Here is a 56,922-nt window from a genome sequence, read left to right as displayed (position 1 = left end):
AGCCGGGCGGCGCACTCCACCAGCGCCGGGCCGGCGTCGGTGCGGATCCACTCGCTGTGCAGCACGCCGGTGCGGAAGCCGGCGGCGCCGGCAAGCCGGGTGGCCACGTCGAGCAGCTCCCGTCGGGCGTCCTCGGGCAGCGCGGACGGCACGGTGTGCCCGGTCTCCACCGGCCGCCCACCGGCCAGCACCCGCTTGTCGGTGACGTTGCAGAAGCGCACCTCGCCCTCGGAGATGAGCAACTCCACGCTGTGCTCGGTGCCGGTCAGCACCTGCTCGGCGAGGACCGCGGTGGGCAGGCCTTCGGCGATGGCGTCGGGCGGCGTCTCCGGATCGGCGCTGGCGGCCCAGGCGGCGGCGACCAGCGCCGAGTCGGTGACGATCTGCACGCCGAGGCTGCCCGCGCGGCGGGTGGGCTTCAGCACGCAGCGCCCGCCCTGCCGGTGGGCGAACCCGGTCGCCTCGGCGGCCGTGTCGACCACCGCGAACGCCGGGTTGGTCAGGCCGGCCGCCGCGGCGAGCAGCCGCATCCGGTGCTTGTCGGTGAAGATCTCGGCGGCCTGCACACCGGCGCCGGGCAGGCCGAGGGCGTCGGCCAGCCGGGCCGCGGCGAGTACGCCGTACTCCTGACCGGGCACCACCAGCCGCGCGGCGGTCAGCCCCGGTTCCCGGGCCAGCAGCGCCGCCGCGTCAAGGCCGGTCTGGTACTCGGCCGCCACCACCCGGGAGACGAACGGCAGCGCGGCGCAGCGCCGCTCAACGTCACGGCGGCGGATGAGGTCGGGTTCCTCGACCACGACCACGCTGCCGGCGGGCAGCAGGTCGCCGAGCCCGCGCAGCAGATCCAGCGCGAAACCCACCATGACCATCTCGTCCCGGCTCAGGTCCAGCTGCACCCGTCACCCCTTCACCCGGGCCGGACCGGACGGCCGGCGCAGCGCGACCCTAACCGGGCGGGCGGCCGGGGCGGCCGCCGCGTCGCGTAGTCGTCAGCGACCCTGGCGCGGACACGACAGAGCCGGCGGACCCGTAGGGGTCCGCCGGCTGAGCCGTACGAGAAGGTGGGTGCTACCGCGTCAGGCGCGGGTGACCTTGCCGGCCTTGATGCACGAGGTGCAGACCTGCAACTTCTTGGTGTTGCCGCCACCGGCCGGGGTACGCACCGACTGGATGTTCGGGTTCCAGCGGCGGTTGGTCCGCCGGTGCGAGTGGGACACGTTGTGGCCGAAGCCCGGTCCCTTGCCACAGACGTCGCACACGCTAGCCACGGGATACTCCTGGGATTGAAACGTTCATGAGGTCGCCGGCAGGCGCTGCCCGGGCAACCTGGTCAGGTTACCCGATGACCCGCCGACCCGGCCAACCGGCCCGGTCGGGCGATCGCCCGCGGCTCGGCCGGCAGGTGCTGGTGCGCCCGTCCGCCGGGTGGTGGGCCGGTCCGGCGGCAACAATACCCGAGGCCACCGTCCCGGCCGCCCGAGCCGGGATCGGCGCCGGAGCCGGGGCGAACGGACACGCCGGACGAGTCCGACGGCTGTCGGCGTGCGCCAGTAGGCTTCTGGCCGTGCTGGACACCCTCGACGCCGCCGCGGTCCGCCGGTGGTGTGCGACCGGGCTGACCGCGCTGAAGCGCCACCAGGGCGAGATCGACGAGCTCAACGTCTATCCGGTGCCCGACGGCGACACCGGCACCAACCTGGTGCTCACCCTCACCTCGGCCCAGCAGGCCCTTGCCATGGACCTGGACACGCTCCCCGACAGCGGTCCGACCGCGCACGGGCACGCGTTGCGGCTGATGGCCCAGGGCGCGCTGCTCGGCGCGCGCGGCAACTCCGGGGTGATCCTCTCGCAGATCCTGCGCGGCTTCGCCGACGCGGCCGCCGCCGTGCCGTCCGTACGCGGCCGGGAGCTGGCCGCCGCGCTGCGCGCCGCCACCGTGGCCGCGTACACCGCGGTCGCCCGGCCGGTGGAGGGCACTCTGCTCACCGTGGTCGGCGCGGCCGCCGCCGCGGCCGAGCGGGCGGACAGCGACGACCTGCCGGTGGTGGCCCGGGCCGCCGCGCGGGCGGCGGCCGAGGCGCTGGCCCGCACGCCGGAGCAACTGCCGGCGCTGGCCCGCGCCGGTGTGGTCGACGCGGGCGGCCGGGGCCTCTGCGTGCTGCTCGACACCCTGGTCGAGGTGCTCACCGGGGAGATCGCCGTGCGCGCCGCGCCGGCGCCGCGCGCCGCCCGGCCCGCCGCCACGGTCGCCCGGGAGACCGGCTCCGAGGAGTACGCCTACGAGGTGCAGTTCCTGCTCGACGCCCCGGCCGAGGCGGTCGCCGGGATGCGCCGGGCGCTGGCGGCGCTGGGGGATTCGCTTGTCGTCGTCGGCGACGGGCGCGAGCCGGAGGGCACCTGGAACGTCCACGTCCACGTCAACGACGTGGGCGCGGCGGTCGAGGCGGGGGTCGCCGCCGGCCGCCCGTACCGGATCTCGGTGACCCGTTTCGCCGACCAGCCCGAGCCGTCGCCCGGCCCGGCCACGGACGGTCGGGCCGCCGTGGTGGTGGCCACCGGCGTCGGGATCGCCGGGCTGTTCGCCGCGGAGGGAGCCACCGTGGTGCCGGGCAACCCGTCCACGGGGGAACTGCTGGACGCGGTGCGCAGCACCGGCGCGGCGCGGGTCGTGGTGCTGCCCAACGACCCGAACACCGAGGCGGTGGCGAGCGCGGCGGCCCGCGAGGCACACCGCTACGGCATCAAGGTGAGCGTGGTGCCGACGCGCTCGCCGGTGCAGGCGCTGGCCGCCCTCGCGGTCCGTGACGGCGCCCGCCGCTTCGAGGACGACGTGATCGCGATGGCCGAGGCGGCGGGCGCCTGCCGCTACGCCGAGGTCTGCCACGCCAGCCGGGAGGCGCTGACCGTCGCCGGCCCGTGCCGCCCGGGGGACGTGCTGGCGCTGGTGGAGGGGGAGGTGCACCTCATCGGCGCCGACCTGACCGACATCTGCGCGGCGGTGGTCGACCGGATGCTCGGCGGCGGCGGGGAGCTGGTCACCCTGCTGGCCGGGGTGGACGCGCCGGCCGGGCTCACCGATGCCGTCCGCGCGCACGTCGCGCGGCGCTGGCCGTTCGTCGAGGTGCAGGCGTTCCCGGGCGGGCAACCGCACTATCCGCTCCTGGTGGGGGTCGAATGAGCGAACCGGCCACGGTGGACACCCCGCTGAAGAAGCTGGTCGGGGACAAGACGGCCAAGGCGCTGGCCGCTCACCTCGACCTGCACACCGCGGGTGACCTCGTCTACCACTTCCCGCGCCGCTACGACGAGCGTGGCGAGCACACCGACATCCGTTCGCTGGACGTCGGCGAGCAGGTCACCGTGCTGGCCCAGGTGCAGCGCACCGCGGTGCGTCCGATGCGCCAACGCCGGGGCAACCTGCTGGAGGTGACCGTCGGCGACGGCTCCGGCGGGTTGCTGACGCTGACCTTCTTCGGCAACCAGGCGTGGCGCGAGCGGGAGCTGCGTCCGGGCCGGTGGGGGTTGTTCGCCGGCAAGGTCACCGAATTCCGGGGCAAGCGCCAGCTCAACGGCCCGGAGTACGTCCTGCTCGGCGAGGGCGGCGACGGCGAGGCGGCGGTCAGCGACGAGATCGAGGAGTTCGCCGGCGCGCTGATCCCCGTCTACCCGGCCGCGGCGGCGGTGCCGACCTGGGTGATCGCCCGCTGTGTGCGGGTCGTGCTGGACACCTTCACCCCGCCGGAGGATCCGGTGCCGGCCACGGTGCGGGCCAGCCGCAACCTGGTCGGGTTGGGCAGCGCGCTGCGGGAGATCCACCGGCCGAGCAGCAAGGAGGATCTCTACCGGGCGCGGCACCGGCTCAAGTGGGACGAGGCGTTCGCCGTCCAGCTGACGCTGGTGCAGCGCAAGCACCGGGCCGCCGACTGGCCGGCCCGACCCCGCCCGGCGCACCCGGGTGGGCTGCTGGACGCCTTCGACGCCCGGCTGCCGTACGAGCTGACCGCCGGCCAGCGCGACGTCGGCGTGGAGATCGCCGCCGACCTGGCCGCCCCGCACCCGATGCACCGGTTGTTGCAGGGCGAGGTGGGCTCGGGCAAGACGGTGGTGGCGTTGCGGGCGATGCTCCAGGTGGTGGACGCGGGCGGCCAGGCGGCGCTGCTGGCGCCCACCGAGGTGCTGGCCGCACAGCACCACCGCGGCATGCTCGACCTCCTCGGGCCGCTCGGGCGGGCCGGCGAACTGGATTCCGCCGAGCACGCCACCCGGGTGGAGCTGGTCACCGGTTCGCTGGGCGCGGCCGCTCGCCGCCGGGCGCTCGGCGAGGTGGCCACCGGCGCCGCCGGCATCGTGCTCGGCACCCACGCGCTGCTCTACGAGGGTGTGGACTTCGCCGACCTCGGCCTGGTGGTGGTCGACGAGCAGCACCGCTTCGGGGTGGAGCAGCGCGACGCGCTGCGGGCCAAGGCCGAGCAGCCGCCGCACGTGCTGGTGATGACGGCCACCCCGATCCCGCGCACGGTGGCGATGACGGTCTACGGCGACCTGGAGGTCTCCACCCTCTCCCAGCTGCCCCGGGGGCGCTCGCCGATCGCCTCGCACGTGGTGCCGGCCGCCGAGAAACCGGCCTTTTTGGACCGGGCCTGGCGCCGGCTGCGCGAGGAGGTGGCCGCCAGCCATCAGGCGTACGTGGTCTGCCCGCGAATCGGAGAGGGGCCGGTCAGCGACGAGGAGCCGCCGCCGGTGGACGACAACGGCCGCCGGCCACCGCTGGCGGTGACCGAGGTGGCCCCGCTGCTGGCTGAGGGGCCGCTGCACGGGCTGCGGATCGGGGTGCTGCACGGCCGGCTGCCGGCCGACGAGAAGGACGCGGTGATGCGCTCCTTCGCCGCCGGCGACCTGGACGTGCTGGTGGCCACCACCGTGGTCGAGGTGGGTGTGGACGTACCCAACGCGACCGTGATGATCGTGCTGGACGCCGACCGCTTCGGTGTCTCCCAACTGCACCAGCTGCGCGGTCGGGTCGGCCGGGGCGCCGCGGCGGGGCTCTGCCTGCTGGTCAGCGAGGCGGCTGAGGGGTCGCCGGCCCGGGAACGGCTGGACGCCGTCGCCTCCACCAGCGACGGTTTCAAGCTCGCCGAGCTGGATCTGGAGCAGCGTCGTGAGGGCGACGTGCTGGGCGCCACCCAGTCCGGGCGCCGCTCACACCTGCGGCTGCTGTCCCTGCTGCGCGACGCCGACCTGATCCGCGACGCCCGCGCCGAGGCGATCGCCCTGGTCGAGGACGACCCGGACCTGACCCGGCATCCGGCGCTGGCCGCGTCGGTCACCGCCCTGGTCGACGAGGACCGCGCGGAGTACCTGGAGAAGGGCTGACGTCTCGACCCGCCACGAGGCGCTTGGCACGCGGATGAAACGCCCGAGGGCGCGCCGACCGGGTGGTCGACGCGCCCTCGGGGTTCAGCGCGGTTCGGTTCAGACGGTGAACCGGAGCCGGCGACGGCGAGCAACCAGGAACAGGCCCGCACCGGCAGCCAGCAGGACGACGGCGCCGCCCGCGATCAGGGTGGTGTTCGTGCCGGTGAGCGGCAGGCCGCCACCCTCACCCTCGTCGCACTCGGCCGGCTGCTCCCACGCGATCGGCTCGGTGTCGTCAAGGCCGTCGGCGGCCGGCGTGACGGTGAGGCCCTCGGTCGCGTCGAAGGAGACGGAGCCGGTCTTGCCGGGCTCGACGGTCAGCGTCTTGGCATCGCCCTTGTTCGGGGTCAGCGTCAGGACGACGGTCTCACCGTCGGCCGGGTTCTCGATCGTGAAGGTGAGGCTGTCGCAGGTCGACTCGACGGTGCCCACCGGCTCGGCCGGCGCCGGCGTGACGGTCGGCGTCGGGCTCGGGCTCTCGGCCGGCGGCTGGCTCGGCGACGGAGACGCGGTGGTGGGGGACGGGGTCGGGCTGGGGGACTCCGTCGGGGTGGCGGTCGGCGTCGGGGTGGGCTCCGCGGCGCAGGTACCGGCCTCGGTGGCTGCCACCGTCCGGTGCTCGGTCACGATCCGGTCCGGACGCTCCCAGCGCGCCTCGACGGTCAGCTCGATCTTCGGGTTCTTCTCGGTGAAGGTGTGGGTCTGGGTTCCGGTGAGGAGGTCCCCACCCTTCGCCGGGAGGGTGGCGCCGACCTTCAGGTCGCCATCAGTGAACTCGTCGCCGATGGTCGACTTGACCGAGGTGATCTCGGCATCGATGTTCTCGCTGTTGCCGACCTTCCACGTGACCGTGGCCTTGCCGTCGGCGGCCAGGCAGTAGGTGCCGGACGGCTCGGGGTGGTGGGCGCTGGCCGGCGCGGCGAACGTCGTCATGGCGCCGATGCCGATCAGCGCGCCGGCGGCGACGGCCGCGGTACGCCGGAACGGAGACTTCGGACGGATCACTGGTACTCCCGGAGTGCTGAAGCGTTAGGGGCGTGGCACGGGAACGACAGTGGACGGTCACTGCACGTCCGGATCGAGGGATGCGTTCCCGAGCCGTGGGCCGGTGGATTCCCGCCGGCACCCGGCAGACCCTAGCGAGATCGCCGTGCGTGATACAGCGCTCAGGATTAGCTAAGACTGATGTTATGAATATGAGATCATCGATACACGAACCGTGATCATGTGGTTGCTGGGGCGATACGGGCGGTGTCGATCGCGGTCTCCGTCGGCTCGCGTAGCGTCGGGGTCATGAGCAGGAGGAGACGGTGACCCGGATCGTGGCCGGGACGCTCGGCGGCCGGCGGATCGCCGCGCCCCCCGGCGCCGGCACCCGACCCACCTCCGACCGGGTCCGGGAGGCGCTGTTCAGCGCCGTCCAGGCCGAGGCCGATCTCGACGGCGCCCGCTTCGCCGACCTGTACGCCGGCTCCGGCGCGGTCGGGCTGGAGGCGCTCTCCCGTGGCGCCCGGCACGTGCTGCTGGTCGAGTCCGACCCTCGGGCGGCCCGGGTGATCCGCGAGAACGTGGCGGCCCTGCGGGCCGGCCCCGCCGTCCGCCTGGTGACCGGCAGGGTGGCGACCGTGCTGGCCGCCGGCCCGGACGGCGGGCCGTACGACGTGGTCTTCGCCGACCCGCCGTACGCGGTGCCGGACGCCGAGATCACCGCGCTGCTGACCACCCTGGTCGACGGTGGCTGGCTGGCGAGCGACGCGCTGGTGGTGGTGGAGCGGTCCGGCCGCACCGGGCCGGTCGAGTGGGTGGACGGGATCACGGCCGAGCGCAGTCGCCGTTACGGCGAGACCACCCTTTGGTACGGTCGCCGATCATGAGACGCGCGGTTTGCCCCGGCTCGTTCGACCCGGTCACCAACGGACACCTCGACATCATCGGACGGGCCAGCCGGCTCTTCGACGAGGTGATCGTCGGCGTGCTGATAAACCAGTCGAAGAGTGGCCTCTTCACCGTCGATGAGCGGATCGACATGCTCCGCGAGGTGACCGCCTCGTACGGAAACGTGCGGGTCGAGTCTTTCCGTGGGCTGCTGGTCGACTTCTGCCGGGCCCAGCAGGCGAGCGTGCTGATCAAGGGCCTGCGGGCGGTCAGCGACTTCGACTACGAGCTGCAGATGGCCCAGATGAACATCGGGCTGGCCGGCGTCGAGACGCTGTTCATGCCGACCAACCCGCTCTACTCCTTCCTCTCCTCCAGTCTGGTCAAGGACGTGGCCAAGTGGGGCGGCGACATCTCCGCCCACGTCCCCGACCTGGTCCGCGAAGCCCTTCAGTCCCGCCTCGGCCCCCGCTCCTGACCATTCGGCGCGGTTGCGATCCTGAATCGTGGCCTTTGTGACAGTTGTCGGCCGGTGCGTGCAGGATCGCCGGGGCCCTTTCCCGCGCGGTCGCGTCGTGTGACGATGCCGCGACGCGCCGGGTCGGGGTGGATCGGGCAGGTGTGGGGCGGGCACGACATGATTGGTAGAGCGGGGAACCGGCCGTAGCCCGCATCATGGAGGTCGGCCGACGAACGACAGGAGTGAGGTACCGGTGGACCCGCTCGATCGCATCGACGAACTGATCGCCATGGTGGAGCAGGCCCGCTCCGTCCCGATGTCGCGCAACAACTGCATGGTCGACCGGGGCGAGATGATCGCGGCCCTCGACGAGATGCGCGCCGACCTCCCCGCCGACCTGCGTCGCGCGGGCGCGCTGCTCGACGAGCGCGACAAGATCATGGAAGCCGGCAAGCGCGAGGCGGACCGGATCATCAGCGAGGGTGAGGCGGAACACGCCCGCCTCGTCTCGGTGAACGAGATCACCGTCTCCGCCGAGCACGAGGGGGCCCGGATCGTCGCCGAGGCCCGGGCCGAGGCGCAGCGCCTGCGTGAGGAGGTCGACGACTACGTCGACACCGCGCTGGCCAACTTCGAGCAGTTCCTTACCAGGGCGCTCGCCTCGATAGAGCGTGGCCGCGACAAGATGCACGCGCTGCGGGAGATCGGCACCTTCGGTGGGGATGAGGCGGAACGCCCGCTACCCTTCTGAGCGGCACCTCACCAGCCGACATTCTTGGGCGGGCGTCGCCCCCGGTTCGACGGTCCGGCGGTCGTCCAGGTAACCTTTTTTGTCGGCCTCACACCGGCCGGAGTCTGACTATGCCCAAACACTCGCCATCGACACTCGACCCCAGGTCGCCGCTGGTCCTCGACACGAGGGACCTGCCGCGCCGGCCTGGCGCGTTGCGTACGGTCCAGCGGGTCGTGCCGGCACCGGCGGACCTCGGTGTGGAGTTGATCGGCGTTCCGGAGGGCGCGGACCTCGACCTCGACCTGAGGTTGCAGTCGGTGTCCGAGGGCGTGCTCGTCTCCGGGACCATCACCGGTCCCGTCCGGGGCGAGTGCGGGCGCTGCCTGCGCGAGATCAACGACTCGATGGCCGTGACGATCCAGGAGCTGTACGCGTACGAGAACAGCACCACGGACGCCACGACCGAAGAGGACGAGGTGGGCCGGATGCAGGGCGATCTGATCGACCTGGAGCCGGCGCTGCGGGACGCGTTGGTGCTCACGCTGCCGACCAACCCGCTCTGCCGGGAGGACTGCCCAGGACTGTGCCCCGAATGCGGGACGCACTGGGACGATCTGCCGGCCGACCACAGTCACCAGCAGATCGACCCGCGTTGGGTGGGCCTGTCGCAACTGACCCGTACAGAGGAGTAAGAACCGTGGCCGTCCCGAAGCGCAAGATGTCGCGCAGCAACACCCGGTCCCGCCGGGCGAACTGGAAGGCGACCGTGGTCGCGACCGTCGCGTGCCCGCAGTGCAAGTCCCCGAAGCTGCCGCACGCCGCCTGCTCCGTCTGCGGCACCTACAACGGCCGCCAGGTCATCGAGGTCTGACCTGGACGCCGAGTGACGCCCCCGATCCCAGGTCGGGCGGCGCGCGCACCCTGGCATTCGCCCGGTGCCCCGGCTCCCTCCGACGCCGGCCGGCCCACTCCGGTCGGCGTTCCAGTGGAGCCGGGCACCGCGCGGATCGCCGTTGACCTCCTCGGCGGGGACGACTCTCCCGCCGTCGTGGTTGACGGCGCTCTGCGAGCCGTGCGCACCGACCCTGACCTGCATCTCCTTCTCGTCGGCCCGGCTGAGGTCGCCGACGAGCTGATCGCTGCCCTCGATCCGGCCCAACGTGCCCGGATCACGGTGCGGCCGGTCCGCGACGCCGTCGGCATGGCCGACCATCCCAGCGCCGCCCGCGCGGAGAGCACCGTCCGGGCCGCCGTCACCGCCGTCCGCGACGGCACCGCCGACGCCCTGGTCTCCGCAGGCGCCACCGGTGCCACCGTCACCGCTGCCGTGCTCGGCCTCGGTCGCTGGCCCGAGATCCGTCAACCCGCCCTCGTCGCCACCCTGCCCGGGGTCGCCGGGCCGGTCGTGCTGCTCGACGTCGGCGGCTCGCTGGAGCCCCGCCCGGCCACCCTCGCCCGGCACGCCGTGCTCGGCGCCGCGTACGCGACGGTGGCGCATTCGATCGCCGAGCCCCGTGTCGGCCTGCTCTCGGTCGGCACCGAGGCCGGCAAGGGCGACCGGGTCCGTCGGGCCACCGATCCGCTGCTCGCCGTCGAGCCGCTGCCCGCAGCGGCGCGCTACGTCGGGCTGGTCGAGGGGTACGACGTCGCCCTCGGCGCGCGCGCCGATGTGGTGGTCACTGACGGCTTCACCGGTAACGTGCTGCTCAAGGCGATCGAGGGCGCGTACGCCATGGCCGGCGGCCCGCCCGTCGTTGGTGGCGCTCCCCGCGCCGCCGCCCTGCTCGGCGTAGCCGGGACGGTGGTCGTCTGCCACGGCTCCGCTCGCGCCGCCGACGTCGCCTCCGGCATCGCCCTCGCCGCCCACCTGTGGCGGCGGCACGCCACCGCCCTGGTCTCCGCGTTGCTCGACGGCGACGCCGCGACGCACCGCACCGACCGCTCCACCGACACCGAGGTACGCACATCATGAGCAACGACAAGCGGCGGCGGGCGTCCGTCGGTCACCTGGAAGCCGCGTTCGGCGTGAGCCTGGACCCTGACCTGCTGCAACGCGCGCTGACCCACCGCTCGTACGCGTACGAGAACGGCGGCCTGCCCACCAACGAGCGGCTGGAGTTCCTCGGCGACTCGGTGCTCGGCGTGGTGATCACCACGGCGCTCTTCCACAACCACCCGGACCTGCCCGAGGGGCAGCTGGCCAAGCTGCGGGCCAGCGTGGTCAACATGCGCGCGCTCGCCGACGTGGCCCGTGGCCTGGGACCGGACGGCCTCGGCGCGTACCTGCTGCTCGGCAAGGGCGAGGAGACCACCGGAGGTCGGGACAAGGCGAGCATCCTGGCCGACACCCTGGAGGCGCTGCTCGGCGCGATCTACCTCCAGTACGGGCTGGACACCGCCGGGATCGTCATCCACCGGCTCTTCGACCCGCTGATGGCGGAGTCGGCAGGCCGGGGCGCGGCCCTGGACTGGAAGACCAGCCTCCAGGAGCTGACCGCGGCGCTCGGGCTCGGCGTGCCGGAATACCGGATCGAGGGCACCGGCCCGGACCACCTCAAGACGTTCACCGCCTGGGTGGTGGTGGCCGGCAACCGGTACGGCGGCGCCGAGGGGCGCAGCAAGAAGGAGGCCGAGCAGCGCGCCGCCGAGGCGGCCTGGCGCACGCTCGCCGACGAGGACGACCAGGACGATCAGGTCGGCCAGTCTGGTCGGGACGGCCAGGCTGGAGCGAACGGGCGCACCGGCCGGGACGGATCGGCCGACCGCGATGAGCCGGCCGGGCCGATGGAACGCGCCGAGCGGGCGGCCCAGACCGAGCAGGCTGACCACCTCGCGCAGGCCATGCCGGCCGACGTCGCGGACCGCGGGACGGGGCTACGACGTGCCTGAGCTGCCCGAGGTGGAGACCGTCCGGCAGGGGCTGGCCCAGTGGGTCATCGGCCGCCGGATCGCCTCGGTGGAGGTCCGCCACCCCCGTGCGGTCCGCCGGCACGTCCCCGGCGGAGCGCACTTCGCCGACGTGCTCGCCGACCGGACCGTGCTGGACGTCCGCCGCCGCGGCAAGTACCTGTGGTTGCCGCTGGACAGCGGCGACGCCGTGATCGGGCACCTCGGCATGTCCGGTCAGCTGCTGTTCCAGCCGCCCGGCACGCCCGACGAGACCCACCTGCGGGTGCGGTTCCGGTTCGCCGACGGCGGGCCGGAGCTGCGCTTCGTCGACCAGCGCACGTTCGGTGGGCTCTCGGTCAGCGAGGGCGGCGCGGACCTGCCCGCGGAGATCGCGCACATCGCCCGCGACCCGATGGACCCGGAGTTCGCCGACGCGGCGTTCGTCGCCGCGCTGCGCCGCCGACGGACCGAGGTGAAACGGGCTCTGCTCGATCAGACCCTGATCTCGGGGGTGGGCAACATCTACGCCGACGAGGCGCTCTGGCGCGCCGGGCTGCACGGCACCCGGCCCACCGACGCGCTGACCGGTCCGGCCGCGCAGCGCCTGCTCGGCCACGTCCGCGACGTGCTCGCTGAGGCGATCAAGGAGGGTGGCACCAGCTTCGACGCCCTCTACGTCAACGTCAACGGTGAGAGCGGCTACTTCGACCGGGCGTTGAACGTCTACGGCCGCGAGGGTGAGCCGTGCCGGCGGTGCGGCGCCCCGGTCCGCCGGGAGGCGTTCATGAACCGCTCCTCGTACAGCTGCCCACACTGCCAGCCCCGGCCCCGGGGTTCCCTTCGGGGATGACCCGGAGGTCGCTCGGGGTCGGGTCCGGCGGGTCGCGGCCGACCTTTCCGGGCTGGACCCGGGCGGCGGTCCGAATCGCGGGTTGATGCCCGCCGTACCGCCCGAACGGTCCCGCCGACCCGTGTGGACCGGCTCCGGGGACGGCGGGGGACGATCCCCGATGTGACCGCCTCGTCACGCTCCTAACGTCAGCACCGTTGACAGGGGGTTGACGTGACAGGGGGACCCGAGATGGGGACAAGACCGGTGACGGTGCGGATGGCGCGGTGGAGCGCCGAGCACCCGTGGCGGGCGATAGCGCTGTGGGCCGTTTTCGTGGCGGTGTGCTTCCTCGGTGGCAACGCCGCCGGCCTCAACGAGGCCACCAGCGGCGACCAGGCGATCGGCGAGGCGGGGCGCGCCGGCCTGATCGTGGATGCCGGCGCCTTCGACGACGCGGCCGTGGAGAACGTCCTGATCACGTCGCGGGCCGGCGCGCTGGACCCGGCGGCGGCGAAGGTGGCGGCGGACGACGCGGCGGCCCGGCTGCGCACGGTCACCGGCGTCGCCGAGATCGGCCCGCCGGTGACCGCCCGGGACGGCTCGGCGCTGCTGCTGCCGATCACCATGTCCGGCGACCCGGGTACCGCGTCCGACCGGGTGCAGCCGCTCCGTGACGCCACCGCCACCGTCCAGGAGGCGCACCCGCAGCTGCGCGTCGAGCAGGTCGGCGGCCCGTCCATCGGGCAGGCCCTCGACGACACCCTGGGCAAGGACTTCAAGCGCGCCGAGCTGCTCAGTCTGCCGGTCACGCTGGCGATCCTGATCGTCGCGTTCGGCGCACTGATCGCGGCCAGCGTGCCGGTGCTGCTGGCGCTCTCCTCGGTCGCCGCCGCGATGGGTCTGTCCACTCTCGCCTCGCACCTCGTGCCGGCCACCGACACCACGGCCCCGGTGATCCTGCTGATCGGCATGGCGGTCGGGGTCGACTACTCGCTGTTCTACGTCCGGCGGGAGCGGGAGGAACGCGCCAAGGGCCGCTCCGGGCTGGACGCGGTGGAGATCGCTGCGGAGACCTCCGGGCACGCCGTGGTGGTCTCCGGCTTCGCAGTGATCATCTCGATGGCCGGCCTGCTGCTCGCTGGCGACGTGGTCTTCTCGTCGCTGGCCGTCGGCTCGATCCTGGTCGTCGCGGTCGCGGTGGTCGGCTCGCTGACCGTGCTGCCCGCACTGCTCGCCAAGCTCGGTCGTTGGGTCGACCGCCCCCGGGTGCCGCTGCTCTGGCGACTGACCGCCCCACGCGCCGGCCGGCACGGCCAGCCCCGCTCGCCCCGGCTCTGGCCGGCGGTGCTCCGGCCCGCGCTGCGTGCCCCGGTGCCGACCCTGGTCATCTCGGTCGGGTTGCTGCTCGCGCTCGCCGCGCCGGCACTCGGCATGAAGCTGAAGTTCCCCGGCATGGAGGACCTGCCGCGCACCACCCCGGCAATGCAGGCGTACGACCGCCTCACCGCCGCCTTCCCGAGCACCGGCACCAACCACGTTGTGGCCGTCCGGGCGCCGGCCGAGCAGGCCGACCGGGTCCGCGCGGCGCTCACCGACCTGGCCACCCGGGCTGCCAGCGATCCGCTGTTCGCCCCCACCGAGGCCGACGGCCCGAAGATCGAGGTGTCGGCCGACCGGCGGGTCTCGGTGCTCGACGTGGCCACCCCGTATGCCAGCCGTGACGACCGGTCGGTGCGGTCGCTGGAGAAGCTGCGCGAGGACCTGGTCCCGGCCGAGCTGCGGGGCATCCCCGGCATCGAGTACGCGGTCGGCGGCAGCGTGGCCGACAGCGAGGACTACGCGCAGCACGTCCGGGACAAGCTGCCGCTGGTGATGGGCTTCGTCCTGGTGCTCACCTTCCTGGTCATGGTGCTCACCTTCCGGTCGGTGGTGGTGGCGGCCAGCGCGATCGCGTTGAACCTGCTCTCCGCCGGCGCCGCGTACGGGCTGCTGGTGCTGGTCTTCCAGGGCGACTGGGCGGCGGGGCCGCTCGGCTTCACCTCGATGGGCGCGATCGTGTCCTGGCTGCCGCTGTTCCTCTTCGTGGTGCTCTTCGGCCTCTCCATGGACTACCACGTCTTCGTGGTCAGCCGGATCCGCGAGGGCATTCGGGCGGGCATGTCCAACCGGGACGCGGTGGCGTACGGGATCACGTCCTCGGCCGGCGTGGTGACCAGTGCGGCGATCGTGATGGTCGGGGTGTTCTCCATCTTCGCCACGCTGAGCACGATCGACATGAAGCAGCTCGGCATCGGCCTGGCGGCGGCGATCCTGCTGGACGCCACGATCATCCGGGGCGTGGTGCTGCCGGCGCTGATGACCATGCTCGGCGACGCCAACTGGTGGGCCCCACGCTTCCTGCGCCCGCGCTCGGCGCCCACCCCCACCGAACCACCGGCCCCCGCCCCGGAGCTGGTGCCGGTGTCCTGACTCCTGCCGCACCCCACCCCGTCCGCGTCGATCCAGACGATTCTCCCTGGATCGACGCGGACGGGGCTGCGTCAGGGCAGGGGGCAGGCTTCTCGCCAGGCGTTCAGGGTCCGGTCCTTGCGGATGGACGCGAAGCCGTAGCCGACGGTGGTGACGCAGAAGTCGTCGGTCGAGCCGGTGTACTCGACATGGAAGACCGGTTTGTCGGCGTCGGCGAAGGGCAGCAGCTTGGCGCACTGGTCGAGCCGGACGCATTCCTCGTTGACCGCGAAGTCGAAGTCCGGGGCCAGCGCGGCGAGCTGTGGCACGTCGTTGACCAGCCCGGGGGAGAGGTCCAGCGACCGGGCCAGCCGGGCCAGCCGGCGGTTGAACAGCAGTTGGTCGTCGAAGTCGAGCGGGAAGCCGCTGCGCTGGGCGTACCCGTCGGCGTCGGCCAGCGCCACCGCGCCGAAGCCCTTGCCCCGGCAGAGCCGGAACCGGTCGGCCAGCACCGGCTCAAGCGCGTCCCACCGCCGGACGTCCAGCCACCGGCTGCCGGGTTGGCGGCCGGTGGAGCCCTGTACGGCGGCCGGGAGCCGGCTGGCGTCCGGGTCGTCCGAGCGGACCGAGCCGATGTGCACCTGGCAGATCAGCCGGCGGTTCCGGGAGCGCAGCTCGGCGGTCTGGGCGGCGGTGGTGGCCACCGGGTCGAGCAGGAAGACGTCGGCGTCCACCGCCGGGTCGAGCGGGCCGTGGAGCTGCCACTGCCACTGCCAGTGCCGGGCCTGGTCGGTCGGCCAGGGGGTGGGCGCCCCGGGCGGGGTGAACTCGGCCCGGCAGCCGTACGCCGGGACCAGCAGGACGAGGGCGACGCAGGCCGCCGCGATTCGGCGCAGCGGGCATAAGACGGCGCGTCGCCGCGGCCGGATCCGCATCGGCAGCTCCCGGGTCCCGGGCGGCCCGTCGCCGCCCTCACCGGTACGCCGCCCCCACGCTCCGGCCCGGCGTACCTCACCGGGTCAAACGAGCGCGGGGGCGGGGACGACGCGCGGTCAGCGCGGCGCCGCGAAGACCTGCGTCCAGTACGGTCCGTTGCTGTTGGCGATGCCGACGCCGATTTCGGTGAACGCGCAGTTCAGGATGTTCGCCCGGTGGCCGGAGCTGTTCATCCAGGCGTCCATCACGGCGGCCGGGGTCTTCTGGTTCCACGCCACGTTCTCGCCGTAGGTGCGCCAGGCGTAGCCCACCCGGTCGAGCCGGACTCCGGCGTTGCTGCCGTCGCTGCCGGTGTGCGACATGTTCTTGTGATCGGCCTGGTCCTGGCTGTGCCGCTGGGCGGCGGTCATCAGCTTGTCGTCGATGCTCAGCGCCTTGCAGCCGGCCTTGGCCCGTTCGGCGTTGACCAGGTCGACCACCTCGCGGGCCTGGGCGCTGACGGTGCCGCTGCCGCCGGAGCCCGTGCCGGTGGTGCTGCTCGGCGCGCTGGTGCGCGGGGTGCTGCGCCGCGAGGCGGCGGTGGCGCGCGACGACGCCGGGCTGGGCTTGACGACCTTGCTAGGTGTCGGGCTCGGCCGGGCGGAACTGGGCGCGGTGGTCGGGGAGGGCGCGACCAGGTTGTCGCCCACCGGCTCCTCGGTCGGCACCGCCGGGGCGGCGGCGAGGGTGTCGTCGACGGCGGTCGGCTCGCTGGCCGTGCCGCCTCCGCCGGGCAGGGCGAGCGCGCCGACGCCGAGGCTCACCACGAGGGTGGCCGCCGCGGCGGCGCCGCCGATCACCAGGGGGCGGCGCCAGCGCCGCTGGGAGCGGTGCCGGCCCTCGCTGGAACGGCCCGCACCGGTCGTGTCGGTCGGCCAGCCGCCGGTGGTCTCCTCGGCGGGGGTGTTGCCGCGCCAGTCGCCGGTCGCCTCGTCGTCCTGCCGGTAGGCGGGCTCGTACGCGGGCCAGGCGGCGGTCGGGCCGTCGGCGGGCTCGGCGGGGGCCGCCGGTTCCTGCTGCCAACGGGCGGTGGGCTGCGGGCGGTGCCACTCGTCGCCGGGCTGGTCAGGGTCGTCGTCACCGAACAGGTAGGCCGAGCGGGGTTCCGGGCGGTCCCTCAGCCAGTCCGGCTCGTCGGTCGGCCGCTCGGCGCGCCGGGGGGCGCCGTTCGGGTCCATCGGGTCGGTCCAGCCGTACACGCACTGCCTCCACGGGGTCGGTTGCGGGCCGGAGTGACGCTACGACCCGCCCACTACCTGCGGCAACGTGGCTAAGGAAGAGTTAAGGGGAAGTCGGACGCCAAGGTGCGGACTTCCCGGAATTCGGGCGTACAGTAAAGGTGTCCGGACAGAGAGTGTCCGTGCCTTGAGGCAGCCCCCCGACAAGTGGACAGGTCGACGTAGAGATGATCTACGGCCTGCGAGAACTTGACGAAGGGGGGTTTGCGGCTCAATATATAGGTGTCGCCAGTCGCGCCCGGTCATGCCCAGATACAGCTGGAATGACAGTCGCGTATGAATGGGCGCGCGTTGGCCGGCCTTTCCGGCAGCGCATATCAAGGAGTCAGCATGGCGAAGGCCCTCTACGGCCACGTAGGTGCAGCGCCCGACCGGCGTCTGCTCGACGAGGTCACCCGACTGCGTGCCAGGGTTCAGGCACTGGAGTTCGAGATCACGCGTCTGCGCGCCGACAACGATCGGCTCGCGGCGGCTGCGGCGGAGGCGGACGACCTGCTTCGTCTGGCCGAGCCGGCGCTGACCTGATCTCCGGGGTCGGAAAACTGAATCGCACCATCGCAAAAATGCGCGCCGACACCTCTGTGCCGGCGCGCAACGCTGTCCGGCCCCTTTCCCGGTCGGCTATTTATGATCTTGTCTCGGGCGGCGCTGGAACCGCGCCAGTTGTTTCCGGAAACGCGTCGGACGGCGTACCGATCATGAACGGTGTTTGTCTTTCTCGCCGCCTCTCGAACAACAGCGCCGGCGGCTCGCACTCGCGTCCCGCGCTTCCGACCGGCGCGCTTCGGGGCGGGTCGCGTGCCCGACCGCTCCCGCCACCGGGTTAGTCTGCGGGTTCACCAGGTCCGCGCAGCCGGCGACGGTACGGCGGCCACCGGACAAGGATCGAGAAGGTGTATCTCAAGAGCCTGACGGTGAAGGGCTTCAAGTCCTTCGCCTCCGCCACGACGTTGAAGCTGGAGCCCGGGATCACCTGCGTGGTGGGCCCGAACGGCTCCGGCAAGTCCAACGTCGTCGACGCCATCGCCTGGGTGCTCGGCGAGCAGGGCGCCAAGGCGCTACGCGGCGGCAAGATGGAGGACGTCATCTTCGCCGGCACCGCCGGCCGGGCGCCGCTGGGTCGCGCCGAGGTCACCCTCACCATCGACAACACCGACGGCGCGCTGCCGATCGAGTACACCGAGGTCTCCATCACCCGCCGGATGTTCCGCTCCGGCGAGAGCGAGTACGAGATCAACGGCAACTCGTGCCGGTTGCTGGACATCCAGGAGCTGCTCTCCGACTCCGGCATCGGCCGGGAGATGCACATCATCGTCGGCCAGGGCCGGCTCGACGGCATGCTGCACGCCAAGCCGGAGGACCGCCGGGCGTTCATCGAGGAGGCGGCCGGCGTCCTCAAGCACCGCAAGCGCAAGGAAAAGGCGCTGCGCAAGCTCGACGCGATGCAGGTGAATCTCAACCGGCTCACCGACCTCACGGCCGAGCTGCGCCGCCAGCTCAAGCCGCTGGGCCGGCAGGCGGAGGTGGCCCGGCGGGCCGCCGCCATCCAGGCGAACCTGCGCGACGCCCGGCTGCGGCTGCTCGCCGACGACCTGGCCACCCTGCGGACCACCCTCGACCGGGAGATCGCCGACGAGACCGCGCTGCGGGAGCGGCGCGAGCAGGTCGAGGCCGAGCACGCCGAGGTGCAGGGCCGGCTCGGTGAGCTGGAGGCCGCGCTGGCCGAGGACGCGCCGCTGCTCGCCGCCGCCCAGGACACCTGGTACAAGCTGTCCGCCCTCCAAGAACGCTTCCGGTCGATCGAACAGCTCGCCCGCGAACGGCTGCGGCACCTGAGCGCCACCGGCGACGACGAGCGGCCCGGCCGCGACCCGGACCAGCTGGAGGCCGAGGCCGAGCGGGTCCGCGAGCAGGAGGAGGAGCTGCGCGCGGCGCTCACCGACGACCAGATCCGGCTGGCCGAGGCCGTGGAGCACCGCCAGGAGCTGGAGCGTCAGCTCGCCGCCGCCGAACGGGAGCTGGTCGTCGCCGCCAAGGCCATCGCCGACCGGCGCGAAGGGATGGCCCGGCTCACCGGCCAGGTCAACTCGGCCCAGGCCCGGACCACCAGCGCCGGCGAGGAGATCGAACGGCTCGCCGTCGCGCACGCCGACGCGATGAGCCGTGCCGAGGCGGCGCAGGCCGACCTGGACGCGGTCTCCGCGCAGTCCACCGAGGCGGACCGGGACAACGCCGACCTGGACGCCCGGCACGCCGAGGCGGTCGCCGGGCAGGAGCGGGCGCAGGCCACCGTCCGGTCGCTGGCCGACGCCGAGCGGGCGGCGGAGAAGGACGCGGCCACCTGGAAGGCCCGGGAGGAGGCGCTCTCCCTTGGCCTGCGACGCAAGGACGGGGCGGGCGCGCTGCTCGCCCGGGCCGGCGACGTCCCCGGCCTGCTCGGCAGCCTCGCCGGGCTGCTCACCGTCGCCCCGGGACACGAGGCCGCGTTGGCCGCCGCGCTCGGCGGCCTCGCCGACGCGGTCGCGGTCAGCGGGGTGGACGAGGCCGTCGAGGCGATGCGGCTGCTCAAGATCTCCGACGCCGGCCGGGCCGGCCTGCTGGTGGGCAGCCCGGCGGGGCCGGGCATGACCGGTTCCGCCGACGCGCTGCGTCCAAAGGTGCCCGACGGCGCTCGATGGGCTCCCGACCTGGTGGAATGCGCCGCCGAGCTGCGCCCCGCGGTGCACCGGGCACTGCGCGACGTGGTGCTCGTCGATGATCTGGCCGCCGCGGCCGACCTGGTCGCCGGCAATCCCGAGCTGCGCGCGGTCACCCCGGACGGGGACGTCGTCGGGGCGTACGCGGCGGCCGGCGGGTCGGCCAAGGCGCCCAGCTACATCGAGGTGCAGGCGGCCGTCGAGGAGGCTCGCAGCAACCGGCTCGCCGCCGAGCAGACCGGCGCGGAGCTGCGCGACCAGCTTGGCGAGGCACGTGCCGAGGTGGCCGTCGCCAAGGAGGCCGTGCAGCACGCCGCCGCCGAGAAGCGCGAAGCGGAGAGCCACCGGAACGCCGCCGCCCGCAGACTGGCCGAGCTGGGTGCGGCGGCCCGCTCGGCGAAGGCGGAGACCGACCGCCTCGGCGAGTCCCGGGCCCGTGCCGAGGCCGCCCGGCAGCGGGACCTCGCCACGCTCGCCGAGCTGGAGGAGCGGCTTCGGCTGGCCGAGGAGACCCCGGTCGACGCCGAGCCCTCCGCCGAGGAGCGGGACCAGCTCGCCGCGATGGTGCCGCAGGCCCGGCAGAACGAGATGGAGGTCCGGCTCGCGGTGCGTACCGCCGAGGAGCGGGTCTCCTCGATCGCCGGCCGGGCCGACTCGCTGGCCCGGCAGGCCACCGCGGAGCGGGCCGCCCGGGAACGCGCCGCGGCCCGGCGGGCCGCCCGCACCCGGGGCGCGGGCATCGCCCGGGCCGTCGCCGCCGGCGCCCGGGAGGCGCTCACCCGGCTCACCACCTCGATCGCGGCCGCGGAGGAGCACCGCGACGCGGTGGCCCGGGAACGCGCCGCCCGCGAGGCGGAGCTCCAGGAGGTACGCGGAGCCGCCAAGCGGTTCGGCGCGGAACTGGAGCGGCTGACCAGCCAGGTGCACCGGGACGAGGTGGCCCGCGCCGAGCAGCGGCTGCGCATCGAGCAGTTGGAGGCGAAGGCGGCCGAGGACTTCGGGTTGGACGTGGAGACCCTGGTCGCCGAGTACGGGCCCACCCAACCCGTACCGCCCACCCAGGTCGACGTCGCGGCGGCCGAACGCGACGGGCTCCCGGTGCCCGAGCCGGTCCGCTACGAGCGGCCGGTGCAGGAGAAGCGGGCCGCCAAGGCCGAACGCGAACTGGCCCTGCTCGGCAAGGTCAACCCGCTCGCGCTGGAGGAGTTCGCCGCGCTGGAGGAGCGTTTCAAGTTCCTCTCCGAGCAGCTGGAGGACCTCAAGGCCACCCGGCGGGACCTGCTCACCGTGGTCAAGGACGTGGACGAGCGGATCCTGGAGGTCTTCGCCAGCGCGTTCGAGGACACCGCGCGGGAGTTCGAGCAGGTGTTCACCGTGCTCTTCCCCGGCGGTGAGGGTCGGCTGATTCTCACCGACCCCGAGGACCTGCTCACCACCGGCGTCGAGGTGGAGGCCCGCCCGCCGGGCAAGAAGATCAAGCGGCTGTCGCTGCTCTCCGGTGGCGAGCGGTCGCTGACCGCGGTGGCCATGCTGGTGGCGATCTTCCGCGCCCGGCCCAGCCCGTTCTACATCATGGACGAGGTGGAAGCCGCCCTGGACGACGTGAACCTGGGCCGGCTGATCACGCTGCTGGCACAGTTGCGGGAGAAGAGTCAGCTGATCGTCATCACGCACCAGAAGCGGACGATGGAGATCGCCGACGCGCTCTACGGAGTGACCATGCGCAGCGGTGTCACCCAGGTGATCAGCCAACGGCTCAACCGGGCCGACGAGGACGACCAGCGGCACAGCCGCGGCGAGGAGAACGGGTAGTGGCTCGGGAACGCGCGACGGCGCTCCTGCTGGATCTGGACGGCGTACTGCGCCGGTTCGACCCGGCGGTGGCCGCCGGGGTGGAGCGGGAGTACGGCCTCGCCGACGGGGTGCTCACCGAGATCGCCATGCGGTGGGGCCGGCTCCAGCCTGTGCTCACCGGCCAGGTCAGCCACGCCGACTGGGTGGGAAGCGTGGCGGACGCGCTGGCCGAGCCGGCCGGCGACCCGGACCGGGCCCGGGCGGCGGTGGAGCAGTGGCAGCGCTACCGGGGCGAGGTGGACACCGAGGTGCTCGACTTCGTCCGGGAGGTGCGCGCAGCAGGGATCAAGGTCGGCCTGGCCACCAACGCCACCGACCTGCTCGACGCCGACCTGGCCACGCTCGGCCTGACCGGCGAGCTGGACGTGGTGGTGAACTCCTCGACGCTCGGGGTGCACAAGCCGGCCCCGGAGTACTTCCAGGCCGCCTGCGTGGCACTGGCCACCCCGCCGGCCCGGGTGCTCTTCGTCGACGACGAGGACTGGGCAATCCGGGGCGCCAGGGCCGCCGGCCTGTCGGCACACCGCTGGGGCGGCCACGCCGACCTGCGCTACCTGCGGGCGGCGCTGAACTATTGAGCGGCCCTCACTCGCCGGTGACGCCGTCGATACGCTCGCGAATCAGGTCGGCGTGACCGTTGTGCCGGGCGTACTCCTCGATCATGTGCACATAGACCCAGCGCAGGTTGAAGGTGCGCTTCTTCGCGCCGACCTCCGTGAAGGTCTCGTCGAGCGAGTGGCCGAAGGCAGCCTCCCGGGCCAGCGCCACCTCCCGATGGAAGGTGGCGAAGTCGGCCTCGGCGTCGGCGGCGCTGACGTCGTGGTCGGCGTCCGGCGTCTCCGGGGTGAAGTACGGGTAGTCGACCGGCTCGCCGGCGAAGTTCTCCCGGAACCACCAGGCCTCCACCTCGGCCAGGTGCCGGACCAGGCCGAGCAGGGTCAGCCCGGACGGCTCCACGCTCGGCGTGCGCAGCTGGGCCTCGGTCAGCCCGGCGCATTTGAGCAGCAGCGTCTGTCGGTGGTAGTCGAGCCAGCCGTCGAGCATGGTGCGCTCGTCGCCGACGTACGGTTCAGGTGTCCGGGTGATCTCCGGTGCGATCCACGTCATGCCGCGCATCCTGCCCGGCGGACCTGACACAACGCGACGGGTTATCAGGGCACCACGACGACGGGCCAGCGGCCGGTGCGAACCAGGCGGGTGGCGACCGAGCCGACCAGCCGGTGACCCGCCTGCTCGGAAGCGCCGACCACCACCATGTCGGCCTGGAACTCGTCGGCCGCCGCGCACAGTTCGCCGTACGCGTCGCCCCGCCGGCACAGGAAGGTCACCGGCAGGCCGAGCTCCTCGGCGCCGCGCCGGCACTCCCGGCGCAGTTCGTCGGCCAACTCGTCGTGGGTGCGCTGCACCGCGCCCGCGTCCATCCCCGGCACCAGGGCGGTCAGTCCGCTCGCCGAGCTGACGAAGAGCACCACCAGCGCGGCGCCCTGCCGGCGGGCCAGGCCGGCGGCGTAGGAGCCGGCCCGCTCGGAGGTGCGGGTGCCGTCCACACCCACCATGATCACCCGGGGTCCGTCCGTGCCTCGCTCGAAGGGCAACGGGCGGGTCCGGGGCCCGTAGTCCTCGCGGTCAGGCGCTCCCACGCTCATGGCTGTCTACCTCACCTCTGCTCGCCGGTACGGACGACGGCGGCATCAGCGCCGGCCCCGATGGTTGATTCTTGCTCGACTTCGGCGCCGACCGGAGAGCCGGTGTGCTGCCGCAGCGGCACCTCCTTGATGAAGCTCACAGCGATCAGCGCGATCAGCGCGAAGGGGGCAGCGGCCACGAAGATGTCGCCAGCGCCGTGGCCGTACGCGCTCTCCACCACCGCCCGGATCGGGCCGGGCAGGGTGTGCACGTCGGGAAGGACGCCACCGCCGCCCGAGCTGGACGCGGAGATGCCGAGCCGGGCCAGGCCCTCGGACGTGTAGCCGGTGACCTTGTGGCCGAGCACCGCGCCGAGCGCGGAGACGCCGATCGCGCCGCCCAGGCTGCGGAAGAACGCCACCATCGAGCTGGCCGCGCCGAGCTCGTGCGTGCCGACGGTGTTCTGCACGGCGAGGACCAGGTTCTGCATGGTCATGCCGAGGCCGATGCCGACCAGCGCCATGTAGATGCTGAGCAGGGTGAAGCTCGTGTCGGCCCGGAGCGTGCCCATCAGCGCGAAGCCGACTGTGAGCAGCGCCGTACCGATCACCAGGAACCGCTTCCAGCGGCCGGTCTTGGTGATGATCCGACCGCTCAGCGTCGACGCGACCAGTAGGCCGAGGATCATCGGCAGGGTCATGAGGCCGGACATCGTCGGGCTCTGGCCGCGGCTGATCTGGAAGTACTGGCCGAGGAAGACCGAGGCGCCGAACATGCCCACGCCGACCGCGATGCTCGCGACGACGGCCAGGGTGATGGTGCGGTTGTGGAACAGGCGCGGCGGGATCATCGGCTCGGCGGCCCGGGTCTCCACCCGGATCGCCAACGCGCCGAGCACCAGCGCGCCGATCACCATGGCGGCGGACTGCCAGGAGGTCCAGTCGAACTGGTTACCGGCGAGCGAGACCCAGATCAGCAGCAACGAGACGGCCGCGGTGATCAGCGTGGCGCCCCACCAGTCGATCTGCGCCTTCCGCTTCACCACCGGCAGGTGCAGGGTCTTCTGGAGCACGACCAGCGCGGCGATGGCGAAGGGCACCCCAACGTAGAAGCACCAGCGCCAGCCCAGCCACGAGGTGTCGACGATCACGCCGCCGATCAGCGGGCCGCCGATGGTGCCGACGGCCAACACGGCGCCGAGGTAGCCGCTGTAGCGTCCCCGCTCGCGCGGCGCGATCATGGTCGCCATGATCACCTGGGCCAGCGCGGTGAGGCCGCCGGCGCCGATGCCCTGGAGCACCCGGCAGGCGATCAGCTCACTGGTGCCCTGCGCGGCGCCGGCCAGCACCGAGCCCAGCACGTAGATCCCCAGGGAGAGCTGGACCAGGAGCTTCTTGCTGGTCAGGTCGGCGAGCTTGCCCCAGATGGGGGTGGTCGCGGTGGTCGCGAGCAGGGCCGAGGTGACCACCCAGGTGTACGCGGACTGGCCGCCGTGCAGCTCGGTGATGATCCGCGGCAGCGCGTTCGAGACGACCGTGGAGGAGAGGATCGCGACGAACATGCCCAGCAGCAGACCGGAGAGGGCCTCCAGGATCTGTCGGTGGGTCATGTCGACGCCGGTCGCCCGGGTGGGCGCTGTCGCCTGGCTCATCGTTGCTGCCTCCGCGTGGAGTCGAGGTGGAGCGGCGGGGCCGGTGAGGCCGCTGCCGCTCAGAAGTTGCTTGAAGCAACCGTAGGGGTTGGTTGCCTCAAGCAACAACTCGTCGGACCGCGCCGGCATTCCCCGCCGCCGCCGGTCAGACCCAGGAGTCGTTGAACCGGCCGAGCAGCCGGGCGAACTCCTCGACGTCCCGGGCCGGCCAGCCGTCCAGGGCGCGCAGGAATTCGCCCAGCCGGGCGGACCGGGCGACGTCGAACCGCCGCTGACCCTCCTCGGTGAGGCTGATCTGCGCGGCCCGCCGATCGCTGGGATCGGGGTCGCGGTTGACCAGGCCGAGCGCTTCCAGCCCGTTGATCTGCCGGCTCAACGTCCCCTTGCCCACCCCCAGCCGCCCCGCCAGCTCGGTCAACCGGATCGAGCCACTGCGGCGCAGCCAGAGCAGCAGGCCGTAGGTGTTCGGTTCGAGGTTCGGGTGCACCTCCCGGGCGATCTCCCAGGAGACCGCCCGGCCACGACGCAGCAGGGCCGTCAGTTCGTGCTCGACCGCCCGGATCGGCTTCGGCAGGTGCTCGTCGTCCACGGCGTAGAGACTACGGCGGGGTCAGCTCAGCCGTTGCCGGAGAGCCGGTGGCGCATCACCGGGCGTAGCCGCCCATCCTTCGTGGTGCCCTCGACGGTCACCTCAGCCGCGCGCCCCCGGTGGGTCAGGGTGGACACCGCGTTGCCGAAGTAGGGGCCGGCCAGCTTGCGCCAGCGCACCCCCGGGCGGCGGACACCCGCCGAGCGGGCCAACGCCCGGGTCGCCCCCGCCGGGCCGGCCGACCAGGCGAGCCGCATCAGCGGACGGATACCGGCCGGCACCTGGTTGTGGATCGGCGAACAGGTGAGCTGGTGCACCGGGGTCACCACCGCCGGGTCGGCGAACCGGGCCTGGGCCACGTACGAGTGGTGCACGTCCCCGGACAGCACGCTGATCGACGCCGGCGGGGCGTACGCCGGGCCTGCGCCGACCCGCGCGCCGGACCGGCTCGGGGTGCCGGTGCCGATCCGGGCGAAGGTTTCCGCGAGCGCCTCGAAGGAGCGGCGGAAGGCAGCCCAGTGCTCCAGGTCCAGTGCCCGGCGCAGCTTCTCCGCCCCGCGCGCCACCCAGGGCCGGCGTGAGTCGGCGAGCCTCTCGTTCCACGCCTCGACATGGTGGATGCCCTGCGGCAGCAGCCAGGGCAGCGAGGCGCCGACCACCAGGTGGTCGTAAACCCCGTGCGCCTGGTCGAGGAACCAGGCCCACTCACCCGGCGGCAGCATCGCCCGGTTGCCCCGCTCGAGCACCCGACTGCACCGGTTGTCCAGCATCACCAGCCGGGTCCGGCCCAGGTCCAGCGCGTAACTCCACTGGTACTGCACCGCACGCCAACGCTCGGTGTCGTGCGCCAGGTCGGACTCCTGGTCGACCCGGTGGCCGAACTCGCGCAGCACGCCGGTGGCGTCCTCCGCGGCGGTGACCTTCGCGAACACCGGGTCGGCGGCGATGTCGTCCGGGGAGAGGTTGCCCAGGTGCTGGTAGACCCAGTAGGAGGCGAGACCGCTGCCGATCCGCTCGGACCACCACGGCTGCTCGCGGACCTCGGCCCGCCAGGACGCCGAGGTGTTCCAGTCGTCGATGATCTCGTGGTCGTCGAAGATCATCACGCTCGGCACGGTGGAGAGCAGCCAGCGGATCTCCGGATCCCGCCAGGACTCCAGGTAGAGCTTGGTGTACTCGTCGAAGCTCACCACCTGGTCGGCCGGGGCGCCCTTCGGTCGCCGCCGGCGCCGACGCAGCAACCGGCGCACCGTCGGCGACGTGACGTCGGCGTAGACCTGGTCGCCGAGCAGCACCAGCAGGTCCGGCAGCGCGTTCGCCTCGGGGTCGGCCATCAACCGCCGGGCGTACGCGTCCAGCGCGTCCGGCGGGAGCTTGCGCGTGGTGGCGTGCTGGGTGGTTTCCCGGCATGAGCCGAAGAGCAGGCTCACCGGCTGGTCCCGGTCGTCGGCCGCCCGGGTGCGGATCACACTCGGCGGGAAGCCGCTGCTCGGCACCGGCCAGACCACCTCGTCGTCGACCAGCACCTCGTACGTGGTCGCGCTGTCCGGGGTGAGCCCCTGCACCACCACGAGCGCGTAGTGATGGTCGTACGCCGAGAAGGTGGCTTCGGTGCCGGTGGCGCCGTCCGCGGTGCGGACGGTGACCACGGCGGGCGCCGCCGTCTCCACCCAGATGGTCGCCCGGGTGTCCACCACTCGCCGCAGAAGGGGGCCGATGAGGAGGTGGGCGGCGGGCATGCGGCGAGCCTACCGCCGGTTCCCGCACCGGCCGGGGTGCGGTGGCTGGGACGCCGCGCCCGGCATCTGACAGGATTCCGGCATGGCCGAATATCTCGTCCTCGCTCTGGTCCTGCTCGGTGTGCTGATCGCCGGCACAGTCGGGCTGGTCGTGCCGCGATTGCGGCGGCGGCCCGAGCCCCCACTGCCGCGCACCGAGGTCGACACCCGGGCCGAGGAGGATCTCGCCGGCCCGCCGGTCGAGGCGCCGGAGTCCGATCTGTCCACCGGTGTCCTGGTCGAGCCGCCACCGGTGCTCGAGGTGCCCGCGCCGACCGTCGAGGTGCCCGCGCCGACCGTCGAGGTGCCCGAGCCGACCGCCGGGCGGCTGGTCCGGCTCCGCTCGCGGCTGTCCCGCTCGCAGAACGTCTTCGGCAAGGGGCTGCTCGGCCTGCTCGCCCGCGACCACCTCGACGAGGACGTCTGGGAGGAGATCGAGGACAGCCTGATCACCGCCGACGTCGGCGTCGACGCCACCCGCGACATCGTCGACCGGCTGCGCGAGCGCACCCGGGTGCTGGGCACCCGCTCGGCCTCCGAGCTGCGCGCACTGCTCGCCGCCGAGTTGGTCAACGCCCTCGACCCGAGCCTGGACCGGTCGCTGCGCACCGCCCCGAAAGACGGCGTCCCGGCGGTGCTGCTGGTCGTCGGCGTCAACGGCGCCGGCAAGACCACCACCTGCGGCAAGATCGCCCGGGTGCTGGTGGCCGACGGCCGCAGCGTCCTGCTCGGCGCGGCGGACACCTTCCGGGCCGCCGCCGCCGACCAGCTGGAGACCTGGGGGTCACGGGTCGGGGCGGAGACCGTCCGCGGCCCGGAGGCCGCGGACCCGGCCAGCGTCGCCTTCGACGCGGTCAAGCGCGGCATCGACACCGGCGTGGACACCGTGCTCATCGACACCGCCGGCCGGCTGCAGAACAAGGTCGGCCTGATGGACGAGCTGGGCAAGGTCAAGCGGGTGGTGGAGAAACAGGGCCCGATCGATGAGACACTGCTCATCCTGGACGCCACAACAGGGCAGAACGGTCTGGAGCAGGCCCGGGTCTTCACCGAGGTGGTCAACGTGACGGGCGTGGTCCTGACCAAGCTCGACGGCACCGCGAAGGGCGGCATCGTGATCGCCGTGCAGCGCAAGCTGGGCATCCCGGTGAAGCTCGTCGGCCTCGGTGAGGGCAAGGACGATCTGGCCCCGTTCGACCCGGCGCAGTTCGTCGACGCGCTGTTGGGCACCGAGGCCGCCGGACGGGACGCGTAGTCTCGGGTGACCACTGACGATCGCGCGTACGCGGGCTGGCGCGACCCCGGCCACCCCTCGCAGCGCCTCGGGAGACCGTACGTGACTTCGCAGGAGATCCCGCTGCACGGCGGCAACGTGAGCACCGTGGTCCGGGTCGGTGACACGGTCCGCCGCAACGCCGGGCCCTGGACCCCGTCCGTGCACGCCCTGCTGAGGCACCTGGAGTACGTCGGGTTCACCGGCGCACCCCGGGCCCTGGGCATGGACGAGCGCAACCGCGAGGTGCTGTCGTACCTGGAGGGGGAGTGCGGGGAGTACCCGCTCGCCCCGCACTGGGTGACCGACGAGGCGCTGGTCACCGTGGCCACCATGCTGCGGATGTTCCACGACGCGCAGTACGGCTTCACCCCGCCGCCCGGGGCGGTCTGGCGCTCGTTCGGGCCGCCGCCACCGGACACGGAGGTGATCTGCCACCACGACGCGGCGCCGCACAACGTGATCTGGCGGCCGGACGGCACGCTCGGGCTGATCGACTTCGATCTGGCGTCGCCAGGCTCCCGGATCTACGACGTGGCGTACGCGGCCTGGACCTGGGTGCCGATCTTCGCGGACCGGGATTCGATCACCCTCGGCTGGAAGCGCCCGGACCGGCCGCGCCGGCTGCGGCTCTTCGCCGACGCGTACGGGCTGATCCCCCGGGACCGGCACCGGCTGATCCGGACCATCCGCAAGCGGATCGTGGATCACGTCGAGGGAATCCGTCGGATGGCCGCCGCCGGGGAGCCGGCGTTCGTCCGGATCGTGCACAAGGGGCACCTGCGCCGGCCGATGCGCGATCTGCGGCTGCTCGACTACGAGCGGCACGCCCTGGAGAACGCCCTCCGTTGAGCGCATTCCGCTGACCGTGCGAAGTTCGTGACACGTACGAAACAACCCGTCACGAAACGGAAACCGGCACGGGACCATGGGTGAAACAGCCGGCCGCGAAGCTTCCGCCCAACCGGCCGACGGGCGACGCTGCCCCGGAAAGCCGCGAAGGAGGGAACTTCACCTTTAGGAGGCCAGCGTGCCTGAAGCACCCACGATCGACGGCGGCAATACCGTTTGGCTGCTGGTTTCGACCGCGCTCGTGCTGCTCATGACCCCGGGACTGGCGCTGTTCTACGGCGGGCTCAACCGGGCCAAGGGCGTGCTCAACATGATGATGATGAGCTTCTCCGCCATCGGGCTCATCTCTGTTCTGTGGTGGTTCTACGGCTTCAGCGTCGCCTTCGGGACCGACGTGAACGGTTTCTGGGGCGACCCGGGCGCGTACCTCGGCACCAAGACCTTCCTCGCCGAGACCGACCTGTGGGGCGCCACGGCGGAGAACCCGAGCGGCATCGGGGTTCCGCTCTACGTGTTCATGGCCTTCCAGATGGTCTTCGCGGTGATCACCGTCGCGCTGATCAGCGGTGCCATCGCCGACCGGGCCAAGTTCGCCGGCTGGCTGCTGTTCGCCTTCGGCTGGGCCACCCTGGTCTACTTCCCGGTCGCCCACTGGGTCTGGGGCGGCGGGATCATCGGCGGCGACATCCACGCGCTGGACTTCGCCGGTGGCACCGCGGTGCACATCAACGCCGGCGCGGCGGCCCTGGCCGTGGCTCTGGTGCTCGGCAAGCGGCTCGGCTGGCCGCGCGAGGGCATGAAGCCGCACAACATTCCCCTGGTCGCGCTCGGTGCCGGCCTGCTGTGGTTCGGGTGGTTCGGGTTCAACGCCGGCTCGGAGCTGACCGTCGACTCGGTCGCCGGCCTCGCCTTCATCAACACCCAGCTCGCCACGGCGGCCGCCGTGCTCGGTTGGATCGCGGTCGAATGGATCAAGGACCGGAAGCCGACCATGGTCGGCGCCTCGTCCGGCGCCGTCGCCGGCCTGGTCGCCATCACCCCGGCCTGCGGGTTCATCGCCCCCTGGGCGGCCGTTCTGCTCGGCATCGTCGCCGGGGTGGTGTGCGCGCTCGCCGTCAGTCTCAAGTACCGGTTCGGCTACGACGACTCCCTCGACGTGGTCGGCGTGCACTTCGTCGGCGGCTGGATCGGCTCGCTCTGGCTCGGCCTCTTCGCCACCAACTCGGTCAACGCCGCGATCAGTGACGTGGTGGGCGCCTCCGACGGCCTTTTCTACGGCGGCGGCGTCACCCAGCTCGGACGGCAGGCGCTCGCCGGCCTGATCGTCTCGGTCTGGTCGTTCGGCATCGCCTGGGTGCTCGCCTTCGTCATCGAGAAGACGATCGGCTTCCGGGTGCGGGCCGAGGCTGAGGTCGAGGGGATCGACATCGCCGAGCACGCCGAGAGCAGCTACGACCTGTCCCCGGCGGGCGGCGGCACGGGCAGCGCGTTCGCGATGGCCGGCATCGGCACCCCCGGTGGCGGCGTGACGAGCGGTGCCAAGCCGGAGGCGGATCCCGCCGAGCCGGTCAGCGAGAAGGTCGCCGGTTAACGTTCCTGGGATGGAGGGGTTGGACATGAAGCTGGTGACCGCGGTCATCAAGCCGTACCAGCTGGACGCGGTGAAGGAGGCTCTGCACGCCCTCGGGGTGGCCGGGCTGACCGTCAGCGAGGTTCAGGGGTACGGGCGGCAGAAGGGGCACACCGAGGTCTACCGGGGTGCCGAGTACACGGTCGAGTTCCTGCCCAAGATCCGGGTCGAGGTGCTCACCGACGAGATCGACGTGGAAAAGATCGTGGACGCCATCGTCGGTGCAGCCCGCACGGGCAAGATCGGCGACGGCAAGGTCTGGGTCACCGGTGTCGAGGAGGTCGTCCGGGTTCGTACCGGCGAACGCGGCCTCGACGCGCTCTGACCGGGCCACGACCGACATGACCTCGTTGATCAAGGGGAACGCGTCAGGGCACGCCGGCGACGGCGACGCGGGCCGCTTGATCAACGAGGTCGTCGGTCTACCCGGGGGGATCGGCGAGCCGGCCCGGCTGGCCCGGGCGGCAGCGTACGACGACTTCCTGCGGGGTTTGCTGCCCGCGCGTGCGGGCGTGGCGCTGCTCGCTGTCGGTGGGCTGGGCCGGCGGCAGTGCGCCCCGTACGGTGACCTCGACCTGGTGCTGCTGCACGCCGGTGTACCCGGCACGGACGAGCTGGCCGCCGCGGTCTGGTACCCGATCTGGGACGCCGGCCTGCGGCTGGACCACTCGGTGCGGACCGTCGCCGAGGCGCTCTCGGTGGCCCGGGACGACGTCAAGGTCGCCCTCGGGTTGCTCGATGCCCGGCTGGTGGCCGGCGACCGCGCCCTGGCCGACGCGCTGGTCCGTACCGCCGCCGACCACTGGCGGCGGACCGCCGTCCGCCAGCTGCCCGGCCTGCGGGAGGTCACCGCCGCCCGCTGGCAGGCCCACGGCGAGCTGGCCTTCCTGTTGGAGGGCGACCTCAAGGAGGCCGCCGGCGGGCTGCGCGACGTGGGGCTGCTGCGGGCGATCTCCGCCGCGGGGATCACCGACGCACTACGTCCCGCCGTGCGCGCCGCACACCTGCGCCTGCTGGACACCCGGGACGCCCTGCACCAGCAGGTCGGCCGCCGGGTCGACCGGCTGGTCGCCCAGGAGCGTGACGGGGTGGCCACGCTCCTCGGCCTCCGACAACTCCAGCTCGGCGCGTCTGACGCCGCGCGGCGCCCTGGAGCCGTCGTAGAGGACGGCGATGCCCTCCTGCGCCGGGTCGCCGGGGACGCGCGCACGGTCAGCCACGCCCTGGACGACGCCTTCCGCGCCGCCGACCGGCTGCGCTCCGGCCGCTCCCGGGGCGGGAACGGACGCCCGGTGCGCCGACCGGTGGCCCGGGACGTGGTGGAGCACGACGGCGAACTGGTGCTCGCCCGCACGGCGATCGGAGCACGCCCCGACCCGAGCCTGTCACTGCGGGTGGCCGCCGCCGCGGCCGCCACTCGGCTGCCGATAGCCCGCGCCACCTGCGAGTGGCTGGCGGCGTACTGTCCGCCGCTGCCCGCGCCCTGGCCGGCCGGGGCCCGGGCCGCGCTGACCACCCTGCTCGGCGCCGGTCCCGGCCTGGTGCCGGCCTGGGAGACCTGTGACCGGTACGGGCTGGTCGACGGCTGGCTTCCCGAGTGGGCCCGGCTGCGCAGCCTGCCCCAGCACAACCCCGTGCACCGGTACACCCTCGACCGGCACCTGGTGCAGACCGCGCACGAGGCCAGCCGACACTCCCGCGAGGTGGACCGTCCGGACCTGCTGCTCCTCGGCGCCCTGCTGCACGACATCGGCAAGGGGTTGCCCGGAGATCACAGCACGGTCGGTGTGCCGCTGGCCGAGGCGGTGGCGACCCGGATCGGCCTGCCCACCGGCGAGGTCGAGCTGATCGGCACGCTGGTCCGGCTGCACCTGCTGCTGCCCGACGTGGCCACCCGCCGGGACCTGGCCGACCCGGTGACCATCGCATCGGTGGCCGAGGCGGTCGGCGACACCGGCACACTCGACCTGCTGCACGCGCTGGTCCGGGCGGACGCGGCGGCCACCGGACCGGCGGCCTGGTCGGACTGGAAGGGCCGGCTGGTCGCCGAACTGGTCGCCCGGGTCCGCACCGCGCTGGACACCGGCGTGCTGCCCGAGCCGCCGACCCCCGACCCGGCGCTGCTGGCCGGGCCCCTGCCGGTCGTCCACCTGACCGGGGACCGAGTAGCGGTGGCGGCGGCGGACCGGCGCGGCCTGCTCGCCACGGTGGCCGGCTGCCTGGCGCTGCACCGGTTGGAAGTGATCTCCGCGGACGCCTCCGTGGTCGACGGCCGGGCCCTGGTCGAGTGCCGGGTGCAGCCGCGCTACGGCCTGCCGCCGGACCCGGTCCCGCTCCGCGCCGACCTGCGGCGAGCGGTATCCGGCGACGTGTCGGTCACCCAGCGGCTGCGCGGCCGTGCGCTCGCCGCCCGGGGCGGCGGCGCGGCCCCCCGGGTGGTTTGGCACCGCGAGGCGGCCACCGACGCGGTGCTGCTGGAACTGCGCGCCGCCGACGCCGCCGGGCTGCTCTACCGCGTCACCTGTGCGCTCGACGAGGCGGGTGCCCTGGTCCGCGCGGCCCGCATCTCCACCCTCGGCGCCGACGTGGTCGACGCCTTCTACCTGGTCGGCGGCTGGCCGGACGACGCCACCCGAGCCCGCCTGGAGACCGCAGTCCTTGCCGCCGTCTGACCCGCGATCGGATCCGCCCCGAAGCCCCGGCCGGTGCCCGCGCTGCGCTGTCCGACGCGCGGCGCTGCGCCGTCCGACGCCCGGCGCTGCGGCGTCCGCCTAGCCGACGCGGCACCTCATTGCTCTGCTAGGCCCAGCACACCCCCGGGCGGGGGGACGCCGCCCACCGGACGTGGTCCCTGCTGTCGGTACCGCGGCCGCCGCCGCTGTCCGGCTGCCACGCGCGCCTGCGTCTTCGGCGGCCCAACCCTCGTGCCAGCCCATCTCGCTCACAAGCGTTATACCTCAGAGTCATATTTATGCCTCAGAGGTATAACGCTCGCGGAGGTGTCCGCCGCCGGCCCGGGCGCGCTCGAGCCGTCCGGCGGGTCTCACCGCCCAGCGGGAGCGCTGTGGCGCCGTCCGGAGGGGGCCTTGTCCGGAAGGGCCCTGTCCGGAAGGGCGCCGTCCGGGGGTGTGCCTTCTGGGGGTGTGCCGGGGAACGGCGGCCGGTGAGAGGCGCGGGCCGGCGGGTGGCGCGGCCACCGGCAGCGGGCGGGAGCGGCAGAGCGGCGTGCGGCAGAGCGGCGTGTGGCAGGGCTTTTGGGGCAGGGCGGCGTGTGGCAGGGCGGCGTGCGGCGAGGCGGACAGGGGCGGGGGCCCTGGGGCGGCGGGTACGTCCGGGGGCGTAGCTGCGGTGCCGCTCGTGGACGCACGCCGGGCGGCTTCGGCGCGGGCAGAATGACGGCCATGCGAGGGAGCGGGCAGCGAGGGTGGCAGGAGACGGCCGTTGACGCGGCGCTCGCCCTGGTGCTGCTCGGATTCGCGCTGCTCGCGACCGGCCTGGCCGGGAACAACCAGCCGGGGTCGAGGCCGGTGGACGCCGCCTGCCGGGTGCTGATCGCGGTCGCCGCGCTGGCCCTGCTGGCCCGACGCCGCGCCCCGGTCGCCACCCTGGCCGTGGTCACCGTGGCAACCACGGCGTACCTCGTGCTCGGCTACCCGTACGGTCCGATTCTGCTCACTTTCCTGATCGCGGTGTACACCGTGGCGGCGCGACTGCCGGTGCGGCTTGCGGCGCTTGCCACCGGCGGCGCGTTCGTGCTGCTGCTGACACACGTCTTTTGGTCCCGGGGTCCGGCTCCGGGCTGGGCCGCGGTGCTGCCCGCGTCGGCGTGGGCGGTCGTACCGTTCGCGGCGGGGACGGTGGTGCGGGTCAACCGCGAGGCGACGGCCCGCAGTCGTGCCGAGCAGGCTCGCAGCCGCGCCGAGCAGGCCCGGCGACAGGCCGACGAGGAGCGGCTGCGCATCGCTCAGGAGGTGCATGACGTGGTGGGGCACGGGCTGGCCGCGATCAGCATGCAGGCGGAGATCGCCCTGCACCTGCTGCCGAAACGGCCGGAGCAGGCGGAGACCGCGCTGACCGCGATCAGCCGGACCAGCCGGGAGGCACTCGACGAGCTGCGGGTCACTCTGGGGGCCGTGCGGCGGGGCGCGGAGCGTGGGCCGGTGCCCGGCCTGGCCCGACTCCCGGCGCTGCGCGACCGGCTCGCCGGGGCTGGTCTCGCCGTCGAGCTGCGGGTGGTCGGTGATCCCCGGGAGCTGCCGAACCCGGTGGACCTGGCCGCGTACCGGGTGGTGCAGGAGGCGTTGACCAACGTCCTGCGCCACGCCGGGGTGGCCAACGCGGACGTGACGGTCGGCTACCGCGTCGACGAGTTGACCGTCGAGGTCACCGACCGGGGCGCGGGCGCGGCCGGCGACGTGTTGGATCCCGCCGGCGACGGCGGGCACGGTCTGGCCGGGATGCGGGAGCGGGTCGACGCGCTCGGTGGGCGGCTGCTCGTCGGGCCGCGCCCCGACGGCGGTTTCCGGGTGTACGCCCGGCTGCCGGTGGAGCCGTCCGCGTGATCCGGGTGCTGATCGCCGACGACCAGGACCTGGTCCGGCTCGGGCTGCGCGCGCTGGTGGAGAGCGAGGACGACCTGGCGCTCGCCGGTGAGGCGGCCGACGGACTGCGGGCGGTGGAGCTGGCCCGCCGGGAACGGCCGGACGTGGTGTTGATGGACATCCGGATGCCGGGCATCGACGGGATCGAGGCCACCCGTCGGATCGTCGCCGACCCCGACCTGGTCGGCACACGGGTCGTGGTGCTCACCACCTTCGAGCTGGACGAGTACGTCTTCGACGCGCTGCGGTACGGGGCGAGCGGGTTCCTCACCAAGGACACCCGGCCGGCCGAGCTGCTGCGGGCTGTCCGGCTGGTCGCCGAGGGGGAGGCGCTGCTGTCGCCGTCGGTGACCCGGCGGGTGGTGCGGGAGTTCGCCACCCGCCCGTCCCGGGCGCCCCGCCCGCACCCGCGGCTCGACGCGCTCACCGACCGGGAGCGCCAGGTGGTCGGCCTGGTCGGTGAGGGGCTGAACAACGAGGAGATCGCCGCCCGGCTGGTGGTCAGCCCGGCGACCGCGCGTACCCACGTCAGCAGGGCGATGGGCAAGCTGGGCGCTCGGGACCGGGCGCAGCTCGTCGTCTTCGCGTACCAGTCGGGGTTGGTGTCCGGATAAACGGCGGCGGCCGGGCGCGGCGGGGCGGCCGGGACGCGGCCCGGGCCGGGCGACAGCGGCCGTGCAGCCGGCCCGCTACCCTTGCGGTGGTCGGACTCCGCACTGCCGGCCACGTTGTGCCCGCCGGAACACTGACAAACGGGATGTTCGCGTGTTTGACACCTTGAGTGACCGCCTGTCCGGGATCTTCACCAAGCTCCGCGGCAAGGGGCGGCTCACCGACGCCGACATCGACGCCACCGCGCGCGAGATCCGCCTCGCGCTGCTGGAGGCGGACGTCGCGCTGCCGGTCGTCAAGGGCTTCATCGCGGCCGTCAAGGAGCGGGCCCGCAGCTCCGAGGTCTCCCAGGCGCTGAACCCGGCCCAGCAGATCATCAAGATCGTCAACGATGAGCTGATCAACGTGCTCGGCGGCGAGGGCCGGCGGCTCCAGTTCGCCAAGCAGTCCCCGACCGTGATCATGCTGGCCGGCCTCCAGGGCTCCGGTAAGACCACCCTCGCCGGCAAGCTGGCCCGCTGGCTCAAGGGCCAGGGGCACCAGCCGCTGCTGGTCGCCGCGGACCTCCAGCGTCCCAACGCCGTCGGGCAGCTCCAGGTGCTCGGTGGCCGGGCCGGCGTCGAGGTGTACGCCCCGGAGCCCGGCAACGGCGTCGGCGACCCGGTCCAGGTGGCCCGCGCGTCGATCGAGCACGCGAAGCGGGCGGCCCGGGACATCGTCATCGTCGACACCGCCGGCCGGCTCGGCATCGACGCCGAGATGATGCAGCAGGCCGCCGACATCCGCGACGCGGTCCAGCCGGACGAGGTCATCTTCGTCATCGACGCGATGGTCGGTCAGGACGCCGTCCGCACCGCCGAGGCGTTCCGTGACGGTGTCGGCATCACCGGTGTGGTGCTCTCCAAGCTCGACGGCGACGCCCGTGGTGGCGCCGCGCTGTCGGTGCGCGAGGTGACCGGGCAGCCGATCCTGTTCGCCTCCACCGGCGAGAAGCTGGAGGACTTCGACGTCTTCCACCCCGACCGGATGGCCAGCCGGATCCTCGGCATGGGCGACGTCCTCACTCTGATCGAGCAGGCCGAGCAGGCCTTCGACTCCGATCAGAAGGAGAAGATGACCGCCAAGCTGATGGGCGGCGAGCAGTTCACCCTGGAGGACTTCCTCGACCAGCTCATCGCCGTGCGGCGGATGGGTCCGATCGCCAACGTGCTGGCCATGATGCCCGGCATGGGGCAGATGAAGGACCAGCTGGCCGATCTGGACGACACCCACTTCGACCGGGTCACCGCGATCATCCGGTCGATGACCCCGGGCGAGCGGACCAACCCGAAGATCATCAACGGCTCCCGCCGGGCGCGCATCGCCAACGGCTCCGGAGTCACCGTGATGGACGTCAACCAGCTGCTCAACCGCTTCGCCGACGCGCAGAAGATGATGAAGCAGATGGGCGGCATGATGGGCCTGCCCGGCGGTGGCCGGCGCAAGGCGACCAAGTCGCCGAAGAACAAGCGGAAGGGCACCAAGGGTGGCGGTCGGCCGCGTACCGGCGCCGGTGCCGGGATGCCGGGCGGCTTCCCGGGCGGTATGCCGCAGCTCCCGCCGGGGATGGACCCGAACGACCTCGCCGGGGGCCAGGGGCTGCCGCCCGGCTTCAAGCTCCCGAAGATCGACTTCAACAAGCTCGGCAAGGGTGGCGACAAGGGCCCCCGCTGATTCCGCAGACGCCGGGCTGATCGGGTAGGACTGTGCGCATGGCTCTTCATGTGCGCGGTGTGCTGCTCCCCGACGACGAGGTCCGGGATCTCTGGCTGGTCGGCGACCGGGTGACCTTCACCCCGGTGCCCGACGCGGAGACGGTGGTCGACGGCGGTTTCGTCCTGCCTGGGCTGGTCGACGCGCACTGCCACATCGGCATCGCCCGTGGCGGTGCCCCGATCACCTCCCTCGATCAGGCCCGCGAGCTGGCCCACGTCGACCGGGACGCTGGCGTGCTGGCGATCCGCGACGCCGGCTCGCCGTACCCGTACCCCGAACTCGACGACGAACTGGACCTGCCGCGACTGGCCCGGGCGGGCCGGCATGTCGCGCCGCCGAAGCGCTACCTGCGCGACATCGGCGTGGAGGTCGGCGCGGCCGAGGTGGCCGCCACGGTGGCGGCTCAGGCGCGGGCCGGCAACGGCTGGGTCAAGCTGGTCGGCGACTGGATCGACCGCGGCGTGGGTGACCTGGCGCCGGCCTGGGACGCGGACACCCTCACCGCCGCCGTGCGGGCCGCGCACGACGCCGGGGTACGCGCAGCGGTGCACACCTTCTCCGAGTCGGCGGTGGAGATCATGGTGCGGGCCGGGGTGGACTCGGTCGAGCACGGCACCGGGCTGAGCCTCGACCTGATCGACGAGATGGCCCGCCAGGGCACCGCGCTGGTCCCCACGATGATCAACATTGCCACCTTCGACGGCATCGCAGAGCAGGCGCGGGCCAAGTTCCCCGGGTATGCCGAGCACATGCTGGCACTGCGGGACGGATTCCCGGAGGTGGTGCGGGCCGCACACGAGGCGGGCGTGCCGATCTACGTGGGCACCGACGCGGGCGGCGGCATCGACCACGGGCTGGCCGCCGAGGAGATGCTGCTGCTGCACGAGCGGGCCGGGATGGCGCCGATCGACGTGCTGGCCGCAGCCTCCTGGGGCGCCCGGGAGTGGCTCGGTTTTCCCGGCCTGGTCGAGGGCGGCCTCGCCGACCTGACGGTCTACCCCGAGGACCCACGCCACGACCTGCGCGTCGTCCGTGCCCCGTCCCGCACCATCCTCCGGGGCCGCGTCATCCGCTGACGCCCCGCGCGCGGCCCGTGGGGTTAGTGGGTTGGGCGGGCCGTCGCCGCGAAGAGGCGTATCGCCAGGTCGGTCAGGGCTGAGGCGGTCTGGTCGATCGGGGAGCGGGGAAGCACGATGTGGCTCACCACCAGGCGGACGATGCTGTCGGCGGCGAAGGCCAGCGCGGCCGGGTCGGCTCCCGGCAGGTGGTCTCCGGCCCACTCGATCAGCGCGCCGGAAGCCTCGGTGAGCACCACCTCGGCCCGGGTGGTCAGATATGGCAGCAGCTCGTCCGAGCCACCCCGGGCACTGGTCAGGATGGCCTTGACCAGCGGGTTGTCCGCTGCCGTGGCGAGGGTGCGCGCGATGGCCGCGTATGCCCCGGCCCGCACGTCGTCGCCGTTCGCGACAAGTGCGGCACGGACGTCGCCGACGAACCGGTCCACCTCGCGCCGGGCCAGCGCCTCGGCCAGCCCCGCCTTGCTGCCGAACTCGTTGTAGACGGTCTGCCGGCTCACCCCGGCCGTGGTGGCCACCCCACCCATCCGGACCGCGTCCCAGCCGCCGGCGATGGTCCGCGTACGGGCGGCGTCCACGATCGTGTCCCGCAGTTGCTGGCGCGGCGAGCCGGTCGATGCAGTCATGGTGGTCGAATTCTACGGGGGCACCGTCGCCACGCCCAGAGCTGCCACGACGACGACAAGCCGGGCGTGACACCGCACGACGGGCGGGCGCGACACGGCACGGCCACTCCCGGACGCGGTGTCCCCCCGTGTGGCGCATAGGATGTGCGGTCATGGCACGCGTGCTCACTCCCCGTGCGGAGGACTTCCCCCGCTGGTACCAGGACCTGATCGCCAAGGCGAAGCTGGCCGACAACGGCCCGGTCCGCGGCACCATGGTCATCCGCCCGGCCGGCTATGCCATCTGGGAACGGATGCAGGCCGAGATGGACGCCCGGATCAAGGCGGCGGGCGCGGAGAACGCGTACTTCCCGCTGTTCATTCCGGAGAGCTACCTCAAGCGCGAGGCCCAGCACGTCGAGGGCTTCTCGCCGGAGCTGGCGGTGGTCACTCACGGTGGCGGCAAGCAGCTCGCCGAACCGGTGGTGGTGCGCCCCACCAGCGAGACGGTCATCGGCGAGTTCATGGCCAAGTGGATCGACTCGTACCGGGACCTGCCGCTGCTGCTCAACCAGTGGGCCAACGTGGTCCGGTGGGAGCTGCGCCCGCGGATCTTCCTGCGTACCAGCGAGTTCCTCTGGCAGGAGGGGCACACCGCGCACGCCACCCGCGAGGACGCCCGGGCCTACGCCCGGCGGATCCTGCACGAGGCGTACGAGGACCTGATGGTCAACGTGATCGGCATCCCCGTGGTGGTGGGTCTGAAGACGGCCCGCGAGCGGTTCGCCGGTGCGACCGCCACGTACACCTGTGAAGGCATGATGGGCGACGGCAAGGCGCTTCAGCTGGGCACCAGCCACGAGCTGGGCCAGAACTTCGCCAAGGCGTTCGACATCAGCTACTCGTCGGCCGAGGGTGGCCGGGAGCACGCCTGGACGACCTCCTGGGGCACCTCGACCCGGATGCTCGGCGGGCTGATCATGGCGCACGGCGACGACAACGGCCTGCGGGTGCCGCCGAGGCTGGCCCCGATCCAGGCGTACGTCATGATCGTCAAGGACGGCGAGGGCGTCGCCGAGGCGGCGGCCAAGCTGCGCGACGGCCTGCGTGACGCCGGTGTCCGGGTCGCGCTCGACGACCGCACGGACACCGCGTTCGGCCGCCGGGCCGTCGACGCCGAGCTGCGCGGCTATCCGGTACGCGTCGAGGTCGGCCCCCGCGACCTGGCCGCCGGCAACGCCGTGGTGGTGCGCCGTACCGACGGGTCGAAGTCCCCGACGCCGGTGGCCGACGTGGTCGGCGTGGTGCTGGCCGCGCTGGAGACCGACCAGCAGGTGCTGCACGACCAGGCGCTGGCCAACCGCGAGTCGCTCACGGTGGAGGTGGCCACCCTCGCCGAGGCGATCGAGGCCGCCGCGAACGGCTGGGCCCGGGTGCCGTGGTCGGCGGTCGGCGTGGCCGGCGAGGCCGAGGCGAACGGCCAGGGCGTCACGGTGCGCTGCCTGCTTCGCGCCGACGGCTCGGTGCCGGACTCCGAGGACGAACCCGACCTGATCGCCATCCTCGCCCGCGCCTACTGAGGCGGAAGGAAGGGCACCTTCTTAACGCCTGCGGTAGAGGAAGGGCCCCCTGTTAACAGCCCCGGAGGTGGTGCGGTGCGCTTCGAGTCGGGTCGGCTGATCATGCACCGCAGCGTGCGACGCGGCCGGATCGGATGGGTCCGGCCGGGCCGGGTGGTCAGCGACGACGAGCGGGGCCTGCTGGTCTGGATCGCCCGGGACTCGCCGGTCGCCCACGAGGTGAGCGAGGCGGGGCTGGGGATGCGGGCGATGCCGTTCGCCCAGTGGATCTCGTCGGCGTACCGGCTGGAGCACGGGCGCTGGAACGGGCCGCCGCTGCTGAAGTTCCTGCCCACCGGTGCGGCGCACTCCGTCTGGTGGTTCCGGGACGCGCAGGGCCGGTTCGCCCACTGGTACGTCAACCTGGAGGAGCCCGGCGTGCGCTGGGACGACGGCCCGGTGGCCGGCGTCGACGTGGTGGACCAGGACCTCGACGTGGTGGTGCACCCGGACCGCAGCTGGCAGTGGAAGGACGAGGAGGAGTTCGTCGAGCGCCTCGCCTTCCCGGACGACTACTGGGTGGCCGACGAGAAGGCGGTTCGGGCCGAGGGGGAGCGGGTGATCGCGCTCGCCGAGGCCGGAGAGTTCCCGTTCGACGGCACCTGGTGCGACTTCGCGCCTCCCGCCGACTGGGACGTACCGGACGAACTTCCGCCGGGCTGGGACCGTCCGCGGGTGCGCTGAGGGGTGTTCCGGGTCACCGGTCCGGGCGAGCCGGGCGCGGTGTCCGGGTCCGGTGCGAGAGATCGGCGGCGGATCTGGCAGAATGGGTCGCTGGTATCCGGCGCGCGTCCGGCGCCCTCTAACCCAGGCGCGTCGCCAGTCCACCGAGTAGTCTCCGGCCCAACCCCACTGTGCCGTCGGCGCTCACCCATACACACCGCCCGTACCGGGCTGGTGAGATCGCAACAGGAGCGAAACAACTGTGGCCGTAAAGATCCGGCTCCTGCGGATGGGTAAGATCCGCAACCCGCAGTACCGCATTGTCATCGCCGACTCGCGCACCAAGCGTGACGGCCGGGCGATCGAGTTCGTCGGGGTGTACCAGCCGAAGGAAGACCCTTCGATCATCGAGGTCAAGTCGGAGCGGGTCCAGTACTGGCTGTCCGTCGGCGCTCAGCCGAGCGAGGCGGTGCAGCGGCTGCTGGAGCTGACCGGTGACTGGCAGAAGTACAAGGGCCTGCCGGCCCCGCCGCCGCTGAAGGTCGCCCCCGAGCGGGCCGACCGCAAGGCGGCGTACGAGGCTGAGGCGAAGGCCGCCGCCGGGCTCGCCCCGGAGACCCCGGCCAAGCCGGCCAAGAAGGCCGCCAAGGCCGCTGAGGCTCCGAAGGCCGAGGCTCCGGCTGAGGCTCCGAAGGCCGAGGCTCCGGCTGAGGCGCCGAAGACCGAGGCTCCGGCCGAGGCCCCGGCTGCCGCTGCCGACGCCGGTGAGCAGGCCTGATATGCCTCTGCGTCCGGCGTTGGAGCACCTGGTCAAGGGCATCGTCGACCACCCGGACGATGTCCGGGTGCGGATGGTCGATTCCCGTCGGGGCAAGCGGCTGGAAGTCCGCGTGCACCCCGAGGACCTCGGCACTGTGATCGGGCGGTCCGGCCGGACCGCCAAGGCGCTGCGCCAGGTGATCGGCTCCATCGGCGGGCGCGGGGTACGCGTCGACATCGTCGACTCGTACTGATGCAGCTCGTCGTCGGCAGGATCGGCAAGCCGCACGGTGTCCGCGGTGAGGTCACCGTGGAGGTGCGGACCGACGAGCCCGAAGCACGGTTCGCCCCAGGCACGGTGCTGCGCACCGAGCCTGGGGCGACGCCCCAGACTGTGTCCCCGCGCAGCAGCGGCGTGCTGCGCACCGAGCCTGGGGCGGTTCCGCCGCCCCCGGCCACGGACGGGCCCGGGGTGCTGTTCCGGGTCCCGGCCGAGCTGACCATCGAGGAATCCCGCTTCCATCAGGGCCGGATGCTGGTCGCGTTCGCCGGGATACTGGATCGCGACGGCGCCGAGGCGCTGCGCGGGACCCTGCTCGTGGTGGACAGCGCCGACGTGGAGCCCCCGGAGGACCCGGAGGAGTTCCACGACCACCAGCTCGTCGGGCTGGCCGTGGTCACGCCGGGCGGCGAGCGGCTGGGCGAGGTGGCCCGGATCGACCACGCCCCCTCCTCCGACCTGCTGGTGCTGCGACGCCCCGAGGGGCGTGTCGCGTTGATCCCGTTCGTCCGGGCGATCGTTCCGGAGGTCGACCTGGCCGGTGGACGCGTGATCGTCGACCCACCCGCCGGACTGCTCGACCTTTAGGACCACCCGCATGCGCGTCGACATCGTGTCGATCTTCCCGGAGTACTTCGCCCCTCTCGACCTGTCGCTGATCGGCCGGGCCCGGGCCAATGGCGTACTCCAGTTGGCCGTGCACGACCTGCGGACCTGGACCCACGACGTGCACCGCACGGTCGACGACACCCCCTACGGCGGCGGTCCGGGCATGGTGATGCGCCCGGAGCCGTGGGGCGGCGCGCTGGACGCGCTCGCGCCGGCCGAAGCCCCGCCGCCCCGGCTGCTGGTGCCCTCGCCGGCCGGTGTCCCGTTCACCCAGGCCATGGCGCACGAGCTGGCCGCCGAGCCGCACCTGCTCTTCGCCTGCGGTCGGTACGAGGGGATCGACCAGCGGGTACTGGCGCACGCCGCGACCCGGATGCCGGTCACCGAGGTGTCGCTCGGCGACTACGTGCTCTTCGGCGGCGAGGTGGCGGTGCTGGTCGTCCTGGAGGCGGTCACCCGGCTGCTGCCCGGTGTGCTGGGCAACGCCGGCTCGCTGGACGAGGAGTCGCACGCGCACGGGCTGCTCGAAGCGCCGATCTACACCAAGCCGCCGAGCTGGCGCGGGCACGACGTGCCGGAGGTGCTCCGCTCCGGCGATCACGGCAAGATCGCCCGCTGGCGGCGCGAGGAGGGTCTGCTGCGCACCGCCGCCCGGCGCCCGGACCTGCTCGCCGCGCTGCCCGCCGATCAGCTCGACAAACGGGACATCGCGGCGCTGGACCGGGCCGGATTTCAGCCGCCGCCGGGGGATGTGGCAAAGTAGAGGGGTTGCCGCATCCGTCCGCGCCCGCGGGCGGCTGCGAGGATCCTCGACCGGGGTCGGCACGCCGACCACCACCCGGGGATCAGAACCACCCACCCGCGCACCGAGTGACGGTGCGCCGTGAGCCTCACGAGGACGCAGCGATGAACATCCTGGACGCCCTTGACGCCCAGTCGAAGCGGACCGATCTTCCCGACTTCCGTGCCGGTGACACCGTCAAGGTGCACGCCCGCGTCGTTGAGGGCGCCCGGTCCCGTGTCCAGATCTTCCAGGGCGTCGTGATCCGCCGCCAGGGTGACGGTCTGCGCGAGACCTTCTCGGTCCGCAAGGTCAGCTTCGGTGTCGGCGTCGAGCGGACCTATCCGATCAACGGCCCGGGCATCGACCGGATCGAGATCGTGACCCGCGGTGCCGTGCGCCGCGCCAAGCTGTACTACCTGCGCGAGCTGCGCGGCAAGAAGGCCAAGATCAAGGAGAAGCGGGAGAAGCAGCCCAGCTGACTTCCCGCTCGCCACGCCGCCTGAGCTGCGCGTATGCCGTACCGACCGGACCGCACTACCCTGGTCGTACGGGCGCAGCGAGGCGGCGGCCCCGCCCATGTGGCGGGCAGCCGTCCACAACCGCCCGTGGGGCCTCGACGAGGCTCCCGGGCGGTGGTGTTTCTGCGGACCGGGGAGTGGCGTGGTGCAGACGCTTGACGAGGACGGCACCGTCGATCCGTGGCGCCGGCGGGCCCGCCGCACCCGCCGGCAGATGCCGCTCTGGCAGGAGCTCCCGCTGCTGCTGGTCGTCGCGTTCTGCCTCGCGGTGCTGATCCGCACCTTCCTGCTCCAGGCGTTCTTCATCCCGTCCGGTTCGATGGAGGACACGCTCCTGATCGGCGACCGCGTGCTGGTCAACAAGGTCGTCTACGACGTCCGCGACCCGGTACGCGGCGAGGTGGTGGTCTTCCGGGGCACCGACCGCTGGGCACCGCAGGTCGACGAGCAGCCGGCGCCGGGCTTCGCCGGCAAGCTCACCCGGACCGTCGGTGACCTGGTGGGGGTGAGCCGCCCCGGCGAGAAGGACTTCATCAAGCGGGTGATCGGTCTCCCCGGCGACCGGGTCAAGTGCTGCGACAGCCAGGGCCGGGTCACCGTCAACGGCACTCCACTCGACGAGCCGTACGTGGTGCGCGACTCCCCGCTGGACCTGCCACCCAACCCGGGGGAGTGCCGCTCCCGGCGTTTCGACGAGGTCGTCGTGCCGCCCGGCCAGATCTTCGTGATGGGCGACCACCGGCTGGTGTCCCAGGACGCGCGTTGCCAGGGCCCGGTGCCGATCGACAACGTGGTCGGCCGTGCCTTCATGGTGGTCTGGCCGTCCTCCCGGTGGAATCCGCTGTCGGTGCCGTCGACGTTCGACGACGTGTCCGGGCCGGCTGCGGCGTCCTCGGGCGCGCCCCCGGTCCGTCCGACCCCGCAGGGCGGTGTGCTGCTGCTTCTTCCCCTGGTAGCCGCGCTGCGGCGTTCCCGCGCGTTCCGGACGGTGACGTCTGGCCCGGCAACGTAGGCTCCTTGGCGTGATTGACGAGCAGACCGACAAGCCCCGTAGTTCCTTCTGGAAGGAGCTGCCGATCCTGCTGGGTGTGGCGATCCTGGTAGCGGTGCTGGTCCGCGCCTTCGTGCTGCAGACCTTTTTCATCCCCTCCCCGTCCATGGAAAACACCCTCAAGATCGATGACCGGGTGCTGGTCAACAAGCTGGTCTACGACTTCCGGTCACCGCACCGCGGCGAGGTGATCGTGTTCAAGGCGCCGATCGAGTGGAGCGGCAACCCCGACGGTGAGGACTTCATCAAGCGGGTGATCGGCGTCGGTGGTGACCACGTGGTCTGCTGCGACCCGCAGGAGCGGCTGGTGATCAACGGCAAGTCGCTCGACGAGCCGTACATCTTCTCGATGGACGGGGTCCGCGACAAGCCGGCGGACCAGGAATTCGACATCACCGTGCCGAAGGGGCGGCTGTGGGTGATGGGCGACCACCGGTCGGCCTCGGGCGACTCGCTGGAGCACTGGCAGCAGTCCGGGCAGAACATCACCGAGGCCACGATCCCGGAGGGCGAGGTGGTCGGGCGGGCGTTCACCGTGTTCTGGCCGGTCAACCGGGCCACCTGGCTGACCGTGCCGGATCAGTACGACGGCATTCCGAAGCCGTAGGCCCGACGGGGGCGTGGGCGATCCGCCGCCGGTCTGGCAGGCTGGGGGCGTGACCGTCTACACCCCTCGACGCGCCGCCCGCGTGCTGCTCGTCGACGCGGCCGGCCGGGTTCTGCTCTTCGACGGCTTCGACCCGGCCCGCCCCGGGCACCGCTACTGGTTCACCCCGGGCGGTGGGCTGGATCCGACGGAGTCACCGGCGGCGGGCGCGGCCCGGGAGTTGGCCGAGGAGACCGGGTTGCGACTCGACCCCGCCGAGCTGGGCGAGCCGGTCTGGTCCGAGATGACCGAGTTCCCGTTCGACGGTGTGTGGTATCGCCAGCAGCAGGTGTTCTTCCTGGTCCAGGTGTCGTCGTGGCAGGTGGACACCGCGGGCTTCGACGACGTCGAGCAGCGCAGCATCGCCGGTCACCGCTGGTGGTCGCCGGACGAGCTGGCGGCCAGCGATGAGCGGTACTACCCGGTCGAGCTGCCCGCCCTGCTGACCACGCTCCTGCGACCGACGGTCGGCGTCGGCCGGGACGAGGGCTCGTGCTGACCCCGCCGCGCACCGTCGTGCGCCGGGAGGCCGGGCTGTACGCGCTGGAGCGGGCGTTGCAGCGGCGCGGCTTCCGGCAGGTCGCTGGTGCCGACGAGGCCGGTCGGGGCGCGTGCGCCGGTCCGCTGGTCGCCGCCGCGGCGGTGCTGCCCGAGGGGCGACGGGGCGAGATCGACGGGCTGGCCGACTCCAAGCTGCTCACCCCGGCGAGCCGGGAGCGGGTGTACGCGGAGGTCGTGGACCGCGCGCTGGCGTACGCCGTGGTGGTCATCCCGGCCGAGGAGGTCGACGCCAGGGGGCTGCACGTGTGCAACCTGTCCGCGATGCGCCGGGCGCTCGCCTCGCTCACCACCCGGCCGGAGTACGTGCTGACCGACGGCTTCGGCGTGGACGGCCTGGGGGTGCCGGGGCTGGCGGTGTGGAAGGGCGACCGCGTGGCGGCCTGCGTGGCGGCGGCCAGCGTGCTCGCCAAGGTCACCCGGGATCGGATCATGGTGGAGTTGGACGGGGTGTTCCCGGCGTACGGCTTCGCCGAGCACAAGGGCTACATCACCCCGGAGCACTCCGCGGCGCTGCGGGAGCACGGGCCGTGCCGGGAGCACCGGTTCTCGTACGTCAACGTCGCCGCGGTCTCCGGTCGCGACGGCCGGCCGCCGCGCGCCCGTCGGCCCGTCCAACCGGGCCCGGATGAGCCGATGGAGCGCTCCTGGGCGTCAGGGAGTACCGTCGGCGTGGCGTTGGGCGAGCAGCTTCGGCCTCCGGCGCCGGTGGGGGAAGATGTGGTCATGGAAGGCGGAGTGCGATGAGCGCGGAAGATCTCGAGAAGTACGAGACCGAGATGGAGCTGCAGCTCTACCGGGAGTACCGCGACATTGTCCGCCAGTTCTCCTACGTGGTGGAGACGGAACGCCGGTTCTACCTGGCCAACCAGGTCGACCTGCACGTGCGCAACTCCGACGGCGAGGTCTACTTCGAGGTTGAGATGCACGACGCCTGGGTGTGGGACATGTACCGTCCTGCCCGCTTCGTGAAGAACGTCCGAGTGATGACTTTCAAGGACGTCAACGTCGAGGAGCTGGAGAAGCCGGACATCTCGCTCCCCGCCGACTCCGGCTTCGGCGGCTGACCGCTCCCGTACCGTCCGGCGCCACCACGGGCCCCCCACCCGTGGCGTAGCCCACGCCGCCGGTCATTCGGCCGGCACCACGACCTCAACCCGCTGCACCAGGTTGTTGGCGAAGCCGCCCCGGTTCCACGGCTGCTCAACCGGCTGGGTCCGCCCGGAGGCGTCCGTCGCCCGCGCGCCGAGCACGTACCGGCCCGGCGTCGCCGTCCACTCGTGCCGCCACCGTCGCCAGGCGAAGTCGCCGCCCTCCGCGGCGTCCAGCTCCGCCGGCACCCAGGTCGTCCCGCCGTCAGTGGTCACCTCCACGGAGACCACCGGCGCGTGCCCCGACCAGGCCCGACCGTCCAGAGTGCACGGCCCCGGCCGGAGCACGCGGCGGCGGGACATGAAGTCGGGGAAGCCGGGCGGGCGGACCAGCGCGCGTGGCTCGATCCGGGTGACCGGAACGCCCGGGTCGTCGGCGTCGCGGCGCAGCCGGTAGGCGACCGCGTTCTGGTAGCCCTCGAACGGTTCCGTCCGGACGTCGATCGAGTGGAGCCACTTCACGTGCGCCATGCCGTACCAGCCCGGCACGATCAGCCGCAGCGGCGCACCGTGCTGCGGCAGCAGGGGAGCACCGTTCATCTCGTACGCCAGCAGCACCTCCTCGCGCAGCGCGTCGGCGACGGGCAGCCCGCGCTGGTAGTCCTGCTCGACCCCGCGCTCGACGCCGTGATCGGCGCCGGTGAAGACCACGTCGACCGCGGCCGGGTCGAGACCCGCCTCGCGCAGCAGCGGCGCCAGCGGGGTGCCGGTCCATTCGGCGTTGCCGACCGCCTCGACCAGCCAGGGCTGGCTGACCGGCCGGGGGTCCAGCAGGACCCGGCCGTTGCCGGCGCACTCCAGGGTGACCCGGTGGGTGACCCGGGGCCGTTCACGAAGCTCCGCCAGGCTGACGGTCAGCGGCCGGTCCACCGCACCGCCGACGGTCAGCGCGTGCGTGGCCGGGTCCAGCTCCGGGATGTCGTAGTGGATGAGCAGGTAGTGCAACCCCGCCGGGGTGACGTCGTAGCGCAGCGCCTCCAGCGGGATGCCGTGGTTGCGGGCGGCGAGCTGCAACTCCTCGGCGCTGATCGCCTCGCCCGGCTCAGCGAGCCGGGACGGGCCGCTCACCTCGGCGACCGTCGGCGCGTCGGCCGCCCCGAGGTGCGGAGTCGGGACGTCCTGCTGAGACCCCGACGTCCGGTCATCGACAGTGGTCATAGGGGCCTCCCCGGCTCGGACGGCGGCACTGCGCTCGCACTCGGACCAGCCTAGGCCCTCTGCGACGGCCCGAGCGCGGCCCGGTGCGCGCGACGCCTCCGGTGCGGGGTGGCAGGGTCATCGGGGGAGGAAGCGGAACATCGTCAACCCGGGCGGCAGAGGCCGGGGACGGTTGAGGTGGCGGTGCACGCCGACGCCGACCCGGTCCGCCGGGCGACCTACCGCGACCGGTGCGAATCCCTCCTGCGCGAACCAGTCACAGACGGCGGGCACCAGATCCGGCTCGCGCCGATGCCGGGTCCAGATCACCGTGCCGCCCCTCGCGCAGAGCGCGGCAGAGTGCCCCACGGTGGCCCGAACGTCGGCGTCCGACACGTTGCCGAACACCCCGCAAAGCAGCACGAGGTCGGCCGGGACCAGATCGGCGTACGCGTCGGTCACCGCCGCGTCGCCGACCACCACCTGTACGCCGCTGAGACCAGCCGTCCGGGCGGCGTCCTCGGCCACGGCGGCGTTGCGCGGGTCCAGCTCGACCAGGCGGGCGGTCACGTCGTGGCGGCGCGGGTGGGTGGCGAGCACCGGGATCAGGTCCCGGCCCTGACCGGCGCACGCGCTGATCACCCGGAGCGGCCCAGCCGGCGCCCCGTCCAGTGCCGCCCGAACCTGCTCCCGCACCTCAACCAGCCGGGCGGCCAGCGCCGAACCCGGCTGGTCGTAGTCGTCATGCCAGGCAAGCCAGTCCCGAGCCATCGGCCCAGCATAGGCAGCGTCCGCCGGCCCGCGACATAGCAGATCATCGAGGGCCTTGAGTGGTCGTCCACAGCAGCCCTATTTGTCCACAGCCCGGCTGCTCGGGGGTGGCAGGCGGCCCCGCCCGGTCGCAGGCTGCCGTCATGCGACCGCCACCCGCCCCGCGCACCGTCCCGATCCGCCGCACCGTGCTGCTCTGCGCCGCGTTCCCGCTCGCGCTGACCGCCCAGCTCAGCTGCCTGGCGCTGCTGGTCGCGGCACTGCCCGGCCGCCCGCCGACGCTGGTCGTGCCGGTCGCGGTCGTGGCGCCCGACCCGACGGACACCGGCCCGGGGCGGTTCCGCTGGCCGGTCGACGGGCAGCCCCGCCCGGTGCGCCGATTCGACCCGCCGCCCCAGCCGTGGCTGGCCGGGCACCGGGGAGTGGACCTGGCCGCCCCGGCCGGCGCGGTGATCCGCAGCGCCGGGCGGGGCACGGTGCTCTTCGCGGGCCTGGTGGCCGGTCGACCGGTGGTCACCGTGGGGCACGCCGGCGGGCCGCGCACCACCCACGAGCCGGTGCGACCGTCGGTACGCCCCGGCCAGCCGCTCGCCGCCGGTGCGCCGCTGGGTGAACTGCTGCCCGGGCATCCGGGCTGCCCCGCCGTCGCCTGCCTGCACTGGGGCCTGCGCCGGGGCGCGGAATACCTCGACCCGCTGGCCCTGCTCGGCCTCGGCCCGGTACGCCTGCTCCCGGTCGGCGGGGTCAGCGCTGGGCGAGCAGCGCCGGCAGCCGCACGGCCAGCCGTTCGTACTCGCCGGCGGCGTTGTAGACCTGACCGGTGAGCCGCAGCCACCCCCGGCCGTTCCAGCTCATCACCGCCACCTCGGCGGCGAGCCGCTCGCCGATGCGCGTCTGCAGGGCCCGCGCCGCGTCGATGGTGGTGGCCGTGCCGGCCGGCAGCGGGATGATCCGCAGAGCCACCGCGGGCCCGCCGGGGTCGGGCAGGTGGGCGGGAGGCACCCCCAGCGCGTCCCCCACCACCCGCTGGCCGTACGCGGCGAGCGCGGCGTTGTGCTCCCGGACCCGGTCGACGCCCAGGCTGCGCAGCGTGAAGAGGCCCGCCGGGGCGGCCAGCCACGAGGTGTAGTCCAGGGTGGCCTGCCATTCGATCCGGGCCGGGAAACCGGTGTCCTGCTCCCACGAGACCACCAGCGGCTCGATCCGGTCCCGCCACGGCGCGCTCACCGCGAGCAGGGCGGTGCCGCGTGGGGCGTACCCCCACTTGTGCAGGTTGCCCACCCAGAAGTCGGCGCCGATGCTGGTGACCGGGGTCGGCAGCATGCCCGGCGCGTGCGCGGCGTCCACCAGGACCGGAACGCCGTGTTCGCGGGCCACCCCGACGATGGCGGCGGTCGGGAAGAGCCGGGCGGTGGCCGAGGTGAGCTGATCGACGACGAGGAGCCGGGTCCGCCCCGGGCGTAGGCCGGCGCGGACGGTCTGCACGATCTGCTCGTCGGTGGCCGCCAGCGGGATCGGCAGCACCCGGCCAACCGCTCCGGTCCGGCGGCACTCCCGCTGGATGGCCAGGCTCACCGCCCCGTACCCGTGGTCGGTGCTGAGCACCTCGTCACCGGGCTGCAGCCCCAGCGACTGGAGCACCACGGCGACGCCGGTGGTGGTGTTGCCGACCAGGGCGCTGCCCTCCGGGTCGGCGCCCAGGAAACTGGCGAGGTGCCGGCGGGTGTGCCCGATCCGGTCGACGAGCCCCTGGGTGAAGAAGCGCAGCGGGTTGGCCTCCATCTCGTCGCGCAGCCGCTGTTGGGCTCGCTGCACGCCGATCGGCACCGCGCCGAACGAACCGTGGTTGAGGTGGCTGACCGCCGGGTCGAGGGAGAAGAGCAGGCGGGCGCCCGGGATCGGCTCGGGGGGCTGCGGGACGCTCACCTGATGATCGTAACCGCCGGTCGATCACCGCCGAGCGGTTCGCTCGTCGGGGTCAGGCGCGCGGGTGGGCCTGGCGGTAGGCGGCGCGCAGCCGATCCACCGAGACGTGCGTGTAGATCTGTGTGCTGGCCAGCGACGAGTGGCCCAGCAGTTCCTGCACCGCGCGCAGGTCGGCGCCGCCCTCGAGGAGGTGGGTGGCGGCGGAGTGGCGCAGCCCGTGCGGGCTGGTCCGGGGGAGGCCGGTGGCCTCGGCGTACCCGCCGACGATCTGGCGTGCGGTGGTCGGGTTGAGTCGGCCGCCCCGGGCACCGAGCAGCAGCGCGTCGCCCGAGCGGGCGCCAACCAGCGCCGGGCGGCCCCGCCGCAGCCAGTCGTCGAGTGCTCGCTGCGCGGGCACCCCGTACGGCACCGAGCGCTCCCGACCGCCCTTGCCGAACACCCGGATCACCCGGCGGCCGTGGTCGACGTCCCCGACGTCCAACCCGCAGGCCTCGCTGATCCGCACGCCGGTGGCGTAGAGCAGTTCCAGCAGCACCCGGTCGCGCAGCCGTACCGCCTCGACCGCCGTCCCTTCCGCCGGGCCGGGCTTCGCCTCGTCCGGCGGCTCAGCCGTTGTCGGCCCGGTCGGTGTGGAGGCGGGGGTCAGCCGGGTTGGTGCCTCGACCAGGGCGGCGGCCTGGTCGGCGCGCAGGACGGTGGGAAGTTCCCGGTGCGCGCGAGGGCTGGCGAGCGCGGCGCCCACGTCGGCGGGGAGCAACCCGGCACGGTGTGCCCAGGCGCTGAACGCCCGCGCCGACGCGGCCCGCCGGGCCAGGGACGTGCGGGCGGCACCGGTCGTCCGTTGCCGGGCCAGCCAGCTGCGCAGCACCGACAGGTCCAGCTCGGCCAGCTCGACACAGCCCATCCGAACGGCGTGGTCGAGCAGCGAGACCAGGTCGGTGACGTACGCGCGGACGGTGTGCGTCGACCGGTTGCGGACCCGGGACAGGTAGTCGGCGAAATCGTCCACCGCGTCGCGCAGCGCTGGCGGCAGCTCCTGGTGGGTGGCCCGGGTGCCCCGGGCAGGCCCGCTCATCGCCGCCAGGTGGGCGGCGCCGTGGTGCGGGCCGGTCGATGGGCCGGCGCACCCCCGCTGACAGTCGGCACGACAATCAGCCTACGGCCGCGCGTCGCGTGCCGCCGGCCACGACAGTGCCGGTGTCGTCGGTGCCGGTGACGTCGGTCTCGGCTTGGCGGTAGCCGCCCAGTTCCGCCGGCTGGTCCGCCTGGTCGCCGAGCGTGGCGGTGACGCGATCGCTGACGGCCGGCCGGGCCGGCAGTGGTCTCTCGACCTCTCTGACCGGGTGCTGCTGGTCGCCGCGTACTGGCGGACGAACCTGACGATGCACCAGATCGGCCCGTTGTTCGGGGTGTCGCACTCCGCCGCTCACCGGGTCATCGACACCCTCGGCCCGCTCCTCGCACTGGCCCCGGTTCGTCGGCGCCGGGTCGACCAGATCGCGATCGTCGACGGCACCCTCATCCCGACCCGGGACCACCGCCTGGCCGCCCCGAGCAAGAACTACCGCTACTCAACGAACCTGCAGGTCGCCATCGACGCCCACACCCGCCTCGTGGTGGCCCTCGGCGACCCACAACCCGGCAACCGCAACGACACCATCGTCTACCGCACCAGCGGCATCGACCAGAAGCTGGCCGGACGGCCGGTGATGGCCGACGGCGCCTACCGCGGCAACCCAGAGGTGATCATCCCGTACCGCAAGCCAGCCGACGGCAGCGAGCTACCCGAGTGGAAGGACGACCTGAGCAGACAGCACCGCACCGTCCGAGCACAGGTGGAACACGCCCTGGCCAGGATGAAGTGCTTCAAGATCCTCCGCGACTACCGTCGCGCCGCCCACACATTGACCGACGCTGCTTCCGGCATCGTCCTCAACGCGGCGGCTGCCGCCGACCTGCTCGCAGTGATCAGCCAGGCCCGGCCTCAGCCAGGACACCACGAGCCACTGCCTCCGGCAGCCGACCGACCGCCGACCCAGGCGCGCGTCCCGCGACAGACCGCTCGAGGCGATGCGCCACCCACGCCCCGCCGCACCACTGGTCAGCGCCTGCACCTGCAAATCCTCGGCGACGCGATGCTGCAGTGCCACGGCCGGCCGGTGACAATCCGGCGCACCGCCGCCCGCCAAGCCCTGGTCTTCCTCGCCGTGCATCCCGACGGCGCCAACAGCCGGGACCTGACAACCGCGATCTGGCCCGGCCTTCCCGCACACACCGTCACCAGCCGCCTCTACACCACCCTCAGTGACCTCAGAAAAGCCGTCGCCGCCGTCAGCGAGATTCCGCTCATCGAGCACACCGGTGACCGCTACCGCCTGCGCCGCGACCACATCGAGGTGGACCTGTGGCGGTTCCACGCTGCGGTAGAACATGCCGCCACCGCAGTGACCGCACGCCCCGCCGCCCGGCAGGCCGTCATCAACGCCTACACCGGCAACCTCGCCGCCGGCCACGACTGGCCGTGGCTCAACCCGCCACGAGAAGCCCTACGCCGGCGCGTCATCGACGCCTACACCGCCCTGGCCGCCACCCAGCCCGACCCGCGGCGCGCCCTGTCCCTGCTGCAAGACGCGATCCGCGTCGACCCGTACAACGAAGACCTGCACCGGCGCGCCATACACGCCCTCGAGGCGCTCGGCGACCACGCCGCTGCCGAAGACCTGCTCACCACCTTCAACCGCCGGCTGACCGACGCCGGCCTGGAGCACGAAGAAGAAGTCCGGCAGCCGCGCGCAGCCTCGAGCGGGCAAAAGCACTAGCAGCTCGCCTGGGCCTGCCAGCGGCTTTCGGCCGGCACCGGCCGGGCCGGCCCGCCACGCTGACGGGCACAAAACCTTGGGAAGACCTCGGGGACCGCCCCGAACCCCGACCCCTCCTCAGACATCAGCCGCGGATCCCCTCGCCGGGCACCACAAGGGCTATGGCTACCAGCCTTCCCGGACGGGGCCAAGGTCGTCCGGTAGTGCGCTCCACCCTTGGCCCCGTCCGGGGAGGCTGGACGCTCTGGCGACTGCCCGACGAGGTGGAAGCAGTGCAGCCCGTCGTGCGTGGCGACGCAGACCCGGCCCGCATCGTCGACGCGTACGCCGTCGAAGGAGCCGGCGTCGCAGGTGCCGAAGACCTCGCCGGCGCGCAGCGCGCCGCCGTCGGTGACGGTGAACCGGCGCAGGCCCCGTCGACCACGTAGACGCACGACGGCGGCCACGCCCGGGGCCGGAGGCCATGCCGTTGCCCGGGGCGACAGAAGTCGGAGAACCGCCGTCCCGCGTTAACCCGCAGGTCAGGCGCCTGACCGGCGGCTGCGGTTGCGTGGTGACCGCCAAACGCCCGTCCGTCAGGAGGACAACCCGTGACTTTCCGTTCCAGCCGCTGGCTGCTGGCCCCCGTGGTCGCGGGGGCGGTCGCCGCCACCGGCCTGAGCCTGGTCAACCCGATCACCGCGGCCGACGCCGGCCCGGCCAAGGGCAAGGCTCGCAACGTCATCTTCATCAACGGTGACGGTATGGCCGCTGCCCAGCGCGAGGCCGCCCGCCTCTACCTGGCCGGTCTCGACGGCCAGCTCACCATGGACAAGCTGCCCTATTCCGGCCAGCTCACCACCAGCCCGCACGACCCAGCGTCGCCGATCACCGACTCCGCCGCCGCCGCGACCGCCTGGGCCACCGGCGAGAAGACCTACAACGGCGCGATCAGCGTCGACGTGGACGGCAACCCGCTGCCCACCCTCGGCGCCCAGGCAAAAGCCGCCGGCAAGGCGACCGGCCTGGTCACCACAGCCCAGGTCACCGACGCCAGCCCGGCCGCCTTCTTCGCCAACACCGCCAACCGCTCCGCCCAGGACGAGATCGCCCGGCAGTACCTCGAGGTCACCAAGCCGGACGTCATCCTGGGCGGCGGCGAGGACTGGTGGCTGCCGGCCGGCGCCGCCGGGGCCTATCCGGACAAGCCGGCCGAGGACCCGTCCGAGGCCAGCACGGGCACCAAGGGCGACCTGATCACCGAGGCGAAGGCCAAGGGCTACCAGTACGTATCCACCGCCGATCAGCTGCAGGCCGCCAAGGGCGGCAAACTGCTCGGCCTCTTCGCCAACGAGGAGCTGTTCCAGCAGCGCCCCGAGGGCGAGGGCGACGTCTACAACCCGCCGGCCAGCCTGGCCACGATGACCGACAAGGCCCTGTCCACCCTGTCGAAGAACAAGCAGGGTTTCTTCCTCTTCGTCGAGGAGGAGGGCATCGACGAGTTCGCCCACGCGAACAATGGCACCCGAATGCTCCAGGCCCTCGGCGAGCTGGAGAAGGCCGTCGCGGTGGCCCGCAACTACGCGGCCAGCCACCCGGACACCCTGGTCGTGGTGACCGGTGACCACGAGTGCGGCGGCCTGACCGTCGAGGACACCGCCACCTCCGACGAATCGGGCGACGGCATCTCGGCCGAGGACGGCCCCTTCCCGATCAAGGGCAGCAGCCTGAGCTTCAACCTGGACTGGACCACCAGCGGGCACACCGGCGCCGACGTGCCGGTAACCGCGGTCGGTCCGCTGGCCGAGCAGTTCAGCGGCAAGCACCCGAACACCCACGTGCACGACGTGCTCGCCCAGATCCTCACCCGCTGACCCGGCTGGCCGCGCCCTCCCGTCTCGCATCAGGGACGGGAGGGCGCTCCGGCCAGCGCCACCAAACCGTTTCGCGCCCGGCTGACCACCCGCACCCAGCTACGGGCGCCGGCTCGGCGGCGGGTTTCGACACCATCCGATCGCACCACCCAGTCCTCATAGGGAAGGCCAGTTCTCCCCTGGCGGCGGGAGTATCCGGATCTCATGGGTTCTGTCGGGTCCAGCCTGCCCGGCCTCGGTGTGGTCCTCGGTGCTCGGGTGCTGGCCGAGTTCGGCGACGACCCCAAGCGTTACGCCGACGCCAAGGCGCGCAAG

Annotated in this window: 53 protein-coding genes and 2 pseudogenes (1 of these 55 only partly in view); 39 read left to right on the top strand and 16 right to left on the bottom strand. The window is 73.0% G+C overall.

Annotation, left to right across the window (positions count from 1 at the left end; translation table 11 throughout):
• Positions 1-896: the 5' portion of an ATP-grasp domain-containing protein gene (locus tag ABZU69_RS26040; protein ID WP_354966952.1), read on the bottom strand. The gene continues 361 nt to the left of window position 1, outside the view; only the first 896 of its 1,257 coding nucleotides appear in the window; its start codon is at positions 894-896; its stop codon lies off the left edge, out of view.
• A gap of 180 nt (positions 897-1,076) precedes the next feature.
• Entirely contained in the window at positions 1,077-1,268 is a 192-nt protein-coding gene (gene rpmB, locus ABZU69_RS26035) for a 50S ribosomal protein L28 (protein ID WP_007456456.1), read from the bottom strand.
• Between the two features lie 296 nt (positions 1,269-1,564).
• On the opposite strand from rpmB, the gene ABZU69_RS26030 reads away from it, so the two are divergent.
• Together ABZU69_RS26030 and recG are read left to right on the top strand one after the other, a co-directional pair.
• The gene (locus tag ABZU69_RS26030) at positions 1,565-3,178 is read left to right on the top strand and encodes a DAK2 domain-containing protein (RefSeq protein WP_354966951.1); all 1,614 of its coding nucleotides are present in this window, start codon (positions 1,565-1,567) and stop codon (positions 3,176-3,178) included.
• Positions 3,175-5,373, top strand: coding sequence for an ATP-dependent DNA helicase RecG (gene recG / locus ABZU69_RS26025; RefSeq protein WP_354966950.1), 2,199 nt, complete (start codon positions 3,175-3,177; stop codon positions 5,371-5,373). Before ABZU69_RS26030 ends, recG begins: the two co-directional genes overlap by 4 nt.
• Positions 5,374-5,472: 99 nt before the next feature.
• Here the strand turns inward: recG and ABZU69_RS26020 are convergent, their stop codons facing one another.
• Positions 5,473-6,420 carry an LPXTG cell wall anchor domain-containing protein gene (locus tag ABZU69_RS26020; RefSeq protein ID WP_354966949.1) on the bottom strand — a complete coding sequence of 316 codons (948 nt, stop codon included), beginning with the start codon at positions 6,418-6,420 and terminating at the stop codon, positions 5,473-5,475.
• 305 nt (positions 6,421-6,725) lie between these two features.
• Between ABZU69_RS26020 and rsmD the strand changes: the two genes are divergently transcribed.
• The 9 genes from rsmD (at position 6,726) to ABZU69_RS25975 (ending at position 14,673) form a co-directional block, all read left to right on the top strand.
• On the top strand, positions 6,726-7,289 hold the full coding sequence (gene rsmD, locus ABZU69_RS26015; RefSeq protein WP_354966948.1) for a 16S rRNA (guanine(966)-N(2))-methyltransferase RsmD: 564 nt from the start codon (positions 6,726-6,728) through the stop codon (positions 7,287-7,289).
• The gene (coaD, locus tag ABZU69_RS26010) at positions 7,286-7,768 is read left to right on the top strand and encodes a pantetheine-phosphate adenylyltransferase (protein ID WP_354966947.1); all 483 of its coding nucleotides are present in this window, start codon (positions 7,286-7,288) and stop codon (positions 7,766-7,768) included. The genes rsmD and coaD overlap by 4 nt, the downstream gene beginning before the upstream one ends.
• A 235-nt stretch (positions 7,769-8,003) precedes the next feature.
• Positions 8,004-8,501, top strand: coding sequence for a hypothetical protein (locus tag ABZU69_RS26005; RefSeq protein WP_354966946.1), 498 nt, complete (start codon positions 8,004-8,006; stop codon positions 8,499-8,501).
• Positions 8,502-8,611: 110 nt separating this feature from the next.
• Positions 8,612-9,175, top strand: a complete 564-nt coding sequence (locus ABZU69_RS26000; protein WP_354966945.1) for a YceD family protein — start codon at positions 8,612-8,614, stop codon at positions 9,173-9,175.
• A 5-nt stretch (positions 9,176-9,180) separates the two neighbouring features.
• Positions 9,181-9,354, top strand: coding sequence for a 50S ribosomal protein L32 (gene rpmF, locus ABZU69_RS25995; protein ID WP_074317731.1), 174 nt, complete (start codon positions 9,181-9,183; stop codon positions 9,352-9,354).
• A 114-nt stretch (positions 9,355-9,468) separates the two neighbouring features.
• Positions 9,469-10,455 (top strand): phosphate acyltransferase PlsX, encoded by a 987-nt coding sequence (locus ABZU69_RS25990; RefSeq protein WP_354966944.1) that lies wholly within the window; start codon positions 9,469-9,471, stop codon positions 10,453-10,455.
• Entirely contained in the window at positions 10,452-11,372 is a 921-nt protein-coding gene (gene rnc, locus ABZU69_RS25985; protein ID WP_354966943.1) for a ribonuclease III, read from the top strand. The genes ABZU69_RS25990 and rnc overlap by 4 nt, the downstream gene beginning before the upstream one ends.
• Complete coding sequence (gene mutM, locus ABZU69_RS25980) at positions 11,365-12,222, top strand: bifunctional DNA-formamidopyrimidine glycosylase/DNA-(apurinic or apyrimidinic site) lyase (protein ID WP_354966942.1); 858 nt, start codon at positions 11,365-11,367, stop codon at positions 12,220-12,222. Before rnc ends, mutM begins: the two co-directional genes overlap by 8 nt.
• 231 nt (positions 12,223-12,453) lie before the next feature.
• Positions 12,454-14,673: an MMPL family transporter gene (locus ABZU69_RS25975; RefSeq protein ID WP_354966941.1), complete on the top strand. Its 2,220-nt coding sequence runs from the start codon at positions 12,454-12,456 to the stop codon at positions 14,671-14,673.
• A gap of 71 nt (positions 14,674-14,744) precedes the next feature.
• On the opposite strand, the gene ABZU69_RS25970 is transcribed toward ABZU69_RS25975, so the two are convergent.
• On the bottom strand, positions 14,745-15,587 hold the full coding sequence (locus tag ABZU69_RS25970) for an endo alpha-1,4 polygalactosaminidase (RefSeq protein ID WP_354966940.1): 843 nt from the start codon (positions 15,585-15,587) through the stop codon (positions 14,745-14,747).
• A 117-nt stretch (positions 15,588-15,704) separates the two neighbouring features.
• Entirely contained in the window at positions 15,705-16,805 is a 1,101-nt protein-coding gene (locus ABZU69_RS25965) for a CAP domain-containing protein (RefSeq protein ID WP_354967062.1), read from the bottom strand.
• Between the two features lie 390 nt (positions 16,806-17,195).
• Between ABZU69_RS25965 and ABZU69_RS25960 the strand changes: the two genes are divergently transcribed.
• From ABZU69_RS25960 to ABZU69_RS25950, 3 genes are all read left to right on the top strand, one after another.
• Positions 17,196-17,390, top strand: coding sequence for a hypothetical protein (locus tag ABZU69_RS25960; RefSeq protein WP_007456482.1), 195 nt, complete (start codon positions 17,196-17,198; stop codon positions 17,388-17,390).
• Between the two features lie 368 nt (positions 17,391-17,758).
• Entirely contained in the window at positions 17,759-21,373 is a 3,615-nt protein-coding gene (smc, locus tag ABZU69_RS25955) for a chromosome segregation protein SMC (RefSeq protein WP_354966939.1), read from the top strand.
• Entirely contained in the window at positions 21,373-21,993 is a 621-nt protein-coding gene (locus ABZU69_RS25950) for an HAD-IA family hydrolase (RefSeq protein WP_354966938.1), read from the top strand. Before smc ends, ABZU69_RS25950 begins: the two co-directional genes overlap by 1 nt.
• 7 nt (positions 21,994-22,000) lie before the next feature.
• On the opposite strand, the gene ABZU69_RS25945 is transcribed toward ABZU69_RS25950, so the two are convergent.
• The 5 genes from ABZU69_RS25945 to ABZU69_RS25925 form a co-directional block, all read right to left on the bottom strand.
• Entirely contained in the window at positions 22,001-22,522 is a 522-nt protein-coding gene (locus ABZU69_RS25945) for a DinB family protein (protein WP_354966937.1), read from the bottom strand.
• Positions 22,523-22,566: 44 nt separating this feature from the next.
• Entirely contained in the window at positions 22,567-23,061 is a 495-nt protein-coding gene (locus ABZU69_RS25940; protein WP_354966936.1) for a universal stress protein, read from the bottom strand.
• 11 nt (positions 23,062-23,072) lie between these two features.
• Positions 23,073-24,692 (bottom strand): MDR family MFS transporter, encoded by a 1,620-nt coding sequence (locus ABZU69_RS25935; RefSeq protein ID WP_354966935.1) that lies wholly within the window; start codon positions 24,690-24,692, stop codon positions 23,073-23,075.
• A gap of 145 nt (positions 24,693-24,837) precedes the next feature.
• The gene (locus ABZU69_RS25930) at positions 24,838-25,281 is read right to left on the bottom strand and encodes a MarR family transcriptional regulator (RefSeq protein ID WP_354966934.1); all 444 of its coding nucleotides are present in this window, start codon (positions 25,279-25,281) and stop codon (positions 24,838-24,840) included.
• 26 nt (positions 25,282-25,307) lie between these two features.
• Complete coding sequence (locus tag ABZU69_RS25925) at positions 25,308-27,020, bottom strand: alkaline phosphatase D family protein (protein ID WP_354966933.1); 1,713 nt, start codon at positions 27,018-27,020, stop codon at positions 25,308-25,310.
• An 82-nt stretch (positions 27,021-27,102) separates the two neighbouring features.
• On the opposite strand from ABZU69_RS25925, the gene ftsY reads away from it, so the two are divergent.
• The 9 genes from ftsY to ABZU69_RS25880 all read left to right on the top strand — a co-directional run bounded on the left by ftsY (position 27,103) and on the right by ABZU69_RS25880 (position 38,858).
• Positions 27,103-28,314 (top strand): signal recognition particle-docking protein FtsY, encoded by a 1,212-nt coding sequence (gene ftsY, locus ABZU69_RS25920; RefSeq protein WP_354966932.1) that lies wholly within the window; start codon positions 27,103-27,105, stop codon positions 28,312-28,314.
• Between the two features lie 6 nt (positions 28,315-28,320).
• On the top strand, positions 28,321-29,184 hold the full coding sequence (locus ABZU69_RS25915; protein WP_172898993.1) for an aminoglycoside phosphotransferase family protein: 864 nt from the start codon (positions 28,321-28,323) through the stop codon (positions 29,182-29,184).
• Positions 29,185-29,362: 178 nt separating this feature from the next.
• Positions 29,363-30,775, top strand: a complete 1,413-nt coding sequence (locus ABZU69_RS25910) for an ammonium transporter (RefSeq protein WP_354966931.1) — start codon at positions 29,363-29,365, stop codon at positions 30,773-30,775.
• Positions 30,776-30,800: 25 nt separating this feature from the next.
• A complete protein-coding gene (locus ABZU69_RS25905; protein ID WP_007456507.1) occupies positions 30,801-31,139 on the top strand; it encodes a P-II family nitrogen regulator in 339 nt (112 codons plus the stop codon).
• A gap of 16 nt (positions 31,140-31,155) precedes the next feature.
• Entirely contained in the window at positions 31,156-33,486 is a 2,331-nt protein-coding gene (locus ABZU69_RS25900) for a [protein-PII] uridylyltransferase (RefSeq protein ID WP_354966930.1), read from the top strand.
• 729 nt (positions 33,487-34,215) lie between these two features.
• Positions 34,216-35,376 carry a sensor histidine kinase gene (locus ABZU69_RS25895; RefSeq protein ID WP_354966929.1) on the top strand — a complete coding sequence of 387 codons (1,161 nt, stop codon included), beginning with the start codon at positions 34,216-34,218 and terminating at the stop codon, positions 35,374-35,376.
• Positions 35,373-36,029 (top strand): response regulator transcription factor, encoded by a 657-nt coding sequence (locus tag ABZU69_RS25890; RefSeq protein WP_354966928.1) that lies wholly within the window; start codon positions 35,373-35,375, stop codon positions 36,027-36,029. The genes ABZU69_RS25895 and ABZU69_RS25890 overlap by 4 nt, the downstream gene beginning before the upstream one ends.
• A gap of 151 nt (positions 36,030-36,180) precedes the next feature.
• A complete protein-coding gene (gene ffh, locus ABZU69_RS25885) occupies positions 36,181-37,740 on the top strand; it encodes a signal recognition particle protein (RefSeq protein ID WP_354966927.1) in 1,560 nt (519 codons plus the stop codon).
• A gap of 38 nt (positions 37,741-37,778) precedes the next feature.
• Positions 37,779-38,858 carry an amidohydrolase family protein gene (locus tag ABZU69_RS25880; protein WP_354966926.1) on the top strand — a complete coding sequence of 360 codons (1,080 nt, stop codon included), beginning with the start codon at positions 37,779-37,781 and terminating at the stop codon, positions 38,856-38,858.
• Between the two features lie 23 nt (positions 38,859-38,881).
• Here ABZU69_RS25880 and ABZU69_RS25875 read toward each other — a convergent pair whose 3' ends face one another.
• Positions 38,882-39,484: a TetR family transcriptional regulator gene (locus tag ABZU69_RS25875; protein WP_354966925.1), complete on the bottom strand. Its 603-nt coding sequence runs from the start codon at positions 39,482-39,484 to the stop codon at positions 38,882-38,884.
• A 152-nt stretch (positions 39,485-39,636) separates the two neighbouring features.
• Between ABZU69_RS25875 and proS the strand changes: the two genes are divergently transcribed.
• The 12 genes from proS to ABZU69_RS25815 all read left to right on the top strand — a co-directional run bounded on the left by proS (position 39,637) and on the right by ABZU69_RS25815 (position 48,017).
• Positions 39,637-41,043 (top strand): proline--tRNA ligase, encoded by a 1,407-nt coding sequence (gene proS, locus ABZU69_RS25870; RefSeq protein WP_354966924.1) that lies wholly within the window; start codon positions 39,637-39,639, stop codon positions 41,041-41,043.
• Positions 41,044-41,118: 75 nt separating this feature from the next.
• Complete coding sequence (locus tag ABZU69_RS25865) at positions 41,119-41,766, top strand: DUF402 domain-containing protein (RefSeq protein ID WP_354966923.1); 648 nt, start codon at positions 41,119-41,121, stop codon at positions 41,764-41,766.
• A gap of 241 nt (positions 41,767-42,007) precedes the next feature.
• Entirely contained in the window at positions 42,008-42,523 is a 516-nt protein-coding gene (rpsP, locus tag ABZU69_RS25860) for a 30S ribosomal protein S16 (RefSeq protein ID WP_354966922.1), read from the top strand.
• On the top strand, positions 42,498-42,758 hold the full coding sequence (locus ABZU69_RS25855; protein WP_172862164.1) for an RNA-binding protein: 261 nt from the start codon (positions 42,498-42,500) through the stop codon (positions 42,756-42,758). The genes rpsP and ABZU69_RS25855 overlap by 26 nt, the downstream gene beginning before the upstream one ends.
• A complete protein-coding gene (gene rimM, locus ABZU69_RS25850; RefSeq protein WP_354966921.1) occupies positions 42,758-43,372 on the top strand; it encodes a ribosome maturation factor RimM in 615 nt (204 codons plus the stop codon). The genes ABZU69_RS25855 and rimM overlap by 1 nt, the downstream gene beginning before the upstream one ends.
• 10 nt (positions 43,373-43,382) lie before the next feature.
• Positions 43,383-44,156, top strand: a complete 774-nt coding sequence (gene trmD, locus ABZU69_RS25845; protein ID WP_074319223.1) for a tRNA (guanosine(37)-N1)-methyltransferase TrmD — start codon at positions 43,383-43,385, stop codon at positions 44,154-44,156.
• 143 nt (positions 44,157-44,299) lie between these two features.
• Positions 44,300-44,656 carry a 50S ribosomal protein L19 gene (gene rplS, locus ABZU69_RS25840; RefSeq protein WP_354966920.1) on the top strand — a complete coding sequence of 119 codons (357 nt, stop codon included), beginning with the start codon at positions 44,300-44,302 and terminating at the stop codon, positions 44,654-44,656.
• Positions 44,657-44,837: 181 nt separating this feature from the next.
• Positions 44,838-45,707, top strand: a complete 870-nt coding sequence (gene lepB, locus ABZU69_RS25835) for a signal peptidase I (protein WP_354966919.1) — start codon at positions 44,838-44,840, stop codon at positions 45,705-45,707.
• Positions 45,708-45,717: 10 nt separating this feature from the next.
• Entirely contained in the window at positions 45,718-46,353 is a 636-nt protein-coding gene (lepB, locus tag ABZU69_RS25830; protein ID WP_354966918.1) for a signal peptidase I, read from the top strand.
• 49 nt (positions 46,354-46,402) lie between these two features.
• Positions 46,403-46,891 carry an NUDIX domain-containing protein gene (locus ABZU69_RS25825; protein WP_354966917.1) on the top strand — a complete coding sequence of 163 codons (489 nt, stop codon included), beginning with the start codon at positions 46,403-46,405 and terminating at the stop codon, positions 46,889-46,891.
• Positions 46,885-47,697, top strand: coding sequence for a ribonuclease HII (locus tag ABZU69_RS25820; RefSeq protein WP_354966916.1), 813 nt, complete (start codon positions 46,885-46,887; stop codon positions 47,695-47,697). Before ABZU69_RS25825 ends, ABZU69_RS25820 begins: the two co-directional genes overlap by 7 nt.
• On the top strand, positions 47,694-48,017 hold the full coding sequence (locus tag ABZU69_RS25815; protein ID WP_007075222.1) for a DUF2469 domain-containing protein: 324 nt from the start codon (positions 47,694-47,696) through the stop codon (positions 48,015-48,017). Before ABZU69_RS25820 ends, ABZU69_RS25815 begins: the two co-directional genes overlap by 4 nt.
• Positions 48,018-48,080: 63 nt before the next feature.
• Here the strand turns inward: ABZU69_RS25815 and ABZU69_RS25810 are convergent, their stop codons facing one another.
• Positions 48,081-49,259, bottom strand: a complete 1,179-nt coding sequence (locus tag ABZU69_RS25810) for a sulfite oxidase (RefSeq protein WP_354966915.1) — start codon at positions 49,257-49,259, stop codon at positions 48,081-48,083.
• Positions 49,260-49,376: 117 nt separating this feature from the next.
• Entirely contained in the window at positions 49,377-50,009 is a 633-nt protein-coding gene (locus tag ABZU69_RS25805) for a class I SAM-dependent methyltransferase (protein WP_354966914.1), read from the bottom strand.
• 143 nt (positions 50,010-50,152) lie between these two features.
• On the opposite strand from ABZU69_RS25805, the gene ABZU69_RS25800 reads away from it, so the two are divergent.
• Positions 50,153-50,833 (top strand): M23 family metallopeptidase, encoded by a 681-nt coding sequence (locus ABZU69_RS25800; RefSeq protein WP_354966913.1) that lies wholly within the window; start codon positions 50,153-50,155, stop codon positions 50,831-50,833.
• Here the strand turns inward: ABZU69_RS25800 and ABZU69_RS25795 are convergent.
• Both ABZU69_RS25795 and ABZU69_RS25790 read right to left on the bottom strand, forming a co-directional pair.
• Entirely contained in the window at positions 50,754-51,935 is a 1,182-nt protein-coding gene (locus ABZU69_RS25795; protein ID WP_354966912.1) for an aminotransferase class V-fold PLP-dependent enzyme, read from the bottom strand. The two genes, ABZU69_RS25800 and ABZU69_RS25795, sit on opposite strands and share 80 nt — an antisense overlap.
• A gap of 52 nt (positions 51,936-51,987) precedes the next feature.
• The gene (locus tag ABZU69_RS25790; RefSeq protein WP_354966911.1) at positions 51,988-53,010 is read right to left on the bottom strand and encodes a tyrosine recombinase XerC; all 1,023 of its coding nucleotides are present in this window, start codon (positions 53,008-53,010) and stop codon (positions 51,988-51,990) included.
• 169 nt (positions 53,011-53,179) lie between these two features.
• Between ABZU69_RS25790 and ABZU69_RS25785 the strand changes: the two are divergent.
• Positions 53,180-53,863 (top strand): annotated as a pseudogene (locus ABZU69_RS25785) (transposase family protein); the annotation flags it as partial.
• A gap of 207 nt (positions 53,864-54,070) precedes the next feature.
• Positions 54,071-54,754: a BTAD domain-containing putative transcriptional regulator gene (locus ABZU69_RS25780; RefSeq protein ID WP_354967061.1), complete on the top strand. Its 684-nt coding sequence runs from the start codon at positions 54,071-54,073 to the stop codon at positions 54,752-54,754.
• Between the two features lie 266 nt (positions 54,755-55,020).
• On the opposite strand, the pseudogene ABZU69_RS25775 reads toward ABZU69_RS25780, so the two are convergent.
• A pseudogene (locus tag ABZU69_RS25775) lies at positions 55,021-55,122 on the bottom strand (SMP-30/gluconolactonase/LRE family protein); the annotation flags it as partial.
• Between the two features lie 222 nt (positions 55,123-55,344).
• Between ABZU69_RS25775 and ABZU69_RS25770 the strand changes: the two are divergent.
• On the top strand, positions 55,345-56,607 hold the full coding sequence (locus ABZU69_RS25770; protein ID WP_354966910.1) for an alkaline phosphatase: 1,263 nt from the start codon (positions 55,345-55,347) through the stop codon (positions 56,605-56,607).
• The last annotated feature ends 315 nt before the right edge of the window (positions 56,608-56,922 follow it).

Source organism: Micromonospora sp. NPDC005206 (genome assembly GCF_040608175.1).
Classification (GTDB): domain Bacteria; phylum Actinomycetota; class Actinomycetes; order Mycobacteriales; family Micromonosporaceae; genus Micromonospora.
This window is presented reverse-complemented; position numbering and strand designations above follow the sequence as displayed.

Excerpts from the sequence above, each read along its gene's own strand:
- ABZU69_RS25805 (WP_354966914.1), bottom strand. The coding sequence starts at position 50,009 with ATGGCTCGGGACTGGCTTGCCTGGCATGACGACTACGACCAGCCGGGT.
- ABZU69_RS25935 (WP_354966935.1), bottom strand. The coding sequence starts at position 24,692 with ATGAGCCAGGCGACAGCGCCCACCCGGGCGACCGGCGTCGACATGACC.
- ABZU69_RS25945 (WP_354966937.1), bottom strand. The coding sequence starts at position 22,522 with ATGACGTGGATCGCACCGGAGATCACCCGGACACCTGAACCGTACGTC.
- ABZU69_RS25790 (WP_354966911.1), bottom strand. The coding sequence starts at position 53,010 with ATGAGCGGGCCTGCCCGGGGCACCCGGGCCACCCACCAGGAGCTGCCG.
- ABZU69_RS25900 (WP_354966930.1), top strand. The coding sequence starts at position 31,156 with ATGACCTCGTTGATCAAGGGGAACGCGTCAGGGCACGCCGGCGACGGC.
- recG (WP_354966950.1), top strand. The coding sequence starts at position 3,175 with ATGAGCGAACCGGCCACGGTGGACACCCCGCTGAAGAAGCTGGTCGGG.
- ABZU69_RS25925 (WP_354966933.1), bottom strand. The coding sequence starts at position 27,020 with ATGCCCGCCGCCCACCTCCTCATCGGCCCCCTTCTGCGGCGAGTGGTG.
- rplS (WP_354966920.1), top strand. The coding sequence starts at position 44,300 with ATGAACATCCTGGACGCCCTTGACGCCCAGTCGAAGCGGACCGATCTT.
- ABZU69_RS25895 (WP_354966929.1), top strand. The coding sequence starts at position 34,216 with ATGCGAGGGAGCGGGCAGCGAGGGTGGCAGGAGACGGCCGTTGACGCG.
- ABZU69_RS25965 (WP_354967062.1), bottom strand. The coding sequence starts at position 16,805 with ATGGACCCGAACGGCGCCCCCCGGCGCGCCGAGCGGCCGACCGACGAG.
- ABZU69_RS26000 (WP_354966945.1), top strand. The coding sequence starts at position 8,612 with ATGCCCAAACACTCGCCATCGACACTCGACCCCAGGTCGCCGCTGGTC.
- ABZU69_RS25905 (WP_007456507.1), top strand. The coding sequence starts at position 30,801 with ATGAAGCTGGTGACCGCGGTCATCAAGCCGTACCAGCTGGACGCGGTG.
- ABZU69_RS25815 (WP_007075222.1), top strand. The coding sequence starts at position 47,694 with ATGAGCGCGGAAGATCTCGAGAAGTACGAGACCGAGATGGAGCTGCAG.
- ABZU69_RS25970 (WP_354966940.1), bottom strand. The coding sequence starts at position 15,587 with ATGCGGATCCGGCCGCGGCGACGCGCCGTCTTATGCCCGCTGCGCCGA.
- rnc (WP_354966943.1), top strand. The coding sequence starts at position 10,452 with ATGAGCAACGACAAGCGGCGGCGGGCGTCCGTCGGTCACCTGGAAGCC.
- ABZU69_RS25960 (WP_007456482.1), top strand. The coding sequence starts at position 17,196 with ATGGCGAAGGCCCTCTACGGCCACGTAGGTGCAGCGCCCGACCGGCGT.
- trmD (WP_074319223.1), top strand. The coding sequence starts at position 43,383 with ATGCGCGTCGACATCGTGTCGATCTTCCCGGAGTACTTCGCCCCTCTC.
- ABZU69_RS25780 (WP_354967061.1), top strand. The coding sequence starts at position 54,071 with ATGCTGCAGTGCCACGGCCGGCCGGTGACAATCCGGCGCACCGCCGCC.
- ABZU69_RS25800 (WP_354966913.1), top strand. The coding sequence starts at position 50,153 with ATGCGACCGCCACCCGCCCCGCGCACCGTCCCGATCCGCCGCACCGTG.
- ABZU69_RS25875 (WP_354966925.1), bottom strand. The coding sequence starts at position 39,484 with ATGACTGCATCGACCGGCTCGCCGCGCCAGCAACTGCGGGACACGATC.
- ABZU69_RS25810 (WP_354966915.1), bottom strand. The coding sequence starts at position 49,259 with ATGACCACTGTCGATGACCGGACGTCGGGGTCTCAGCAGGACGTCCCG.
- ABZU69_RS25880 (WP_354966926.1), top strand. The coding sequence starts at position 37,779 with ATGGCTCTTCATGTGCGCGGTGTGCTGCTCCCCGACGACGAGGTCCGG.
- ftsY (WP_354966932.1), top strand. The coding sequence starts at position 27,103 with ATGGCCGAATATCTCGTCCTCGCTCTGGTCCTGCTCGGTGTGCTGATC.
- rimM (WP_354966921.1), top strand. The coding sequence starts at position 42,758 with ATGCAGCTCGTCGTCGGCAGGATCGGCAAGCCGCACGGTGTCCGCGGT.
- ABZU69_RS25975 (WP_354966941.1), top strand. The coding sequence starts at position 12,454 with ATGGGGACAAGACCGGTGACGGTGCGGATGGCGCGGTGGAGCGCCGAG.
- coaD (WP_354966947.1), top strand. The coding sequence starts at position 7,286 with ATGAGACGCGCGGTTTGCCCCGGCTCGTTCGACCCGGTCACCAACGGA.
- ABZU69_RS25940 (WP_354966936.1), bottom strand. The coding sequence starts at position 23,061 with ATGAGCGTGGGAGCGCCTGACCGCGAGGACTACGGGCCCCGGACCCGC.
- proS (WP_354966924.1), top strand. The coding sequence starts at position 39,637 with ATGGCACGCGTGCTCACTCCCCGTGCGGAGGACTTCCCCCGCTGGTAC.